Consider the following 57,671-nt stretch of genomic DNA (forward strand, 5'->3'; position numbering starts at 1 on the left):
AGTTGCTTAGCTAGAATCCGGCATAGCTCAGTTGGTAGTAGCGCATGACTGTTAATCATGATGTCGTAGGTTCGAGTCCTACTGCCGGAGTATTTAAACTAGCGTAAGCTAGTTTTTTTGTTTTTATGGTCAGTGGTTGATTCCTAAAGTTTTTTGTGATATTATTAATTATCAATGAAATTAACTGGTTAAGCATAAAGGAGAATTCTATGAAACACTTATCACAACGTATTGATAAAGCGATTAATAACATTTTATTATTTTCAGAGAATCAACATGAGCTATTACTTGGCACCTGTCAAAGTGATATTAAATTAACCAATACACAAGAACATATTCTTATGCTCCTGGCTGAAGAAAAATTAACTAATTCTGATTTGGCTATTAGATTGAATATTAGTCAAGCTGCTGTTACTAAAGCGATTAAAAGTCTTGAAAAACAAGGGATGTTAGCTTTTTCTAAGAATAAAGAAGATGCTAGAATTACTTATTTTGAACTGACAGAGTTAGCTAAACCTATTGCGGCTGAACATCAGCATCATCATAAAAAAACGTTAGCCTTTTATGATCATTTATTAGAATCGTTTTCAGATGATGAACAGCTTGTCATTGATAAATTTTTGAAACAATTGTCTGAAACATTAGAAAGAGAAAAATGAGATATATTACTGTTAAAAATTTAGCTTTTCAATATGATGCTGAGCCAGTTTTAGAAAATATTAATTATCATTTAGATAGTGGTGAGTTTGTGACTTTAACTGGTGAAAATGGCGCTGCAAAATCTACACTGATTAAAGCAACTCTTGGCATTTTAAAACCTAAAGTTGGGACGGTTGAGCTTTCTAAAGTTAATAAAGAAGGAAAAAAACTTAGAATTGCTTATCTTCCACAACAAATTGCTAGCTTTAATGCTGGTTTTCCAAGCACTGTTTATGAATTTGTAAAATCAGGTCGCTTTCCTAGAAAAGGTTGGTTTAGAAGGCTTAATGCTCATGATGAAGAACACATTAAAGTCAGTTTAGAGTCAGTTGGAATGTGGGAAAATCGTCATAAGGCTATAGGTAGCTTGAGTGGTGGTCAAAAGCAAAGAGCAGTGATTGCTAGAATGTTTGCTAGTGATCCAGATATTTTTATTTTAGATGAACCAACTACGGGGATGGATATAGGGACGGTTGAAACCTTTTATGAGCTGATGCACCATAGCTCTCATCAACACGGCAAAGCGGTTTTGATGATTACCCATGATCCTGAAGAAGTTAGAAAGTATTCGGATAGAAATATTCATCTGGTGAGAAATCAAAATTTACCTTGGCGTTGTTTTAACGTTCATAGTGATAATCAGGAGGTAGAACAAAATGCTTGAGATATTATCCTATGACTTTATGCAAAGAGCCTTCCTTGCTGTTATTGCAATCAGTATTTTTTCACCTATTTTGGGTATTTTTTTAATTCTTCGTCGTCAGAGTTTGATGAGTGATACCCTAAGCCACGTTTCTTTGGCAGGTGTTGCCTTAGGTGTTTTCATTGGTATTTCGCCAACTTGGACAACCATTTTGGTGGTAAGTTTAGCAGCTATTGTACTTGAATATTTAAGGACCGTTTATCGCCATTATATGGAAATTTCAACGGCCATTTTGATGTCGTTTGGTTTAGCCATTTCGCTGATTATTATCAGTAAAGCTAATAATTCTAATGGTGTTGGTCTAGAGCAATATTTATTTGGTTCCATTATAACGATTACTTCAGAACAAGTTATAGCATTGTTTACTATTGCTTTAATTGTACTTCTTTTGACAATCCTATTTATTAGGCCAATGTATATTTTGACGTTTAATGAAGAAACAGCCTTTGTCGATGGATTACCTGTAAGGCTAATGTCGATTTGTTTTAACCTAGTGACAGGTGTTGCCATTTCGCTGATGATTCCGGCTGCTGGAGCCCTCTTAGTTTCAACTATTATGGTTTTACCAGCAAGTATTGCCATGAGAATTGGTAAGAGTTTTAAATCAGTGATTACCTATGGTATTTTAATTGGATTTATTGGCATGGTCCTTGGTATTTTTATTTCATTTTGGGCTAAAACACCAGCGAGTGCAACGATTACAATTATTTTTATCACCATGTTTCTAATTGTTAGTATCATTGGTGTTATCGCTAAACTGCTAAGAAAATAAGAATGGCATAGACATCATTTATAAATAAAAAAACCAGTTAAGGGCAACTCCTTAAACTGGTTTTATTGTTTTATTTTAGTAAGTTAGAACAAAATATTTCTTTTTACCACGTCTGATAACTGTTAGTTCGCCATCAATTTTATCAGTGTCTGAAAGGATATAATTGACATCTTGCACTCTGTCACCATTGATATAAATAGCACCATTAGTGACATCTTCACGTGCTTGACGTTTTGAAGTGACAATGTTAGCTGCAACAAGCAACTCAACAATGTTAAGGTTATCTTCTTTTGTAACCTGATAGTTTGGAACGTTATTTAAGCCTTGTTTTAGTTCCTTAGCGGATAAATTCTTGATGTTACCTGCAAAGAGTTGTTCAGTGATGTTAATAGCTTCTTCTAAAGCCTTTTCACCATGCACTAAAGTGACCACTTCTTTAGCTAATATTTTTTGTGCAAGACGTTTATGTGGTTCTTTTTCAAAAGCTACTTTAATTTCTTCTATCTCATCAAGCGATAAGAAAGTGAAAATCTTGAGAAAACGAATGGCATCATCATCCATTGTGTTAACAAAGTATTGGTACATTTCGTATGGTGACGTTTTGTTGGCATCAAGCCAGATAGCATTGCCCTCTGACTTACCAAATTTTTTCCCAGCGGAATCGGTAATTAAAGGAACTGTAATAACATGCCCTTGCTTATTGGCCTTTCGTCTCAAGAGTTCAGTGCCAGCAGTCATGTTGCCCCATTGATCACTTCCTCCCACTTGTAGAGTGACATTGTGAGTTCGATTGAGTTCGTAGAAGTCATAGCCCTGCATGATTTGGTAGGCAAATTCAGTGTAAGAAATCCCTGTTTCAATACGTTTTTTAACGGATTCTTTACTCATCATGTAGTTAACGGTAAAGTATTTACCAACATCGCGAAGAAAATCAATGAAGTTGATAGATTGGAACCAATCATAGTTATTGACCATCTCAGCTTTATTGTCACCTTTTTCAAAATCTAGAAAGCGAGCTAATTGTTTTTGAATACTTTGACTCCAGCCTTCAACGGTTTCTTTAGTTTGAAGGCTTCTTTCAGCATCTTTAAAGGATGGGTCCCCAATTAGACCAGTAGCACCACCAACTAGGGCATATGGCTTATGGCCTGCTAGTTGTAGGTGGCGAATCACGATAATTGGAACCAAGTGACCTAGATGAAGGCTATCAGCTGTTGGGTCGTAACCAGAATAAAGAGCAAGAGATCCCTCAGCCAGTTGTTTTTCTAGCGCTTCTTCATCAGTTGTTTGAAATATCAAACCACGTTCTTTTAATTCTTTGAAAATAGTCATTATCTTACTCTCCATTTTTTATAATCTTATTGGTCATTATAACAAAAAGAGGGGTTTCTATGCAAGTCTTGTTAAATTTGTTATAATAGAAAATGAGGTATTTTTATGAAACAATCAGATAATAATAGTTTGAAAGATAGAATTGCTAAAAAGGCGCAATCCTTAAAAAATAAAATGAGTGGCAAAAAATCTTCTAAATCCTCTCAATTAACTCCGATGGATATTGGCTCAGTTTTCCTAAGAACCTTGAAGCTGATGTCTGATTTTTTCTATGCCATCGTAGTCTTATTTGCCTTTTTAGGTATTGGGATTGGTTTTGGTTATTTTGCAAGTCAAATTGATGATGTTGAAATTCCTGATAGAGAGACTTTGATTGCTGATGTTAGTACTTTAACCAGTATTTCTAAGATGACCTATGCTGATGACTCCCTGATTTCAACGATTAATACTGACTTGTTAAGAACACCTGTTGGTAGTGATGCTATTTCTGATAATATTAAAAATGCTATTATTGCTACTGAAGATGAGAATTTTAGAAGTCATCCAGGCGTTGTTCCAAAAGCGGTTTTTAGGGCTACATTGACCTCTGTTTTGGGAATTGGTGAAACCAGTGGTGGATCGACTTTGACACAACAATTACTAAAACAACAAGTATTGGGTGATGATCCAACATTTAAGCGTAAGGCTAAGGAAATTATTTATGCCTTGTCACTTGAACGATATATGGATAAGGATGAAATCTTAACAAAGTATCTTAATGTTTCTCCTTTTGGACGAAATAACAAGGGACAAAATATTGCAGGTATTGAAGAAGCAGCACAAGGTATTTTTGGTGTTTCTGCTAAGGATCTCACTATTCCACAATCAGCTTTTCTAGCTGGTTTACCTCAAAGTCCTATTGTTTATTCGCCTTATACTTCGACTGGTGAATTTAAAACGGAAGAAGATATGGCTATTGGTCTTAAAAGAGCTCAAAATGTTTTATATAGTATGTATCGAACAGGTCAACTATCAAAAGCAGATTATGAGAGCTACAAAGCTTATGATTTGAGACAAGATTTCAGACAACCAGAAGCTATTGTTGAAGATAATCATGATTATCTTTACTATACCGTTCTATCTGAAGCTAAAGATATTATGTATGATTATTTGGTGGAAAAAGACGGTGTTTCTGAGCAAGATTTAAAAAATGATGATACCAAACAAGCCTATGAAGAAAAAGCTTTGAAAGCTATTCAATTAGGAGGTTATACCATTACGACAACCATCAATAAAAATGTTCACAATGCCATGCAAGATGTTGCTAGAAATTTTGGTGGTTTATTAGATGATGGTACCGGTCAAGTTCAAATGGGAAATGTTCTTTTGGATAATCGAACAGGTGCTGTTATTGGCTTTATCGGTGGTCGCGATTATAATACTAATCAAAATAATCATGCTTTTGATACTTATAGATCACCAGGTTCAAGTATTAAACCAATATTAGCCTATGGTCCGGCTATTGATCAAGGCTTAATGGGAAGTGCTAGCATTTTATCCAACTATCCAACAACTTTTTCAAGTGGTCAAAAGATTATGCATGGCGCTGATGAGGGAACTAGTATGGTGACCCTTCAAGAAGCTCTTAATACATCATGGAACATTCCTGCTTTTTGGACCTACCAAATGCTTCTTAAAGAAGGTGTAGACGTTAAGGGTTATATGGAAAAGATGGGCTATTCCATTCCTTATTATGATATAGAGAGTCTTCCTTTAGGTGGGGGTATTGAAACATCTGTTGTTCAACAAACCAATGCTTATCAAGCACTTGCAAATAATGGTGTTTTCTTAAAGGAATACATTGTTTCAAAAATCACTGATATTGATGGAAATGTTATTTATGAACATCAACCAGAACCAATTCAAGTTTATTCTAAAGCAGCCGCAAATATTATGACCTCACTCTTACGTGGGCCTATTAGTTCAGGAGCAACCACAACCTTTGCTTCAAGATTGAGTGGTCTAAATGGCAACCTCCTAGGGGCTGACTGGATTGGCAAAACAGGAACAACAAATGATACCTCAGATGTTTGGTTGATGCTATCAACTCCGTCTGTTTCTTTAGGTTCTTGGGCGGGTCACGATGATAACAGTTCTTTAGCGGCTTTAACAGGCTATAATAATCATGCCAATTATGTTGCCCATCTTGTGACAGCTATTAATAATGCAGATCCTAATATTTTAGGGACATCAGAGAAATTTACAATGGATTCTAGTGTGATTAGTGCTTCTGTTTTAAACTCAACGGGATTAAAACCTGGGTCGGTTTCTCTTAATGGTAAAACAATCAACGTTGGTGGTTCAACAACAACGAGTTTATGGGCTAAAAATGGTCCAGGAGCCACAACTTATAAGTTTGCTATTGGTGGGACAGATAGTGACTATGCTAAAGCTTGGTCTAAAATTGTTGGAGGCAATCCGCAACCAGAACCAAAACCAAAAGAATAAACTAATGATTTTTACAATCTGAGGGATCACCTAAGAATCATTTAAAAGGTTGATTTTTGCAAGGAAATAAGGTATAATATTATAGAATTTTGTCGTCTGTTTTAGTTGAAATATTGTCCAACTAAGACTTACAGCAGTTAAATCACACTTATTAGTCAGATTTAGCTGCTCTTTTTGTGCTCATTTTTAGGATTTTTTATAAATTGTAATCAATTCTTAAATATTCTGAAAATTCAAGAAGGACTATTATTTTGTTGACACTTGCTTGTTTAACAAGCCTATTAGAAAAAAGGAGTTGAAAACTTGGCAGGACATGAAGTTCAATACGGGAAACACCGTACACGTCGTAGCTTTTCAAGAATCAAAGAAGTTCTTGATTTACCAAATTTGATTGAAATTCAAACCGATTCATTTCGAGATTTTCTTGATCATGGGTTAAAGGAAGTTTTTGAGGATGTTCTTCCTGTATCTAACTTTACAGATACAATGGAACTAGAATTTTTAGGGTATGACATTAAAGAACCTAAATATACTTTAGAAGAAGCTCGAGCTCATGATGCTCACTATTCGGCACCTATCTTTGTGACTTTTCGCTTAGTCAATAAAGAAACTGGTGAAATTAAGACGCAAGAAGTCTTCTTCGGTGATTTTCCATTAATGACTGAAATGGGAACATTTATCATTAATGGGGCAGAAAGAATTATCGTTAGCCAGTTGGTGAGATCACCAGGTGTATACTTTAATGACAAAGTTGATAAAAATGGTAAAGTGGGGTATGGCTCAACAGTTATTCCTAATCGCGGAGCATGGTTGGAACTTGAAACTGACTCAAAAGATATTGCCTATACTAGGATTGACCGTACTCGTAAAATTCCTTTTACAACACTTATTCGTGCGCTAGGATTCTCTGGCGATGATGAAATCATTGATATTTTCGGTGATGGTGATCTCGTTAGAAATACTATCGAAAAAGATATTCATAAAAATCCAAGTGACTCAAGAACAGATGAAGCCTTAAAAGAAATTTATGAACGCCTTCGTCCAGGTGAGCCAAAAACTGCAGAAAGTTCTCGTAGTCTTTTGATTGCTCGTTTCTTTGATTCACGTCGTTATGATTTAGCGGCTGTTGGTCGTTATAAAATCAACAAGAAATTAAATGTTAAAACACGTCTTTTAAATCAAACAATTGCTGAAAACTTAGTGGACACAGAAACAGGGGAAATCCTTGTTGAAGCTGGCACTGTGATGACGCGTGAAATCATTGATAGTATTTCAGAACATATTGATGGTGATTTAAACAAATTTGCATATACGCCAAATGATTATGCTGTACTTGTTGAACCAGTTGTTCTACAAAAATTCAAGGTTTATTCACCAATTGACCCAGAAAGAGTTATCACTATTGTTGGTAATGCAAATCCTGATGAAAAAATTAGAAATCTAACACCAGCTGATATTTTGGCTGAAATGAGTTATTTCTTGAACCTTTCAGAAGGTCTTGGAAAAGTAGATGATATTGACCATTTGGGTAATCGTCGTATCCGTGCTGTTGGTGAATTGTTAGCCAACCAATTCCGTATCGGTTTAGCACGTATGGAACGAAATGTGCGTGAACGTATGAGTGTTCAAGACAATGAAGCCTTGACACCACAACAAATTATTAATATCAGACCAGTAACAGCAGCGATTAAAGAATTCTTTGGGTCATCACAATTGTCACAGTTCATGGACCAACATAATCCACTGTCAGAATTGTCACACAAACGTCGTCTATCAGCCCTTGGACCTGGTGGTTTGACGCGTGACCGTGCCGGATATGAAGTTCGTGACGTTCACTACACCCACTATGGTCGTATGTGTCCGATTGAAACACCTGAAGGACCAAACATCGGTTTGATTAACAACTTGTCATCTTATGGTCACTTAAATAAATATGGTTTTATCCAAACACCATATCGTAAAGTTGATAAGGAAACAGGTGTGGTTACTCGTGACATTGAATGGTTGACAGCTGATGAAGAAGACGAATTCACAGTAGCGCAAGCAAACTCTATTCTTAATGAAGATGGCACTTTTGCTGAAGAAATCGTTATGGGACGTCATCAAGGTAATAACCAAGAGTTCCCAATCAGTGCTGTTGATTATGTGGATGTTTCTCCTAAACAAGTAGTTGCTGTTGCGACAGCATGTATTCCTTTCTTAGAAAACAATGACTCAAACCGTGCCTTGATGGGTGCCAACATGCAACGTCAGGCTGTGCCACTCATTGATCCAAAAGCACCGCTCGTTGGTACAGGGATGGAATATCAAGCAGCTCACGATTCAGGAGCTGCCGTTATTGCACAAAATGACGGTAAAGTTATTTATTCTGATGCCGAAAAAGTTGAAGTTCGCAGAGAAGACGGTGGTCTTGATGTTTACCAAATCACTAAATTCCGTCGCTCTAATTCAGGAACTGCTTATAACCAAAGAACTCTTGTCAAAGTTGGTGATATTGTTGAAAAAGGAGACTTTATCGCTGACGGTCCATCAATGGAAAATGGTGAAATGGCTCTAGGACAAAATCCAATTGTTGCCTACATGACATGGGAAGGTTACAACTTTGAGGATGCGGTTATCATGAGTGAGCGTTTGGTAAAAGATGATGTTTATACCTCTGTTCACTTAGAAGAATTTGAAAGTGAAACACGCGATACCAAACTAGGCGCTGAAGAAATCACTAGAGAAATTCCAAACGTCGGTGAAGAAGCCCTTAAAGATCTTGACGAAATGGGTGTTATTCGCATTGGTGCAGAAGTTAAAGAAGGTGACATTCTTGTTGGTAAAGTAACACCAAAAGGTGAAAAAGATTTATCAGCTGAAGAACGTCTCTTGCATGCCATCTTTGGTGACAAGTCTCGTGAAGTTCGTGATACTTCTCTTCGTGTGCCACATGGTGGTGATGGTGTTGTTCGTGATGTTCGCATCTTCACTCGTGCCAATGGTGATGAGCTTCAATCTGGTGTCAATATGTTAGTTCGTGTCTACATTGCTCAGAAACGTAAAGTTAAAGTTGGAGATAAAATGGCTGGACGCCATGGTAACAAAGGGGTTGTTTCTCGTATTGTACCAGTTGAGGATATGCCTTACTTACCAGATGGTACACCAGTTGATATCATGTTGAACCCATTAGGGGTGCCATCACGTATGAATATTGGTCAGGTTATGGAACTCCACTTAGGTATGGCTGCTCGTACTTTGGGTGTTCATATGGCAACACCAGTCTTTGATGGTGCTACTGCAGAAGATTTATGGGAAACTGTTAAAGAAGCTGGTATGGATAGCGATGCTAAGACTGTCCTTTATGATGGACGTACCGGTGAACCTTTTGACAACCGTGTTTCTGTTGGTGTCATGTACATGATCAAACTTCACCACATGGTTGATGATAAGCTTCACGCACGTTCAGTTGGACCATACTCACTTGTTACCCAACAACCACTTGGTGGTAAAGCACAATTTGGTGGACAACGTTTCGGTGAGATGGAGGTTTGGGCCCTTGAAGCTTATGGTGCTTCACACGTTCTACAAGAAATCTTGACCTACAAGTCTGATGATGTGATTGGACGTTTGAAAGCTTATGAAGCTATCACAAAAGGAAAACCAATTCCAAAACCAGGTGTTCCAGAATCATTCCGTGTGCTTGTCAAAGAATTACAATCTCTTGGTCTAGACATGAGAGTCCTTGATGAAGATGATAGAGAAGTTGAACTTCGTGATCTTGATGAAGGTGAAGATGATGACGTGATGCACGTTGATGATCTTGAAAAAGCACGTGAAAAACAAGCACAAGAAGCTGCAGAATTTGCTAGCGAAGAGAAAAAAGTTAATGATGACACATCTTTAACATAAACAATTATTAACAACTGAATTTTAAAGATTTCATGTTAATATGATGAGAAGTAAAAAAGAAAGGTAATAACTAGTGGTTGACGTAAATCGTTTTAAAAGTATGCAAATCACATTAGCCTCACCAAGCAAAGTCCGTTCATGGTCTTATGGTGAAGTTAAAAAACCTGAAACAATCAATTACCGTACCTTAAAACCAGAACGTGAGGGACTCTTTGATGAGGTTATCTTTGGTCCAACAAAAGATTGGGAGTGTGCCTGTGGTAAATACAAACGCATTCGTTACAAAGGAATTGTTTGTGACCGCTGTGGTGTTGAAGTCACTCGTGCAAAAGTTCGTCGTGAACGTATGGGGCACATCGAGTTAAAAGCACCTGTCTCTCATATTTGGTATTTTAAAGGTATTCCAAGTCGTATGGGCTTGACACTTGATATGAGCCCACGTTCTTTGGAAGAAATCATTTATTTTGCGGCCTATGTTGTCATTGATCCAAAAGACACACCATTAGAGCCAAAATCACTCTTAACAGAACGTGAATACCGTGAAAAATTACAAGAATATGGTCACGGATCATTTATCGCTAAGATGGGTGCTGAAGCCATCCAAGATTTATTAAAACGCGTTGATCTTGATGCAGAAATTGCTGTATTAAAAGAAGAATTAAAAACAGCTTCTGGTCAAAAACGTATTAAGGCTGTTCGTCGTTTAGATGTTCTTGATGCCTTTAGTAAATCAGGCAATAAACCAGAATGGATGATTTTAAATATCTTGCCAGTCATCCCACCTGATCTTCGTCCAATGGTTCAATTGGATGGTGGTCGTTTTGCAGCCAGTGACTTAAATGATCTTTATCGTCGTGTGATCAACCGTAACAACCGTTTGGCACGTCTTTTGGAACTCAATGCACCTGGTATTATTGTTCAAAACGAAAAAAGAATGCTCCAAGAAGCTGTTGATGCTTTGATTGATAATGGTCGTCGTGGTCGTCCAATTACTGGACCAGGAAGTCGTCCGTTGAAATCATTGAGCCATATGCTTAAAGGGAAACAAGGGCGTTTCCGTCAAAACCTTCTTGGAAAACGTGTTGACTTTTCAGGCCGTTCAGTTATCGCAGTTGGACCAACCCTTAAAATGTATCAATGTGGTGTGCCACGTGAAATGGCGATTGAATTATTCAAACCATTTGTGATGAGAGAAATCGTTGCTCGTGATTTAGTCCAAAACGTTAAAGCAGCTAAACGCTTAATTGAGCGTGGTGATGAACGTATCTGGGATATTCTTGAAGAAGTGATTAAAGAACACCCTGTTCTTCTTAACCGCGCACCTACCCTTCATAGACTTGGTATTCAAGCCTTTGAACCTGTTCTTATCGATGGTCGTGCCCTTAGACTTCACCCACTTGTTTGTGAGGCCTACAATGCTGACTTTGACGGAGACCAAATGGCGATTCACGTGCCTTTATCAGAAGAGGCACAAGCAGAAGCACGTCTATTAATGCTTGCTGCTGAGCATATTCTTAACCCTAAAGATGGTAAACCTGTTGTTACCCCATCTCAAGATATGGTTCTTGGTAATTATTACTTAACCATGGAAGATGAAGGTAGAAAAGGTGAGGGTATGGTCTTTAAAGACCGTGACGAAGCTGTTATGGCGCTTCAAAATGGGTATGTTCATCTTCATAGCCGTGTTGGGATTGCTGTTGATAGCATGACTGACAAGCCATGGAAAGATAATCAAAAACATAAAATCATGGTCACAACAGTTGGTAAAATTTTATTCAATGATATTATGCCTGCTGATTTACCATATTTGCAAGAACCTAATAATGCTAACCTAACAGATGGAACACCTGATAAGTACTTCTTAGAGCTTGGTGTTGATGTTAAAGAAGCGATTAAAGCTCTTCCTTTAAATGAACCATTCAAGAAGAAGAATCTTGGAAATATCATTGCTGAGACCTTTAAACGTTTTAGAACAACAGAAACTTCTGCTTTCTTAGATAGATTAAAAGATTTAGGTTATTATCACTCAACCTTGGCTGGCTTGACAGTTGGTATCTCAGATATTCCTGTTATCGATAATAAACAAGAAATCATTGATGCTGCCCATGCCAAAGTAGAATCTATTAACAAAGCCTTCCGTCGTGGTTTGATGACTGATGAAGATCGTTATGAAGCTGTGACAACAACATGGCGTGAAGCTAAAGAAGCCTTGGAACGTCGTTTAATTGAAACACAAGATCCTAAGAACCCGATCGTTATGATGATGGACTCAGGAGCGCGTGGTAACATTTCAAACTTCTCTCAACTTGCGGGGATGCGTGGTTTGATGGCGGCACCAAATGGTCGTATCATGGAACTTCCAATTCTTTCTAACTTCCGTGAGGGTCTCTCAGTACTTGAGATGTTCTTCTCAACACACGGTGCTAGAAAAGGGATGACCGATACAGCCCTTAAAACTGCTGACTCAGGTTACTTGACTCGTCGTCTTGTTGATGTTGCCCAAGATGTGATTATTCGTGAGGATGACTGTGGTACCGATCGTGGTCTGATTATCACTGCTATTACAGATGATAGAGAAGTGACTGAAACGCTTGAAGAACGTTTACAAGGACGTTATTCTAAGAAATCAGTGAAACATCCTGAAACCGGTGAAGTTATCATTGGTGCAAATCAATTGATTACAGAAGACATTGCCGCTAAGATTGTTAATGCTGGTGTTGAAGAAGTCACTATCCGCTCAGTCTTTACATGTAACACTAGACACGGTGTCTGTCGTCATTGTTACGGTATTAACCTTGCCACTGGTGATGCTGTTGAAGTTGGTGAGGCAGTTGGTACAATTGCTGCTCAATCAATCGGTGAACCTGGTACTCAGTTAACCATGCGTACCTTCCATACCGGTGGTGTGGCTTCAAATACCGATATCACTCAAGGGTTACCACGTATTCAAGAAATCTTTGAAGCACGTAATCCTAAAGGGGAAGCGGTTATCACTGAAGTTAAAGGTGAAATTGTTGACATCGAAGAAGATGCATCAACTCGTACTAAGAAAGTCTTTGTTAAAGGTGAAACTGGTGATGGAGAATACGTTGTCCCATTCACAGCTCGTCTAAAAGTTGAAATTGGTGATACTGTTCTTCGCGGTCAAGCCTTAACAGAAGGTTCTATTCAACCTAAACACTTACTTGAAGTGCGTGATACTTTATCAGTTGAAACTTATCTCTTAGCAGAAGTGCAAAAAGTATACCGTAGCCAAGGGGTTGAAATCGGAGATAAACATATCGAGGTGATGGTTCGTCAAATGCTTCGTAAGGTTCGTATTATGGATCCAGGAGACACAGACCTATTACCAGGTACTTTGATGGATATTTCAGACTTTACAGATGCTAATAAAGAAATTGTGATTTCTGGTGGTATTCCTGCAACAAGCCGTCCAGTCTTGATGGGAATTACCAAAGCTTCATTAGAAACCAATTCCTTCTTATCTGCGGCTTCCTTCCAAGAAACAACTCGTGTCCTAACAGATGCGGCCATCCGTGGTAAGAAAGACCATCTTCTTGGACTTAAAGAGAATGTTATTATTGGTAAGATTATTCCAGCAGGTACTGGTATGGCAAGATATCGCCAATTAGAACCTCAAGCGATTAACGAAGTTGAAACATCAGAAAATATTTCTGATGAAGAAACTGTCGAAGTCACTGAATAGTAAAAAAGATTCGCATTTTGCGAATCTTTTTATTTTGCCTGTGAGCAAATTCTTTCGCTAATAAGGAATATTACTATATAATGTCTTTATAAGGATGTGGAATTATGTATCAAGTAATTGAGATTTATGGTGATTTTGAACCATGGTGGTTTTTAGAAGATTGGAAAGATGATATTGTCTCTGAAAAGACATTTGCAAGTTTTAAAGAGGCTCTTTCTTTTTATACTAAAAAGTGGGAAGAGTTTAAAAAGACCTATCCAAGTTTTCAAAGTAGAAGTGATTTTCTAGCAGCTTTTTGGGATGATAATGAAAAAAAATGGTGTGTTGACTGTGATGAAGATCTTCAACAATACCACTCGCTTTTATTGTTAAAAGATGACCAAATAGTAGCTGAAACACTTCATGAAGAAAAATTTAATGCAGGGAATCAAGTCTCAACACCACCATCTTGTTCACTTAATTTTTAAGCAAATGATGTTCATATCATTTCCCTTATAACAGTTTATCTTATAAAAGATGCCTATCGTTATTTTAATAACGGTATTTTTTTGTCGCAAAAAAGATCTTTAATTTTAAGATGATAATCCGAATAGTCTAGTGAAGGGGAAAATAATGATACAAGAATTAGGCAGAAAAATAATTAAACAAGCTGTTGAAAAACAAGCGCAGGATATCTATCTTATCCCCAAAACTCGTCAGTATGACTTATATATGAGGATAAAGGATGAAAGGCATTGGATAGCTTCTTATTCTAATGATGAGATGATTGGCTTGATTAGTCATTTCAAGTTTGTTTCGGGGATGAATGTTGGTGAAAAAAGGCGTAGTCAATTAGGAGCTTGTGATTACCTTTATGATAACGAAAAAGCCATTTCACTAAGGTTATCAAGCGTGAGTGATTACAAGGGATTTGAGAGTTTAGTCATACGGCTCCTTTTTGACAATCAAGAAAGCTTAGCATTTTGGTTTGATGGTGATAAAAAAATGCTTCAAGAGCAATATGTGAGAGGACTCTATCTTTTTGCTGGTCCAGTAGGAAGTGGTAAAACAACGCTTATGTATCACCTGATTAGAGAAAAATTTCCCGATAAACAACTCATGACGATTGAAGATCCAGTTGAGATGAGACAAGACAATATGTTGCAACTTCAGATTAACAATAGTATTGAGATGACTTACGACCGTCTGATTAAATTATCATTGAGGCATCGTCCTGATGTCTTAATCATTGGTGAGATAAGAGATAAAGAGACAGCCAGGGCCGTCATAAGAGCTAGTCTTACAGGTGTTATTATTTTTTCAACACTACATGCTAAAAGCATCTCAGGTGTTTATCATCGTTTATTAGAATTAGGAGTTACAAAAGAAGAATTAGCCAACACGCTTAATGGGGTTGCCTATCAAAGGCTAATAGCAGGAGGAGCGCTTATTGATTTTGCCAAAGAAAATTATCAAAACTATTCCCAAAGTCAATGGAATAAACAGCTTAAAACACTTTTTACAGATGGACATATCACTAAGGAGCAAAAAGAAGCCGAAGAGATTATCACTTAGACAGCAAAAAAAGATTAGTCAGTTGTTTCATAATCTTTATGCTAGTGGCTTCACCCTTTCTGAAACAGTTACTTTTTTGGAGCGAAGCCGTATGTTGAAAGCGTCAGTTACCACGCAAATGAAAGAAGGATTGCTTAGTGGACTTAGCCTATCAAATATTTTTGCTTCGATTGGCTTTTCAGATAATGTCGTCACGCAAGTTGCTCTAGCAGATAGTCATGGCAATGTTCAAAAAAGTCTAAGTAAGATTAATACTTATCTTGAAAACCTTATTCTGGTGAAGAAAAAACTAATTGAAGTGGCTACTTATCCACTAGTATTACTGGGATTTATGATGTTAATCATGATGGGACTCAAAAATTATATGTTGCTTGATGTTGAAAATGGTAATCTAGCAACAAGGATAATTTCGCAGTTTCCAAACGTTTTCTTTGCTGTTTTTCTTATCTTTATAGGATTAATCATTGTAGGTTATGGTCTGTCTCATCGTCTTGGGAAAATGAAACTTTATCGCTTTCTTAGTCGAATTCCTTTTTTAGGTGGTTTTATCCAGTGCTACTTAAGTGCCCTTTTTGCTCGTGAATGGGGAAATCTAATTGGTCAAGGCATTGAGCTTTCTGTTGTCGTTAAATTGATGCAAGAACAAAAATCGAGGTTATTTCAAGAAGTTGGCAAGGAGCTAGAACAAGCCTTGTTGTCTGGTATGACTTTTCATGAAAAAATTGCGAGCTATCCTTTTTTTGTCAAGGAACTCAGTTTGATCATTGAATATGGCCAAATCAAATCAAAACTTGGACTAGAATTAGAAATTTATGCTCAGGAGCTTTGGCGCTTATTTTTTAACAAGGTGACCAAAGCAACACAACTGATTCAGCCAATTGTCTTTCTCTTTGTAGCCATCGTCATTGTGATGATTTATGCTGCCATGCTCTTACCTATTTATCAAACCTTGGAGGTTTAATTTTATGAAAAAAACACTATTAACGACTTTAAAAAAGAAAACTGTCAGAGCTTTTACATTAATAGAAATGTTGATGGTCTTGTTCGTCATTTCGGTCTTGCTCCTACTTTTTGTTCCTAATTTGAATAAGCAAAAAGATAAAATTCAAGCGACAGGGAATGCGGCGATTGTTAAAATTGTTGAGAGTCAAGCTGATCTTTATGAGCTAGGGTCAAATGATGCTGCTAGTATTTCCAAATTATTAGCTGACGGCAGCATCACTGAAAAACAAGTCGCTGGATATAAGGAGTATTATGCTAATCACACCGAGGAAACCCAAAAAGTACCAAATTAAGGCGTTTACACTACTTGAAAGTCTGCTGACACTTGCGACAACTAGTTTTTTGGTGCTTAGTTTGTCAGCTTCTGTGACTAACATTTTGAGTCAAATGGAAGAACGATTGTTCTTTTTGAATCTCGAATATCTCTATCAAGACACGCAAAAACTTAGTTTAGCCACTCAAAAAAAGAGGACGATGATTTTTAGCGATCAGACCATTTCGACTGATAGGGATGTCTTAAAACTCCCTCAAAGTGTTCACTTGAAAGAAAATCTAACCATTACCTTTAATCAAGCTGGTGGGAATTCGTCGTTAAAGAAAATTATTTTTGAAACAGACCATCAGACAATAAAATACCAACTATACATAGGGAGTGGGAAATATAAAAAAGACATTGAAAGCTTACATTCTCCTTGAAAGTTTAATTGCCCTAGCTTTATTGGTTATGGTGACAACTGTTATTTTAGAAGAACTTAGTAAAGACAGTCAAAGAATCAAAGACAATATCAAACAAGAACAAGTGTTAAATGTGGCAAGTATGGCTATTCAAACCAATCAAAGTGAGCTGACTGTTGATGAGATAACGATTAATGTCAAAGAAACCTCAGATAGCCTCAGAGTATTTTATCAGGGAGAGGAAGTGATGTCGGTTGTTGAAGAATAAGGTTAGAGCTTTTACCCTCCTTGAATGTTTAGTGTCTCTACTTGTCATTGCAGGGAGTTTGACTATTTATCAAGGACTCACAAAAAGTCTTAATAGTCATATCACTCACCTATCTACTCATGATGATGAGGAGTGGTTGCTATTTTGCCAGCAATTGCGTCAAGAATGGGATGGTGCTAGCTTTGATAAGATTGAAAATCAAAAAATATGCCTGACCAAAAATCAAAAAGCGCTTGCCTTTGGGAAATATAAAAAAGATGATTTTAGAAAGACAAGTGCCAGTGGCCGTGGTTACCAGCCGATGATTTATCATGTCAAGGCGGTGACTATTGAAAAAACAAAACAAATCGTCACCCTAAAATTGAGCTTTGATGGTGGTCAAGAAAGGAGTTTTGTCTATGCTTTTAAAGAAAAGAGTTAAAGCGGGCATCCTCATCTATGCCCTACTCATTTCTGCTATTTTTGCCATGCTCCTGCAATTTTATCTAGGGCGTGTTCTTGCTAGTCAAAGGCAGCATCAAGCCCAAATCAGTCAAAGCCAGTCCTATCTCATGGCACAAATGACAGCTAGAATAGCCAGTAAAGATAAAGGTCAACTCATCTTTAAAGAAGGACAAACAAGCTATGAAAAAACAGAAGAAAACATCTCCATCCAGGTGCAACTAACGAATCAGCAGACTTTTTCCTACACTTTCTTGACGCCCTCTTTAGAGAGTCATTAAAAAACGAAGTAAGCCACAAAAGGCTTTCTTTTCTTTTATCCTTATTTTTGATATGATTAGACAAGGAGGAAAATATGAATTTCGAGACTATTGAACAAGCCTTTCATCTTATCTGGGAGAACACTCAGGTGCTTGCAAATCAATTGAAGACAAGTCTTTATGATGCTTTAATTGAACAAAATGGTTATTACCTAGAAGGTAGTGAAAAAATAGCAAGCGTCAAAGAAAATAATGCTAAACTTCATCACTTATCTCTAACCAAAGAGGAATGGCGCAAAACTTTTGAATACCTCTTTATCAAAATGAATCAGTATGAAAAATTACAGACAAACCACCAATTCACACCGGATGCTATTGGTTTTTTAATCTTGTTTTTAATGGAGACAGTGACGGCTGATAAACCACTAACGGTGATTGAAATGGGAAGTGGTACAGGCAATCTTGCTCAAACAATTGCCACTAATAGTGAGAAAAAACTCACCTATCTTGGGATAGAATTAGATGATTTATTAATTGATTTGGCAGCCAGTATTTCAGAAATTATCGACTCATCAGTGAGCTTTTTCCAAGCAGATGCTGTTCGTCCTCATATCTTAAAAGAAAGTGATGTGATTATTAGTGATTTACCTGTCGGTTACTACCCTAATGATGCTATTGCTTCAAGGTATCTCGTAGCGGCTAAAGAAGGCCACACTTATGCCCACCACTTGATGATGGAACAAGCCATTAAGTATCTTAAGGATGATGGAATTGCTATCTTTTTAGCGCCTTTTGATCTTTTAACGAGTGAGCAAAGCACGTTTTTAAAGCATTGGTTGGTCGATGCGGTGGATTTACTCGCCGTTTTGACTCTGCCTGAGAATCTCTTTGGTAGTAAAGCCAATGCCAAGTCACTTTTTCTCATGAAAAAGAAATCCCAAAAGACTATCGAAACATTTGCTTACCCTATTTCTGATTTGCAGGACAAGGAAAATCTGATTGAATTTATGGAAAATTTCAAAAAATGGGTTAAAGACCATTACAATTAAGCTAAATTTTGCTATAATGGAACAATAGAAAGAAAGGCTAAATTGAGGTGAATTATGTCAAAAACTATTGCAATTAACGCTGGAAGTTCAAGTCTTAAGTGGCAACTTTATAGAATGCCTGAAGAAGAGGTATTGGCAAAAGGGGCTATTGAAAGAATTGGTAAATCAGATGCTATCTCTACTGTGAAATATGGAGATAACAAAGAAGAAGAGATTCTTGAAATCCTTGACCATACAGCAGCGGTTGAATTACTACTTGCTGACCTTAAAAAACATGGGATTATCGAAGAATTTGAAGAAATTACCGGCGTTGGTCACCGTGTCGTGGCTGGTGGAGAAGACTTTAGCGATTCTGTTATTTTAGATGATGCGGCGATTGAAAAAGTGTCTGAACTAGCTAAGTTGGCGCCTCTTCACAATGGTGCGGCTGCAGATGGAATGAGAGCATTTAAGAAATTATTACCAAACATCACAAGTGTAGCCGTTTTTGATACCGCTTATCACTCAAGCATGCCTGAGTTAGCTTACCGCTACCCAATTGCTGAAAAATACTACACTGACTATAAAGTTCGTAAGTATGGAGCACACGGAACAAGTCATTTCTACGTTTCAAGAGAAGCAGCAAGACTTTTAGGTAAACCTGTTGAAGAGTTGAAAATCATTACGGCTCACATCGGAAATGGTGTCTCAATCACCGCTAACTTATACGGTAAGAGTATTGATACCTCAATGGGCTTCACTCCACTTGCTGGTCCAATGATGGGAACACGTTCTGGTGATATCGACCCAGCCATCATTCCTTACTTGGTCAATGAAGTGCCAGAATTAAAAGATGCCGCAGCAGTTGTCAATATGCTTAACAAAGAGTCTGGGCTTGCTGGTGTTTCTGGCCTTTCAAATGACATGCGTGATATTGAGAGTGCCAAAGAAAAAGGCGATAAAAACGCAACACTTGCCTATGAGATGTTTGTTGATCGCATTAAGAAATTCATCGGTCAATACCTAGCTGTTTTAAACGGAGCTGACGCCATTGTCTTCACCGCTGGTATGGGAGAAAACGGCACACATATGCGTCAAGATATCGTTGATGGTCTCTCATGGTTTGGTTTAGAACTTGACCCAGAAAAGAATGTCTTTGGTTACCAAGGCATCATCTCAAGTGAAAACTCTCGTGTGGCTATTTTATCAGTTCCAACTGATGAAGAATTGATGATTACACGCGATGTAGAACGCTTGAAAAATCAAAACAAGTAACAATACAATGAAGTCGTTAGCCAACTAACGGCTTTTTTCTTTGAAAAAGTATAAATACCCGTATAAAACGCGCTAAAAAAGCTTTTTTATGGATAATCATACTGATTAAAGCGGGAATTGGCTGATAGCGTAGTGCTATCAAAGCTAGATTGCATAACAAAGTTTTTCAAATGATAAGTCAATTATTCTTCAAATATCATCAGTGAAAACGCTCTAAATATGGTATAATATAAAAAAGTATAAAGATACGGGAAGATGTCATGGCAAAAACAACGAAAGAACTTGAAATTGAAAAGCGTTTGATTGAACAACTTATCACTGGCGATAGTCAATGGTCTTATCGTCCAGAATTAAAGACAGAAGATTCTCTTTGGGAGAATTTTTTTCAAAAACTGGAGCAAAATAATCTGTCTATTCTTGGTGAGAACCTACTGACCAAACAAGAAAAAGAGCAAATCAAGGTGCAGTTGACCTTTACCAATTACTATGAGGCTGCTAAATGGCTGGCTGGGGAAAATGGTATCGCTAAGGTACAGGTGCAAAGAGAAGATGCGACACTTGGCACCATTCGTTTGGCGGTTATTTGGCGTGATAATGTTGCTGGTGGGAAATCTTCCTATGAAGTGGTCAACCAAGTCAAAAGACCAAAGGTCAATCCAGCGGATAAGGATAGACGTCTTGATGTCACACTACTCATCAATGGTCTTCCCATGATTCATATCGAGTTGAAAAATCATCAACATCCTTTCATGGATGCCTTTCATCAAATCAGAAAATATGAACGAGAAAACAAACTCAAAGGGATTTATTCCAGTCTTCAAATGTTTGTCGTCTCAAACGTGACTGATACACGCTATATTGCTGCTGCCAAAGAAAACAAGCTTAACGACCAGTTTTTAACCAAGTGGGTTGATACTAACAATCAACCTATCATCAATCTATTTGCTTTTGCCGATGAGGTGTTACGGATTCCCCGTGCCCATCAAATGGTCATGCAGTATTCGGTCATTGATGATGCCAAAAAGGCCTTAATTCTTTTAAGACCTTATCAAGTGCATGCGGTTGAAGCGGTACAAGAAGCTAGTTATCAAGGCAAGTCAGGTTATGTCTGGCATACCACTGGTTCTGGTAAGACCTTGACGTCTTATAAGGTGGCAAGAAATCTATTGCAAATCAACTCGATTAATAAAACGATTTTTGTCGTGGATAGACGTGACCTAGATCAGCAAACGACGTCTAGTTTTTTGTCCTATGCTCAAAATGACACGATTGCCATTGATGAAACGGACAATACCAAGGAATTGGTGCAACGGCTCTATAGCGATGAAAAAACAGTTCTTGTCACCACCATCCAAAAATTAGAGGCCATGCAACGTAAGGTTGATGATGGGAAATATCAGCGTGAAGCTGAAAAGATTAGAGGTCTGCGCGTGGCTTTTGTTGTGGATGAGTGTCACAGGGCAGTTAGTCCTCTTGCGCAAAGAAAACTAGCCACCTTCTTTAAACGTTCCTTGTGGTATGGTTTTACAGGAACACCAATTTTTGGTGAGAACAAACGTCAGGCGCTGGGGGATTTGCCACAAACAACAGAACAACTCTATGGGGAAAGACTGCATGAGTACACGGTTAGAAATGCCATTCATGATAAAGCTGTTTTAGGCTTTAAAGTCGAGTATGTCAACACGATTCATAGTGATCAAATTAAGAGTGAAGATGATATTCAAGATGAATACTATGAAGATGAAGAACATATGTTAGAGGTGATTGATTATATCATCAATAAATCAAGAAGCAAGCTAGGTTTTCAAAAAGGGGTTGGAAAGACCTACAATGCGATTTTAACGGTTAAATCGATTCCGATTGCTCAACAGTATTATGATTTGATTCAAGCGGTTAAACGCGGGGAAAAGCGAGTTCAGATTTCAAATCAGGTCAAGAAAGTCTTGCCTGACTTTCCTAAGGTTGCCATCACCTACTCGGTCACAGAAAATGAAGAAAGTTCTATCGACTATCAAGAGAAGATGCAAGCATCAATTAATGATTATAACCAAGAATTTGACACGCATTTTAGTTTGACTGATTTACGTGGCTTTAATACCGATGTCAATAATCGCTTGGCGAGAAAACGTGATATCTATCAGCATCGTCGTGAACAGTTGGATTTGGTGATTGTGGTTAATCGTCTCTTGACAGGCTTTGATGCGCCTTGTCTGTCCACCCTCTTTATTGATAGACCACCCATGTCGCCTCAAGACATCATTCAATCCTTTAGCCGTACTAATCGTATCTTTGATAGTAGAAAGCGCTATGGGCAAATCGTTACCTTCCAAAGACCTGAGCACTATAAGGAGAGTGTGGATAATGCCATTAGACTTTACTCTAACAGTAAAGAAGGGTCGGGATACATCCTAGCACCTGATTGGGAAGAAGCAAAAGCTATTTTTGAGGAAGCACTGACGATTTTTCAAGCACATTTGAGCGATAATCCTGATATTGAAACAGGTATTGAAGCTGTTAGTACGGTTATCTTGAAAACATTTGCTAAAAACTACCAAGCCTTTGATAGAGCCTTTGCTGCCATTCAAGTTTATTTTGAGTATGATGAAGAGACCATCTATCAAGAAAATCATTTAACACAAGAATTATTAGAAAACTACCAAGGACTTTATCAAAATGTCCTAGCCGAACTCAAGCGTCGCTCAGAAGGTGGTGATGGTGGCGATGATGGTGTCCTTGTAGATATCATGTATACGTTAGAGTCCGTTCATATCGATGAGATTAACTATGAGTATATTATTAGTCTTATCCAATCCTTCATCCCAGAAAGCGATGATGATCAAAAAGAGATGACACCAAAAGACATTGAAGCGATTGATGGCTATATCGACAATCTTGGTAAGACTAATCAAGGATTGGCAGCACTAATCTCAACACTATGGCTACAAATCCAACTCGATCCTGAAAGTTATCGCGGACAGTCGGTCAATTACATCCTGCAACAAATGATTGACGAAGTGATAAAAAAAGAAGTGAAAGAGCTAGCAAGAAAATGGTATATCGGAGTAGATGAGTTGCTGTACTTGGTGGAACACTATCAAAAAGGTAAAAAGCGCCAACTCGGAGAACAAGACCTCAACCAGAGTCAGCGCTATAAAGACTACCAAAATGAAGTTGCTGAACCGCTCAACATCTTTAGCTATAAAAATGAAATCAGAAATGACTATATCAGACTGATAGAAGAGGTTATCGAGCCATTGAAAGTGGGGAGATAGGATATGAAAATTCAATTAATAAATTATTCTGGAGAAAATGTCAATAACTTTGATATTAAAGACTGTCATCGATTTGATAATTTTGTTTCGTTAGATTCTTATGATTTGAATATCATTGATTTAACTGATAACAATGTGTGGACTTATGATAGTTTTGGTTATTCAGAAAGTAATAACTTTAAATATTTAAATATAGACAACGACCTTGAAAACTTAAGAAAAGCAATAGAACAATCAAACTCATCAAAATTTCTTTATTTATTACCACAAAATCAAAAATATTCTATATCTGAATATTGGGAAGGATATAACTCCCCAGAACAAGTTATAGAAATCGATTTAAAAAATATTATTGCAAAGTTTATTGAAAATCTTAAAAAGATAATCATTCATACTAATTTTGACCTTTATTATGAAAAAACATATACAACTATAAACAATTTAAAGATTGAATCTGACTTTTATTTTGACGATAAATCTGAACAAGGAAGTGACAATCTATCAGTTGATAAAGGTAAAAGAATACTATCAGATGGTAGTAAAAAACTTGTTTTTTTTGAAAATGATCGTTTTGCTTTAACAACTTTAAAAATAGATGACTCGGAAAAATTTTATAGTTTAATGGGTGAAGTATATGCTAATGATAATCTAGAAAAAGCACCTGAATGGTTTAATAATCTAAAAATGTTTGATGATGAAATTTATTTTGATGCTATTGCAAAAGAAAAACAAAATATAGAAGATTCTAAAAAGTTAATCTATAGTGCTCAAAAGAAGATAAATACAAATAAAAAATATGAATCTATTTTATATAAAACTGGCAAAGAATTAGAAGAAATTTTAATCTCCATGTTATCAGAGATGTTTAATCTCAATGATGATTTTATTGATACTAAAGATGAAGATTTTTTGTTTAAAAAAAATAATTTTCATTATATGTTTGAGTTTAAAGGGTTAACAAAAGACATCAAAAAATCTAATATATCTCAACTGATGACACATGTTTATAAATTTTCAGAGAGCAATAATATTGATTTGGAAAATATAAAAAGAATTATTATTGTAACAAGATTTAAGGATAGTAATCCTGAGACAAGAACAAAAATCAGCAAAGAGACTGTAAGTATTGCTAAAAATTCATTATATAATGTCTTAATTATTGATTCTTATCAATTTTTGAAATTATTTGAACAATTTAAAATCGGTAAAATATCCTCAGAAGATTGTTTAGAAAAATTTAATGGTACGGGTGAATTAATTGTTGATTCACTATAAATATAAAACACTATCTTGACAATAAAGGTAATTAAATATGGCGGATAATATATTAATACTTGGTAATGGTTTTGATTTAGCGATGAAGCGAAAGACTAGCTATACAGATTTTTTAAACTTTTTTGATTCATTAGTGAATGAAAATAAACCAGATGGATTTGATGAATGGTATCATTTTCAAAAAGATACAAATTTCGACATTAGTGAGTACAAAGACAATAATATACTTAGATATATTCATGAAAATAAAAAACAACTAGGTGATAACTGGTCAAGTATTGAATTAGCTATTACAGAACTTGCAGAAGCTTTTTATTTTGTTAAAGAAAATATTACTAAGTTGTCTGGCTATATATTTTCAAAACAAGAAGGAAGTATCGCAAGAAATCATTTCTTTTTTGAGAGATTGTATGGTAAAGATAATTATCAAGAAATAGAATTTATAATGAAAATCATTAGTGATAGATATTTTGATAGTCCATTAAAGAAATCATTGATTCTAGAAAAAGTTAATACTTTATTAATTAAGGATTTAGAACAAGTAACAGAATTATTGGAAATTTATCTTTCTTTCCAAGAATATCTTGATTTTGAAGTTAATCACTTAACTACCTCTGACACAGCCTTAGCTGCCATAAAGAATATTGAAATTTCTAAAGTGATTACTTTTAATTATACTGATACACCAGTTAAGCTTTTTAATATCCCAAAGGAACAACTACATTATATTCATGGGAAAATCGATATGAAACGACAGTTTTCTAAGATTAATACAATGGTTTTTGGGATAGAAGATAAGGAAATTGGAAAGATTAACAGTGATTTAATTCCTTATCAAAAGTACTATCAACGAATTGTTAAAGAAACTGGGAGCGCTTTTAAAAATTTTTTTAAGGTAAGAAATCACATAGGGAATCATGGTTTTTCTGTTAAAAATAGAAAAAATATTATAATATTTGGACACTCAGTTGATCCTCTTGATAAAGAAATATTTCAAGAATGTTTTAATTTAACAGATAAAAATGTTTATGGTTATAAATATATTTTTACTTATTATGATGAAAAAATAAAACGTTCAATTATAAAGAATTTAACTATTATTCTAGGTAAGGATAAAATGATAGAATTAACTGGAGAAAGAAAAATAGCGTTTATTCATAGTTTGGATTCAAATGGTTTAGCAAAAGAAATGCTTGATTAATCAGTTGTAAAATAAATACTAATCAAAAAAATTAAAAGAAAGAGAAATATGACAAAACAAACGATTCCTAAAATTAGATTTGAAGAATTTGATGACGAGTGGGGAAATAATACAATAAACAATATTTCTGAGAGATTTGATAATCTACGTATTCCAATCACAGCTTCTGATAGAGTTGAAGGGAAGACACCTTACTACGGTGCAAATGGAATTCAAGGATTTGTTGAAGGATATACACATGATGGCGAGTTTATTTTAATAGCAGAGGATGGAGCAAATGATTTAAAAAACTATCCTATACAATATGTAAATGGCAAAATTTGGGCAAATAATCATGTACACGTGCTTTCGGGTAATAAGAATAAAATTAACAATTTATTTTTTAAAAATTGTTTACGTACTGTAAATTTTAAAAAATATTTAGTTGGAGGAAGTAGGTATAAGTTAAATTCAGACATTTTAATGAAAATGTCAATTACTTTCCCTTCTCTCCCTGAACAACAAGCCATTGGTTCTCTTTTTAACACGTTAGATAACCTATTAACCTCCTATAAGGACAATCTGTCTCACTATCAATCGTTTAAGGCAACCATGTTGTCGAAAATGTTTCCAAGAGATGGACAAACAACACCTGAAATCCGTTTAGAAGGATTTGAAGGGGAGTGGGGAATGAAAGTTTTTTCAGAAATAATTGATAGAGTTTCAGAATCATCAGACTCTGAAACTCTTCCTAAGATTGAATTTGAAGATATTATTTCTGGTCAGGGAAGATTAAATAAGGATGTGAGTAAGAAATTTGATAAAAGAAAAGGAACTCTTTTTAAGTCTGGGTATATTTTATATGGTAAATTACGTCCATATTTGAATAATTGGTTACTTCCAAAATTTGAGGGGGTTGCATTAGGCGATTTTTGGGTGTTTAATCCCAAGAATAATGATTCGAACTATATTTTTTATTTAATACAATCACAAAAGTATCAGAAAGTAGCAAACGATACAACAGGTACTAAAATGCCTCGTTCAGACTGGAAGATTGTTTCTTCAACTAAGTTTCAGATTCCTAGCATTCTTGAACAACAAGCTATCGGTGCCTTCTTTGCCAATTTAGATGACATCATTACGTCTTACCAAGATAAGATAGACAGCTTAGAATCGCTTAAGAAAAAATTATTGAAAGACATGTTTATTTAAGATAATTTTACTTTATACAAGTTAGAAAGATAGAAGAATGTCAGAAAGTATAACAAAAGAAAAAGAAATAAACCAAGAACACGTGTTGGAAAAATTGTATTATTATAAAAAACAGATTGAAATTTCTAAAGAAAATGAATACTCAGAAAGTGATGCAGAAATTTTTGATGCTTCCCTTGAAATAATTGTTCAACTGATTAACGAGATAAAAAAATCAAAAGAATCTACATTAATTTTTAATAGTGCTACCAACTCTTTTAAAAAACTATTACAATCATGGTATAAACAGATAGTTAATATTGATTTGAATCGTTTACCAATGGCTTTTAGAAGATTAAAGCAAATAAACCACGATTACCATATAATGAAAATATTTTCTTTTATGGCAAATATAGAAAATACAACAGTATTGATTGGGGCAAATGGTAGTGGGAAATCAACTTTGATAGATACCCTTAGAGGGGTGAATAATAATCAAGTTTTTGTTCTTCCTGCTCAAAAGTATTTATATTTTTCAACTGAAACATTTGGTAGACAATCAATAAGTGTTAAAACTTACCAAGATATGATGAAAGAATCAACAATAAAAATTAACAGAACGGATTTTGATGATTATTTTATTAGAAACAAATTTACAAATCCATTTACTTATTTAATAACATTTTTGGTGAAAGAATATACTAATATTGCAACTAACAGAAGAAGAGGTGATGTTGATTTACCTGAACCAATTTTTGACAGATTAGAAAGAGTTTGGGATCATCTACTTCCAGAAATTAAATTTAAAATTGATCCGGATGATAGATTGTTGGAAGTTAAGAAAAATGACACAATTTATAATTTAAATGGTTTAAGTGATGGAGAAAAGTGTATTTTATTTTATATTGGAAATGTTTTAATTGCTCCAAAAAATAGCTATATTGTTGTGGATGAACCAGAAACATTCTTAAATTCTGCCATCTATAATGAATTGTGGAATTTGTTAATCACTGAGCGAAGTGACTGCCAATTTATTTTTGCATCCCATAATTTAGATTTTGTTCAGGCAAGAAATAATGTTACCTATGTTTGGTGTCATGAATATACAAAGATGGGTAAATTTAATTATGATATTTTAAATGAAGAAGATATTCCAATATCCCTTTTAACAGAAATTAGTGGCTCTAGGAAACCAATATTATTTTGCGAAGGAACTAAAGATAGTATTGATTATCAAATATATTCTAAGCTACTGGAAAATTATTTTTACATTAAACCTGTCAAAGGGCATAAAAATGTTATAGAATATACGAAAGCATATAATAAATTATCTAATGTAACTCATAACAAAGCATTCGGAATAATCGATAATGACTGGATGGAAGAGTCGTATATCATTCATTTAATGAATGACAATATTTTTTCTTTAGAATTTAATGAGATTGAAATGCTTTTACTTGATGAAGATGTTATTTTTTCTGTACTATCCTATTTTAATGAAGAAAATGAAATTGCTACTAAATTTAATAATTTTTCAGATAAATTAATAAACACGTGTCGTCAAGAAACTAAAAAAATGTCAAAAATAGCTTTAAAAAAGCAAGTTGATGATTATATACAGAATACTTTTATTCAAAATAAAGAACCAAGTAAGAGTGATATCTTAGAATTTTTTGATAGTCTAAAAACTAATTTCAATACTGATAGCAAATATCAAAAAATTATTGATAAAATTGAAAAGGCACTAGAAACGTCTAATTATCATAGTATTTTAAAAATTTGTAATCTAAAAGGTCAAGTATTAAATGGTTTAGGGGATAAATTGCTTGAAAATAATTATCAACTAAAAGCATTAAAAAGAATAGAACTAGATAATTCTCTTCGAGAAAAAATGAGAGAAAAATATTTTGCAACATTGATAGGTAAAGTAAATAATATAGAAAGAAATTAAAATGACTGAAAACATCAACTCTTCAAAAGATCTCTATCAAGCCTTGTGGAATTCGGCGGATATTTTGCGTTCCAAGATGGATGCCAATGACTACAAATCTTACTTGTTGGGGCTTATCTTTTACAAGTACCTCTCTGACAAGCTCCTTTTTCACGTGGCTGAGATGATGGGAGAACCCTCTGATAATCTCAGTGAGGCTTTGGAGCTTTACCGCTCTCTTTACAACGATGACAGCAACAAAGAAGCTATGATTGAAGTGCTCATGCGTGAGGTGTCTTATGTGATTGAGCCTGACCTCACCTTTATCGCCCTTGTTGCGCATATTCATGAAGAAACCTTCCAGTTGGAGAGTTTGGCACAAGGCTTTCGTAATATCGAGCAGGCTGACGAACTCTTTGAAAATCTCTTTGAGGATATCGACCTCTACTCAAAAAAATTGGGGGCAACGCCTCAAAAGCAAAACCAAACCATCGCTAGTGTCATGAAAGCTTTGGCTAATATTGATATAGATAGTTATATTGGAGATATGCTGGGAGATGCTTATGAGTACCTTATCGGTCAGTTTGCGACGGATTCGGGGAAAAAAGCCGGTGAGTTTTATACGCCTCAACCGGTTGCCAAGCTGATGACGCAAATTGCCCTGCTTGGCCGTGAGGATAAAAAAGACTTTACCCTCTATGACCCAACAATGGGTTCTGGCTCCCTCCTCTTAAACGCTAAAAAGTACAGCCACCACCCAACAACCATTTCCTATTTTGGTCAGGAGTTAAACACAACAACCTATAACTTTGCTCGGATGAATATGATTTTGCACGGTGTTCCTGTCGGTCATCACCTCTTGAGTAATGCCGATACCCTTGATGAGGACTGGCCAACCCAAGAGCCTACCAACTTTGATGCCGTTTTGATGAATCCTCCTTACTCTGTCAAGTGGAGCGCCAGTGAGGGCTTCAAACAAGACCCACGTTTCTCACCTTTTGGTGCCCTAGCACCCAAGTCCAAAGCCGACTTTGCCTTTTTGCTACACGGCTACTACCATCTCAAACAAGATGGCGGTGTCATGGCTATTGTCTTGCCACATGGTGTTTTGTTTAGAGGTAATGCCGAAGGTAAGATCAGAAAGCACCTGCTTGAAGAAGGAGCGATTGATACCGTGATTGGTCTGCCTGCTAACATCTTCTTTAATACTAGCATCCCAACCACTGTCATTATTTTGAAAAAGAATCGCACCACGCGCGATGTTTACTTTATCGATGCCTCTAAAGAGTTTGATAAGGGGAAAAATCAAAATATCATGACCGATGAGCATATTGCCAAGATACTGGAAGCTTACAAAAGCCGTGAGGATATAGAGAAGTTTGCCCATCTAGCCACTTTTGAGGAGATTAAAGAGAACGACTTCAATCTCAATATTCCTCGTTATGTGGATACCTTTGAAGAAGAGGAAGTCACACCACTTGCTGAGATTGTTGCTAACATCAATCAAACCAATGCCAATATAGAAAAGCAAAGCAAAGACTTGATGGCCATGCTCGGACAACTAAAAGGCACAACGCCAGAAGCACAGACAGAGTTGGAAAACTTTTTAAAAGACTTTAAGCTATAACAACTAACGGTTAGACTTTTTGTCTAATCGTTTTTTTCAGTCTTTAAATCTTGACAAAACAGTGTCTAGCGATTATACTATAAATGTAAAGCGAACTATACATTTGAGTAGAGAGAAAGACAAGAGATGAAAACGAGAATTCAGGAGCTGAGAAAGGCGCAAAAGCTCAGTCAAGCAGAACTAGCGGAGTCTTTAGATGTCACGCGCCAGACGATTATCTCTCTTGAGAGGGGGAGGTATACGGCATCGTTAGAGTTGGCTTTTAAGATTGCCAAATTTTTTAATCGTTCCATTGAGGATATTTTTTTATTTGAGGAAGACGAGGTTTAACAATGTTTTTAATCAGTTATTTTCTTTTTCAAAAGAAAACACGGAAAAAAGTGAAGCAGGTAATGTTTTGGCAGGCTTTGATAGGAATTTTACTGGGGATTGTCTTACTTTTACTTCCAATCAATCAGCAGCTATCAAATTTTTATCATAATTTTTGGTTTGGTTTTTCACTAGCTATTATCGTTGTCAGTCTCTATCAATGGTATGTGATTACCAATAAGAAAAGATTTGACGCTTTTTATGTCAAATTTGCTGATGAGCGTCAGTCCTATCTTCAAAATTTGGCAGCTCAAATCACTTATGTCATTGAAACGCTCTTGCTTATCGTTTTAGTTTTTTTACAGTCTTTTGCTCATTTCACAATTTCACTTCAATCACTACTCTTGGTTATCATTGCTATACATGTTTACGGATTTCTACTCATCAAACTACTATTAGAAAAATTACTTTAAGAGGTTACTAACAAAATGAATAAAATAAAATCTATTGCACTTGGCATACTCATTCTCATCTTGTGGACAGCTATTCTAATCGCTGGTCAGATACCACTTGGTTTCTTTATTGGTCTTAATGCTGTCGTTAAAAGCGATTTTGATCTCTTTCAAATCATCGTGACTGTTCTGATACAGCTGGCTAGTATTTTTGCCTTTGTTTATTTTGCGATTAAAAAGCAGTTTATTTCTCTTAATGAAAAATTATCTGTCTTAAAGGCCTTGCTCACTTTTGCCATTGGCTATCCTACTATTTTGCTTGGTGGTATATTAGGGAATTTGTTTCTATCTTCTGATGGTCAGGTGACAACAGAAAACCAACAAGCGCTTCTTCAATTGATTAGTCAAGTACCTATGGTGATCATGTTTGTCATGATTGTTATTGGGGCACCTATCATGGAAGAACTTTTATTTAGAAAAATGATTCCTCACTATCTCTTTAAAAATCATCAGACGGTAGGTTTGATTGTTGGAGGTCTCTTATTTGCTCTGTTTCATATGCCGACAAATCTTGGTAGCTTTATCACCTATGGTGTGATGAGTGCCGTCTTAACCTTTGTCGTCTACAAGACCAAGAGAATAGAGTATAGTATTTTGCTTCATTTTTTAAATAATGTAATTGCCTTTCTATTAATACTTTTTAATGTTGGGTAAGTTAACTAAACAAAAAACATTTGAGATCATCTCAAATGTTTTTTGCTTTCTTGATGGTGGCATCAATTGCCGTTTTAATGGTTTCAGAAAAATGATTTTCCTTAAGGCTGTCTAAACCAGCCTGTGTTGTCCCACCAGGACTTGCAATTTTTGTTATCAAGTCTCTTGGTGTCTCTTGGCTTTCAAGTAGCATTTGACTGCTAGCTAAAAAGGTTTGACTAACAATGGTCAAGGCTAGTTTGGCATCAAATCCTTCTTTTTCACCTGCTGCTACCATAGCCTCGATAAATTGATAGAGATAAGCAGGACTAGAACCGGCTAAAGCGGTGAAGGTATCAAATGCTTCCTCACTGATTTCAAAGGAATGGCCAAAGGCATTGGTAATCGTCATTGCTAATCCCTTTAAGTCCTCATCAACCAAGTCATTAAAGCAAATGGCGGTCGTGCTTTTTCCAATCTGAGCATTGAGATTGGGCATGATCCGAATCAGCGGTATCTTTTTTGAAGTGAGTGTGGCTAAGTCAGACAGAGTTATCCCAGCGGCCATTGACATGACAGGTTTTGTCATGGTCAAGGGTTTTAGGACGTCTGGGAACTGTTGTGGTTTGATGCCAAGAATCACTAGGTCACTTGCTTCAATCAATTCTTGGTGTGATTTAGCAGGCGCGACACCAAGTGCTTTTGCCACTTTTTTAGTTTTGTCATAGTGTGATTGCGAGATGAGTAGTTCAATCTCTAATGGTTTGAGTCCTTGGATGATGGCAGTTGCCATTTTACCAACACCGATAATCCCTATTTTCATATTTAATCCTTAATAGCCTTTAATCGTATTCACTGTTGTTCGGTCAAGGCGTTTGATGATTGCTTGGAGGTAGGCTTGTGCTTCTAGGAAGTCATCCATCGCATAGAGTGTTTGGTGTGAGTGGATATAGCGAGCACAAACGCCAATGGTTGTAGACGGAATCCCACCATTTTTAAGGTGAGCTGCTCCGGCATCTGTGCCTCCTTTTCCTGTGTAATACTGATATTTAATACCAGCAGACTCAGCCGTGTCAAGGAGGAAATCACGCATGTCTTTAAGCATGATGTGTCCTGGGTCGTAGAAGCGAATCAAAGTCCCATCTCCAACTTTTCCTTGATCACCATAGACGTCACCAGCAGGTGAGCAGTCAACCGCAAAGAATAGTTCTGGGTCAAACTTGGTTGCTGAGACATGGGCACCGCGCAAACCAACTTCTTCTTGGACGTTGGCACCTGCAATCAGTGTATTTGAAAGTTGGGTGTTTTTAAGACTTTCAAGGAGTTCAGTCACCATTAAAACACCGTAACGGTTATCCCAGGCCTTACTGATGATATTTTTTTGGTTGGCAGTAAGGATGGTTTCAGACGCTGGGACAATGATGTCACCTGGTGTGATGCCAAAGGCTTCTGCCTCTTTTTTATCGGTGAAGCCACCGTCAAAGATAATATCTGACACTTGAGGAAGGCTAGGTGTGTTTCCTGAGCCACGAAGGAGGTGTGGAGGGACTGATCCAGAAATTAAAGGAATTGCTTGTCCATTTCTAGTGTAAAGGGTGAAGCGCTGAGAGCTAATCACAAGCGGATTCCAGCCACCGATTGGCACAACACGTATGGTACCGTCTGCCTTGATGCTACTAACCATGAAGCCCACTTCATCCATGTGAGCAGCAACCATTATGCGTGGCGCATCACTTTCCTGGCTTTCTTTAATCCCAAAAATTCCACCCAAGCCATCTGTTTCTACGCTATCAACGAGTGGTGTTATTTTTTGACGCAAAAAATCGCGAACAGTGTGTTCATAGCCTGCAATACCGTCTAATTCGGTTACTTCTTTAATTTTATTAAATAACGTTGTCATATATACCTCATTTCTACAATCTCTATTATATCAAAAAATAAAAGCTTTTTAAGCTTAAAATATAAGAGAAATGTGATAGAATATAAAGTATGAAAAAAAAGAAATTTTGGTTATCCACTGGCTTATTATTGGGGACACCAGCATTTTTAGGACTTGCCGCTTTTTTAGGCCATAAAAAACAAGTGAAAGATCAAAAAACGGAATCTGAAATTTTGGATGAAGTGCGCTCTTTTTTTGCTTCTTTTGGTGTGATTAAAGTGGTGTATATCAGTTCTTTTAATCCTGCCAAAAAAGAAGCGCAAGGGGGCGTTGTCTTTGATGATGAGATTACGTTTTTCTTTCATTATCTAGATGGCGATATTAATTACAAGGAGAGTGAACAATGATTATTCCAAAATCGTTAGAAGAAATAGCAGAATTAGTAGAAGGTCCAGATAAAATCGTTTTATTTTTCACAGCCGGTTGGTGTGGAGATTGCCGTTTTATCCATCCTCAAATGCCAGAGATTGAAGCAGAAAATGATTCTTTCGTTTTTGTAGAGGTTGACCGTGACAAGTATATGCCACTAGCTCAAAAATGGAATATTTTTGGTATTCCAAGTTTTGTGGTTCTTCAAAATGGTAAAGAATTAGGACGATTAGTCAATAAAGACCGCAAAACTAAAAATGAAATCAATCAATTTTTAGCAAGTATAGGCTAAGGGGGTTCTATGATTTTTACTTATAATAAAGAGCATGTTGGCGATGTTTTGATGGTTATTGTGGCTAACGATGAAGGAAAACGTGTTAGTGTCGAGAGAAAAGGCCTTGTGGCGCGTGTTTTTCGTGAAGATACCAATGAAACAGTGGCTTGGAATATTTTTGAAGCCTCTGAAGTGACAGCTATTTCAGGAAATGGACAAGTGACGCTTTCTGATGATGAGGTCGCAGCCTTTAATCAAGAAATGGTCGCAGCTGGCTTTGACGCTTCTTTGGAAAATCCTCAAACACCAAGTTTTGTAGTGGGTGAAATTATTGCTATGGAAGCTCATCCTGATAGTGATCATCTTAATATCTGTCAAGTGAAAGTCGCAGCAGACAAAGAACTTCAAATTGTTGCTGGTGCACCAAATGCACGAGTTGGTCTTAAAACAATTGTTGCCCTAGATGGTGCTATGATGCCAAATGGTAGCCTTATTTTCTCTGGAAAATTAAGAGGGGTAGATAGTTTTGGCATGATGTGCTCACCACGAGAATTAGCCCTTCCAAATGCGCCACAAAAAAGAGGGATTATCGAATTAGATGATAGTGCTATCGTTGGTGATGCTTTTGACGTCAAGAAACACTGGCACTAAGAAATTATTGAAGAGATTGTGAGAAGATTAGACGATCTTCTCTTTTTTTATTTTTCTCTTTCTATTTCGAATAGAAGAGATAGGAGGAAGATAAATGTACAATAAAGCAATAATGATTGGTAGACTGACGGCCACGCCTGAACTGGTCACAACACCCAATGAAAAAAGTGTCACAAGAGCGACGTTGGCTGTTGGAAGGCGCTTCAAAGGTAAAGATGGCGAAAGAGAGACTGATTTTATTTCAGTGGTTGTCTGGGGGAAATTAGCAGAAGTCTTAGTCAGCTATGGCACAAAGGGCAGTCTTATCGCTGTTGATGGCGAATGGCGAACAAGAAAGTATGACAAAGACAAGGTAACACACTACGTGAGTGAGCTCTTATGTTCTTCTTTCCAATTGTTAGAAAGTAAAACACAGCGAGCCATGCGTGAAAATAATATTTCAAGTGATATCGCAGATCTCGTTTTAGACGAAGAAGAACTCCCATTTTAGAATCATCAAAAAAGTAATCGTTGCGATTGCTTTTTTCTTGACTATTTTTGACCAAGTGATACAATAAGAGATGGAATTAGCACTCGATAGATAAGAGTGCTAATAAAATATTTGCGGAGGCGTTATATGTTAAAACCATTAGGCGATCGTGTGGTCGTAAAAGTAAGTGAAGAAAAAGAAAAGACAGTCGGTGGCTTTGTCATTGCCGGTGCTAGTCAGGAAAAAACCAAGACAGCAGAAGTTGTTGCTGTTGGGGAAGGAGCAAGAACACTAAATGGTGAGCTTGTTGCTCCAAGTGTTCAAGTCGGTCAAACCATCTTAATGGATAGTTTTTCTGGCACAGAAGTCAAATTCGACGAGCAAGACTACGTCATTATTCGTGAATCAGATATTTTAGCAATTGTAGAGTAAGGAGAAAACTATGGCAAAGGATATTAAATTTTCAGCTGATGCGCGTGCTAGTATGGTACGTGGGGTTGATGTGTTAGCAGATACCGTTAAAGTAACACTTGGTCCTAAAGGACGTAATGTTGTTCTTGAAAAAGCTTTTGGCTCACCACTTATCACTAATGATGGGGTGACTATCGCAAAAGAAATTGAACTAGAAGATCATTTTGAAAATATGGGAGCAAAACTCGTTTCAGAAGTTGCTTCTAAGACTAATGATATTGCTGGTGATGGGACAACAACAGCGACTGTTTTAACACAAGCGATTGTCCGTGAAGGCCTAAAAAATGTGACCGCAGGTGCTAACCCAATCGGTATTCGTCGTGGGATTGAATCAGCTGTTGCGGTGGCTGTCGAAGAACTACAAGCCATCTCACAAGAAGTTAAAAATAAAGAAGCTATCGCTCAAGTCGCTGCTGTATCATCTCGTAGTGAAAAAGTTGGTGAATACATCAGTGAAGCAATGGAACGCGTTGGTAAAGACGGTGTGATTACTATTGAAGAATCAAAAGGAATGGCAACCGAACTTGAAGTGGTTGAAGGAATGCAATTTGACCGTGGTTATCTCTCACAATACATGGTGACTGATAACGAAAAAATGGTTGCAGACCTTGATAACCCATTTATTTTAATTACTGACAAGAAAATTTCTAACATTCAAGATATTTTACCGCTTCTTGAAGAAATCCTAAAAACCAGTCGTCCTCTTCTTATCATTGCTGATGACGTTGATGGCGAAGCTCTTCCAACCCTTGTCTTAAACAAGATTCGTGGAACATTTAACGTGGTAGCGGTTAAGGCACCTGGTTTTGGTGACAGAAGAAAAGCCATGCTTGAAGATATTGCCATTTTAACTGGTGGAACTGTCATTACTGAAGATCTTGGTCTTGAATTAAAAGACGCGACTATGGAAGCTCTTGGTCAAGCAAGCAAAGTCTCTATTGATAAAGACAGTACAGTCATTGTTGAAGGGGCAGGCGATTCAAGCGCTATTAGTAATCGTGTTAACATGATTAAATCTCAATTAGAAACAACGACTTCTGATTTTGATCGTGAAAAATTACAAGAACGCCTAGCGAAATTAGCAGGTGGTGTCGCTGTTGTTAAAGTTGGTGCTGCTACAGAAACTGAACTTAAAGAGATGAAGTTACGCATCGAAGACGCTCTCAATGCGACACGCGCTGCTGTTGAAGAAGGTATTGTTGCTGGTGGTGGAACTGCTCTTGTCAACATCATTGAAAAAGTGGCTGCTATTGAGCTCACTGGTGATGAAAACACTGGACGCAACATTGTTCTTCGTGCGCTTGAAGAACCAGTTCGACAAATTGCCTACAATGCTGGTTATGAAGGCTCAGTTGTCATTGATAAATTGAAAAATAGCCCAGTTGGGGTTGGCTTTAATGCTGCTAATGGCGAATGGGTTAATATGATTGAAGCAGGAATTATTGACCCTGTGAAAGTGACTCGTTCAGCGCTTCAAAATGCTGCTAGTGTGGCTAGTCTTATCCTAACAACAGAAGCTGTTGTTGCTAACCAACCAGAACCTGCTAGTCCAGCAGCGCCAGCAATGGATCCCTCAATGATGGGTGGCATGATGTAAAAATAAAAAGAAACCCTTGTCTATCAAGGGTTTTTGCTTGTTTTGAAATGTTTTCAGAGAAAAGTGGGCAAAAAAGGGGCAATGTTACGAATAAAGAGATGAAAGCAAAGCATATTAGCTGATTTAAGATGGTGTGTTTTTTCAGATCTTTCTCACTAATATTGCTACTGGGATTTTGCTTAAGGCTGAAATTTGTTATAATGGGGATAAGTATGATAACATTAATCATGTTATGCTAAACAAAGGAGACGAAGATGGAAACTATTAAAATGTTTCTCAAAAAGAAAAAAGTTAAGATTGGCTTGATTGTTGCTGCTAGCCTTATCTTTTTACTGGGAGTAACAGGTTTCAGTTATTATTCAAAAGATGCCAGTATTGACAGATACATCAAAGCAAGAAGTAAAAAGGGTGATGTGTTTGAAAACATCAAACCCTATATCGTCTGGGCTGATGATAATGCCATCATCTCAATGAATGATGCCAAATACACAACTTTTACTAAGTTGGACAGTCAAAAAGAAAAAGATGCCTTAAAAAAAGAACTTCAAAACGCTGATTCAGATGCTGATCTTTATATTAAAAGTGTTGGTACAAAATTTGGGGTTTTCCCTGATTATAAGGTAGCTGTCAAGCCCATGTCTTTGACCATTAAAACTAACGTCAACAAGATGGATATTCTATTAAACGATAAAAAAGTTGTTCAAAGTAATAGTGATGACTATAGTGTGACGCTTGATAAATTGCCTGTTTCAGACTATAAAGCGTCTATTAGTGGTTTTTACAAAGGGAAAAAGGTTGATATCAGTAAGACCTATGATGGCGTTGAAAACACGATTGATTTGAGTGTGCGCTTTAAAACCTTCAAGGTAAAAAGCAACATTACAGCAGGTGAACTCTACTTTAGTGATAGACGCATTGGTAGCCTGAAAGAAGGGGAGTTTGACGTTTCAGAATATCCTACCTCTGACTCTGTAGACGTTTATGTCAAAAAACAATTTCCTGATGGCGATTTGATATCAAATAAAGTTGCCATGAGCGATATTGCTGATAATGCTGTTGTCGAATTAAATAGCGACAAGGCTCTTGATGTTGAAAAAGCAGGACAGGTTTTGGTGGAGTCCTTTAATAAATTGCTGGTCTACTACAGCAGTGGCCAAGATGCAGCTGACATCAAAACCGTTTTTGAAAATGGTGCTAATAACGATTACTATAAATTGTTAAAAGAAAGCATCAAAGCTAAAACGCAAACCGACCCTAGAAGGGCCTCTAGTTTGTCAATCCCAGAGATTGTGATTAATCATGTCACTCAGGTGGGTGTTGATAGTTATGCGTTAAACTATTCAACCACCTATGATTATTATTATGACGCATCAACAGACCCACAAAATGGAACAACAGGACATCTCTACCAGAGTTTAACGGGTGAGGCTATCATTAAGGTGACTAAAGATGGCATGCTTTTTGCTAAGAGTGGCCATATCCCATTAGCTTTAGTCAGTGAGAACAATCAAGTCAAAAGACCTGGTGTTTTCCCTAAACAACTCATCGGAACATGGCAAGTCAAAGATAAAGATTATACAGCAACCTTAACCTTTGCAGAAGATGGAACCGTTTCAAAGAAAACCGTCTTTACTGATAAAGATAAAAAAGATGAAGTGGGGACAGCCAAGGTAGAAGAACTGATTGAGACAGGTGAAAACACCTATCGCTTTAAGTATGCTTCTGGGGCGGATGTTTCTACCTTCACGATTTTACCTGGTTTAGGAGGCGTTAATATTACTTATGACTTTGGTATCATCATCAAGGAAAATGAGATTAATCTTGTTATTTGGTCAGGCTCAAAAGATCAAGAAATTGATTACTCGCAAGGCTATATCAGTCCTAAGATGACCAAAATCAACTAAAAAATCATAGATAAAAGGACTTGTTTAGGCAAGTCCTTTTTCAAACGTTTTTGAGTCTCCCTTGACACTAATGGTCTCTAGTGTTAGAGGGTGGGTAAAATGTAATCGATAAGCATGGAGCATTAAGCGCTTAGCTGAGTTTTTAGGGTGGTATAAGGGGTCACCAATAATTGGGAAATGATGGTGGGCAAGATGAACTCTAATTTGATGGGTTCGCCCTGTCTCTAACTGGCAACTAAGGAGCGTTGTCTTTGGAAGGTATTTGAGTGGCTTAACAATTGTTATGGCTTTCTTTCCATTTTTTTCATCCACCACTCGTTTTCTTCGATCATGCCGGTGGCGTCCTATTTTATCTTTAAACGTTATTTTTTTTTCAGGAAAGTGATTAGTTACAAGTGCGAGATAGTCACGTTTTATCTTTTTTTGTTCTAATAAACGGTTTAAAATAGGTAGGATAAAAGGATTTTTAGCAAACATGACAAGCCCACTCGTTTCCATATCAAGACGATGAATAACGTAGCAGGTTTGTCCTACAAAGGCAGAGACATGATTGAGTAGGGCAATTTCAGTTGGTTCATTGCCGTGTGTTTTCATTCCTTCAGGCTTATTGACAATAATGAGATGCTCGTCTTCATAAAGACAATCAACGAGCTCTTTTTGTCCAAAAGGAATTGTTTTTTCAGGATAATCCTCCTCATCAAACAATAAAAGCACTTGATCTTTTTCTTCCACCAATTCTTGCCAGTGAACTGGCTTACCATTGATGAGGACGTGTTTTTTCATCCGTAAAAAATGGCGAATTTTTCGAGGGATTAAACATTTTTCCTCAAGCAGTTTTTTAACCGTCACTTGTCCATAATGATTTGTAAATGATATTTTTAAAGTCATAGTCTTATTATACCATCTTCTCAATTTTTTCTTAAGCATAGCTCGTTGAAAAATGATTTTTATCAAATAGGCGTAGAAACAATTTTATTATGACGATTTTACTAGAAATTGCTATAATGTGGGTATGACTATTTTAGATGTATTAAAGAAAAAATTTTTCCCAGAAGATGACAATGAATTAACCAATAATGAAACGATAGAAGCCTCAATGACTGAAGAGGATGAGACAATAAAAAGAACAGAGTCTTTTGAAAGGAGAAGCTCTTATCAACGTAGTAAACCAGTCTCGCAAAAAGAAGCAAAGCCAAAAGGTTTTTTCCATCGCTTTCAATTATCACCCAATAATCCGATTAGAAAGTTTTGGCGTCGCTATAACCTTACAAAGATATTAGTAATTGTTATTTCAACATTTGTATTGCTAATTAGCGGTTATCTGTTTTATCTAGCAAAAACAGCTAATGTGTCTGACCTTGAGAGTGCTCTTAGAGCGACTACGGTGATTTATGACCGTGACGGTGAGTATGCCGGTGCTCTGTCTGGACAAAAAGGGAGTTATGTTGAACTTGATGCCATTAGTGATGATTTAGAAAATGCCGTTATTGCAACTGAAGATAGAAGTTTTTATGAAAATAACGGTATTAATTTTCAAAGAACACTGCTGGCTGTTTTAACGCTAGGACGTTCTGGGGGTGGCTCTACCATTACTCAGCAACTGGCTAAAAATGCTTATTTGACACAAGACCAAACCATCAAACGTAAGGCACGAGAATTTTTCCTCGCTCTTGAACTAACGAAAAAATACAGTAAAGATAACATCTTAACCATGTATCTTAATAATTCTTATTTTGGAAACGGAGTTTGGGGTGTCGAAGACGCCAGTCAAAAATACTTTGGCGTGCCTGCCAGTCAGTTGAGCCTTGATGAAGCAGCAACGCTTGCTGGTATGCTAAAAGGGCCAGAAATTTATAACCCCTATTATTCGATAGAAAATGCAACCAATCGCCGTAACACAGTTCTTCAAGCGATGGTTGATGCAGGAAAAATAGAACAAGGGGTTGCTGATGAGTATAAAGCGGTTAGTATGGAAAGCCGTCTCAGTGATACCTATACTGGTAAGGTTGATGATTACAAATACCCTTCTTATTTTGATGCTGTTATCAATGAAGCCATTGAAGAATATGGCTTAACTGAGAAGGATATCGTTAATAATGGTTACAAAATATACACTGCCTTAGATCAAAACTATCAAATTGGAATGCAAGAAACCTTTAATAATGATGCTCTTTTTCCTGTTTCCTATGAAGATGGCACAAGTGTCCAAGGGGCTAGTGTTGCTCTAGATCCAAAAGATGGTGGTGTTCGTGGCTTAGTAGGACGTGTCAATAGTTCTGAAGACACTGTTTTTAGAAGCTTTAATTATGCCACACAAGGTCAAAGAAGTCCTGCTTCGACCATTAAACCTCTAGTGGTTTATTCACCAGCGATTGCATCTGGTTGGCAACCTGAAAGGGAATTACCCAATATGGTTCAAGATTTTGATGGTTATACTCCTCATAATTATGGTGGGTTTGAGTCGGAATCTGTGCCAATGTATCAAGCTTTAGCTAACTCCTATAACATTCCTGCCGTCTTTACAGTAAAAGAATTGGGCATTAATAAGGCCTTCTCTTATGGTGAAAAATTTGGCTTGAATTTGTCGAAAACCAAGAAAGAATTAGGTGTTGCACTGGGTTCAGGTGTATCAACAAATCCATTAGAAATGGCTCAAGCCTATGCTACCTTTGCAAACAACGGTGTTATGCCAAAAGCTCATCTAATAACGAGAATTGAAACCGCGAGTGGCAAAGTGATAAAAGAATTCAAAGGAAGTTCTACCAAGGTATTAAGCCAATCTGAAACTAAAAAAATGACCAGTATGATGCTTGGAACCTTCTCAAATGGTACAGGTGTTAACGCTAATGTTTATGGCTATACTCTAGCAGGAAAAACAGGGACTACAGAAGCCGACTTTAATCCTGATTTAGCAACTGATCAATGGGTGATCGGCTATACGCCAGATGTTGTTATCAGTCAGTGGATTGGTTTTGATAAACCCGATGAAAGTCATTATCTGACAGATTCGAGTGCAGGAACGGCCTCAACGATTTTTAGTGTCCAAGCAAGTTATATCTTACCTTATACAGAAGGAACAAGCTTTAGTGAAAACAGTACCTATGAGGAAAATGGTATTTCTGCGGAGACTAATACGGCTATAGAGGAACAATCTCAAGGGATTATTGATGGTCTTCAAGAATCTGTTCAAGAAGCTGCTAAAAACATCAAAGAAGCTGTTGATGATTCAGGTATTGTTGAAAAAATTCAAGACACCTGGCAAGATATCGTAGATTATTTTAGATAACTTGCACGAATGATAAAATAATGATAAAATGAATTTTACGGAGGCGTTATGGCTCAGAAAAAAGCAAGTTTAGCTTGTGTTGATTGTGGCTCTAGAAATTATTCAATATCGATAAGTAGTACACCAAAAACAACAAGACTAGAAGTTAATAAATATTGTAAACATTGTGGTCGTTATACACTACATAAAGAAACCAGATAAGGAGACTCTCGTGACGTTTATTAAGGGTATTTTCACATTATTAAAAGAGACAACGTGGCCTAGTAGAAAACAACGTTGGCATGATTTTATTTCTATTTTAGAATACACAGCCTTTTTTGCACTAATCATATTTATTTTTGACCAAGTACTTTCTTTAGGGATTTTAGAGTTATTAAGTCGTTTTTAAATTTGCAACCCTCTAGGCTTTTGTGATATAATAAGTAAAACAACAAAAAAGCCGATTTCGGCTTTTTTATTATGAAAGGAAGCGCTATGTTAGATAGTTTTGACAAAGGATGGTTTGTGTTACAAACTTATTCAGGATACGAAAATAAGGTAAAAGAGAATTTACTACAACGAGCACAGACCTACAACATGCTTGAAAACATTTTACGTGTTGAAATTCCAACACAGACTGTTAATGTTGAAAAAAATGGTCAAACCAAAGAAGTTGAAGAAAATCGTTTCCCAGGTTATGTCTTAGTAGAGATGGTTATGACTGATGAGGCTTGGTTTGTGGTTCGTAACACGCCAAATGTCACAGGATTTGTGGGTTCTCACGGGAATCGTTCAAAACCAACCCCACTACTTGAAGAAGAAATTAGGGCAATTTTGATTTCAATGGGACAATCAGTAGATGTTATTGATACCAATATCAAAGAAGGCGATATGGTTCAAATTATTGATGGTGCCTTTGTGGGTCAAGAAGGTCGAGTGATTGAAATTGAAAATAATAAAGTGAAAATTATGCTCAATATGTTTGGTACAGAGACTGCTGCAGAATTAGAGTTGTATCAAATTGCAGAACTCTAAGAGGACAATAGTCACTAATCAGTGACAAGAGAGTTAATCAAAAAAGAAAAGGATGACCAGGTCATCCTTTTTAGTATTCTCTTAATAAGTGATTAAAATTTTACGGGCGTTGTGGTGCCATAGCGTTTAAAACATTATATTTCTTTTGCAGGTAATAACGGGCACCAAAAGAAATAGCAGCAATAATCAAAAGTCCTGCAAAAGACAGAGGAATATTAACACTTGCTGGTAAAAAGCTTGAAGAAGCTGAAACTACTAACCACAGCGCCATCGCTAGTGATAAAATACCAACTGTTTTTAAAAAGCTTGGTCTTTTAGATTTTGGTTTGCCGGTATGACGATAGATGCTATGATAAACAGCATACATGGCACCTCCACCACCAAAACCAATGAGAAGGAGAGATACAATACCAGTTGTCGCAGCAGCTGGGTTGACAAGGTTCATAACAGCATTAACAAAGGCAACAATGGCAATAAACAAGAAAGAAGTATCTAACCACATCAGCCATGGATTAGTATTTTTTTCAGCCATTTCTTTTTGTTTTTGCAAGGCTTGATCACTAAATTGACTTGCCCAAGTGGTTGGCGCACCAAGAAATGTTCTAGCAGGAACACCTTTTTTTTGTTGTTCTAATATCTGAGGAAGGGCGTCTTCAAGAATTGTTTTGATTTCCTCATCATTTTTACCATCTTTAATTAATTGATTGGTAGCAATGTGGATAAATTCTTGATTTTTCTTGGTAAGGTCATTGAGCATTTGCATGTGTTTTTCTCCTGTCTTTGTTTGTTAGAACCATTTTTTTCTGAAAAAATAAATGACAACGGATGCACTACCAATAGCAGCTAAGAAAACAATTATCCAAAAAGCTTGTGGCATGTCGTTTAAAGGGAGATCGTTGTCTTTGAAGTTCATCCCATAGGCAGAAAAGACTACCGTTGGAATATCAAGTGCCATTGTCATCAAGGCAAGGGTCTTCATGATTGTATTTTGGTTGTTTGAGATAATAGAAGCTGTGGTTTCTGTCATGGCGTTTAGGACGTTTTCATAGATGCCCGCCATCTCAATCGCCTGCTGGGTTTCAATCAAGGTATCTTCAAGAAGGTCTTCGTCTTCAACATATTTTTTTAAGCTACTATTGTGACTAGCTAGTTTTTTAACAATTCGTTCGTTAAATTTTAAAGATGCCTTAAGGTAGACAATGGATTTTTCAAGTTCCATCATGTCAATTAATTGTTCGTTTCTTGTCGCTCTCTCTAGTCGTGCTTCGATACGATCTGATTGACGGTCAATTGTCCTTAGGGCTGATAGATAAAGCTCTGCGTTACGATATAAAATCTGAAAAACAAAGCGTGTTTTCATAAAGGTATTGAAGTTTTTAACGCGTTTATTAAAGAAGTTTTCAAAGAGCGTTAATTCTTCCAAACAAGTCGTAATCACGGCTGTTTTTGTAATAATAATTCCCAAAGGAATGGTCACATAATAGGTCTTATTATTACGTTCTTCATAGGTAGGAACGTCGACTAAGATAAGAGTGTAGTCGTCTTCTACTGACACACGAGATGTTTCTTCCGCATCAAGAGGTGCACGTAAATCAGCAACATCAATATTGAAGGTTTCAGCTATACTAACCGATTCTTCCTGGGAGGGGTTGACCAAATTAATCCAAGCGCCTGGCTCAAATGTTTGAATTTCTTCAAATTGTGTTGCTCGTGAAAGAAACATTTGTTTCATCAGTAGCCCTCCTTAATCTTTTCATGTATTGTACTATTATACTACAAAATATCAATTTTGTGGGTAACTGATTAATAGAAATTTTGTTATAATAAAGACAATGCGATTGTAAACGCATTGCGAGATGAAAGAGAGTCAAATCATGCAAAATAAATTAATTATTCGTGGGGCAAGAGCTCACAACTTAAAAAATATCGACGTTGAAATTCCCAGAGACAAATTTGTCGTGGTGACTGGTCTTTCAGGTTCTGGTAAATCTAGTTTAGCCTTTGATACTATCTATGCAGAAGGTCAAAGACGTTATGTTGAAAGTCTCTCCGCTTACGCTAGACAATTTTTAGGCAACATGGATAAACCAGATGTTGACGCCATTGATGGTCTTAGTCCTGCTATTTCGATTGATCAAAAAACAACCAGTAAAAATCCAAGATCGACAGTAGGAACCGTCACAGAAATCAATGATTATTTAAGACTTCTCTATGCTAGGGTAGGGACACCTTATTGTAAAAACGGGCATGGACCCATTAAGGCTTCTTCTGTTGAAGAGATTGTTGATAAGGTTTTAGCCTTGCCTGAAAGAACACGCATGCAGATATTAGCACCCATTGTTCGAGGGAAAAAAGGACAACACAAGTCAGTATTTACCCGCATTCAAAGAGATGGTTATGTGAGAGTTCGCGTTAATGGCGAGATTCATGATATTGATGATGTCCCCGAGTTATCAAAAAATAAAAAGCATTCTATTGAAGTCGTTGTCGATCGTTTGATTAATAAAGACGGGATTAGAAGTCGTTTATTCGATTCGGTGGAGTCAGCTCTTCATTTTTCTGATGGGTATGTGATTATTGATACTATGGATGGAGAAGAGTTGCTCTTTTCAGAACATTATTCCTGTCCGATTTGTGGGTTTACAGTCCCAGAACTAGAGCCACGTCTCTTTTCGTTTAATGCCCCCTTTGGTTCTTGTTCAACATGTGATGGCTTAGGACATAAGTTAGTGGTTGATATGGATTTGGTGGTTCCAGATTCGCAAAAAACGTTAAGAGAAGGAGCAATCGCACCGTGGAATCCGATCTCATCAAATTATTATCCACAAATGCTTGAACAGGCTATGACAAAGTTTGGTATTGACATGGATACCCCCTTTGAAGACTTATCAGACGAGGAGAAAGATATCGTTTTAAATGGTTCAAAGGGACGTGAGTTTCACTTTCATTATGAAAACGATTTTGGTGGTGTGCGCGACATTGATATTGCTTTTGAAGGCATTTTAACCAATATTAACCGACGCTACCATGAAACAAATAGTGACTACACGAGAAATCAAATGCGTTCTTATATGAATGAATTGCCTTGTTCAGTCTGTCATGGGTATCGTTTAAATGACCAAGCCTTATCTGTCAGAGTTGGTGGCGAAAATGGTTATCATATTGGTGAACTGTCTGATTTATCGATTGAAAATCATCTGGCTATCCTTCCAACCCTACACTTAGAAAATAATGAGGCCATGATTGCTAAGCCAATTCTCAAAGAAATTACTGATAGACTGACCTTTTTAAATAATGTGGGGCTTAACTATTTGACCTTATCACGTTCTGCTGGGACCTTATCTGGTGGCGAAAGTCAAAGAATTCGACTGGCAACGCAAATCGGTTCTAACCTCAGTGGTGTCTTATATGTTCTTGATGAGCCTTCCATTGGTCTTCATCAAAGAGATAACGATCGCTTGATTGACAGTCTGAAAAAAATGCGAGACTTAGGCAATACCTTAATCGTGGTTGAACACGATGAAGATACGATGAGACAAGCTGATTGGCTAATTGATGTCGGACCAGGGGCCGGTGCATTTGGTGGCGAAATTGTTGCTTCTGGGACACCAAAACAAGTGGCCAAGAAGAAGAACTCAATTACAGGGCAATATTTGTCCGGTAAAAAGAAGATTCCAGTTCCTGAAAAACGCCGTTCAGGTAACGGTCAATTTATCGAGGTCACTGGTGCCAGTGAAAATAATTTAAAAAATATCTCTGTCAGATTTCCTTTAGGTAAATTTATTGCAGTGACGGGTGTTTCAGGTTCTGGCAAGTCTACCTTGGTAAATAGCATTCTAAAAAAGGCTATCGCTCAAAAATTAAATCGAAATTCTGATAAACCCGGTAAATACAAAACCATTTCTGGTATTTCTCATATTGAGCGTTTAATTGATATCAACCAAAGCCCAATCGGTAGGACACCAAGATCAAATCCAGCAACTTATACGGGTGTTTTTGATGATATTAGAGAATTATTCGCAAAAACCAATGAGGCAAAAATAAGAGGCTATAAAAAGGGACGTTTCAGTTTCAATGTCAAAGGAGGAAGGTGTGAAGCCTGCTCTGGTGATGGGATTATTAAAATTGAGATGCACTTTCTTCCCGATATTTATGTTCCCTGTGAAGTTTGCCATGGCAAACGCTATAATAGTGAAACACTTGATATTCACTACAAGGATAAAAACATAGCAGATGTGTTAGACATGACTGTTGATGATGCGGTAGATTTTTTTGCTAATATTCCTAAAATAGCCAGAAAAGTAAAGACCATTCAAGACGTTGGTTTGGGTTATATTACCCTAGGACAACCAGCGACAACTCTATCAGGTGGGGAAGCACAACGCATGAAGCTGGCTAGCGAATTGCACAAGCGCTCAACCGGAAAGAGCTTTTACATTCTTGATGAGCCAACAACTGGTCTTCATACTGATGATATCGCAAGGCTTTTAAAAGTCTTAGAACATTTTGTCGAAGAAGGCAATACTGTTTTGGTCATCGAACACAACCTTGATGTGATTAAAACAGCAGACCACATTATTGATTTAGGTCCAGAAGGTGGTGAAGGCGGAGGAACTGTGATTGCAACAGGAACGCCAGAGGAAATTGCTGCAGTCTCTGACTCTTATACAGGTCATTATTTGAAGGAGAAATTATATGGAAGAGAGAATTAAAAAACTTGAAGCAAAATTAGCACAAGCTAACATCGATGCTATTCTTGTGACTGGTCAAAAAAACATCTACTATCTAACAGGATTTTGGGGATCAGCAGGAACCGTTTTTATCAGTCAAAACCATCGCCTCTTTTTGACGGATGCTAGGTATTCTTTGATTGCCAAGCAAACGATCAAAGGCTTTGAAATTATTGAAACGCGATCAGCACTAACAGAAATCGTAAAAGTGATTGAAGGAAGTAAAATTAAGCAAATTGGCTTTGACAACCAAGTTTCTTTTGCTTTTTACCAAACTCTTAAAGAGCTTTTTTCAGCCTATGACTTACAACCATTAGGCAATTTCATCGAAGAATTACGCATTATCAAGGACGCCAGTGAGATTGCTTTGATTAGACAAGCCTGTCAGATTTCTGACCAAGCCTTTATCGATGCACTGGATTTTATTAAACCAGGGAAAACAGAACTTGAAGTTGCTAATTTTCTTGATTTTCGCATGCGTGAATTAGGTGCTTCTGGGGTATCTTTTGAAACCATTGCCGCTTCAGGCTATCGTTCCTCTATGCCACATGGCGTTGCGAGTCAAAAAGTCATTGAAACAGGAGAAACCTTAACCCTTGACTTTGGCTGTATCTACAACCATTATGTTAGCGATATGACAAGAACTATCCATATTGGTCAAGTGAGTGATGAAGAGCGTGCCATTTATGATGTGGTGCTTCAAAGCAATCAACAATTGATTGAAAAAGTCAAGGCTGGTCTTAGCTATCAGGATTATGATGGTCTTGCTAGAGAGGTGATTACCAAAGCAGGTTATGGCCCTCATTTCACCCATGGTATCGGTCATGGTATGGGCTTAGATGTACATGAATTGCCATTTTTTGGTAAAAGTGATAAGACACTAGAAGCTGGGCTGGTCATTACTGATGAGCCAGGTATATACCTTGAAGGCAAATACGGGGTTCGTATTGAAGATGATTTGTTGATTACAGAAAAAGGATGTGAAGTGCTAACCAAGGCTCCCAAAGAATTAATTGTTTTGTAGGAGGAAACATGATGGCAGAAAAACGTTTAACCTGGCAGGATTATTTTATGGCTAATGCCGAACTCATCTCAAAACGCTCTACCTGTGATAGAGCCTATGTTGGTGCAGTTTTGGTGAAAAACAATCGGATTATCGCAACAGGTTATAATGGTGGTGTCTCTGAGACGTCAAATTGTAGTGAAGTCGGTCATCAAATGGAAGATGGCCACTGTATTAGAACTGTTCACGCTGAAATGAATGCCTTGATTCAGTGTGCAAAAGAAGGAATTTCAACTAACAATACTGAAATTTATGTCACTCATTTTCCTTGTATCAATTGCACAAAGGCTCTTCTCCAAGCTGGTGTTAAAAAAATCACCTATAAAACGCCCTACAATCCTCATGCCTTTGCTAAAGAGTTGATGGCTCAAAAAGGTGTGCAGTATGTTGAACATGGTGTTCCTAAATTAACTTTGGGGGATGAAACCAACGAAAAATAAGTAAAATCATCATGATAAAATCTTGTATCACAGAAATATTGCCATAAAAATTTGAGACAATGGCTATTTTATGATAAAATGAGATGATAAATATAATTAATAAGAGGTAAAAAAATGATTGAAGCAAGTAAGCTTAAAGCAGGAATGACATTTGAAACAGCTGATGGCAAATTGATTAAAGTATTAGAAGCTAGTCATCACAAACCAGGTAAGGGAAATACTATCATGCGTATGAAGTTGCGTGATGTAAGATCTGGCTCTACTTTTGACACTAGCTATCGCCCAGAAGAAAAATTTGAGCAAGCTATTATCGAAACACATCCAGCTCAATACCTATATCAAATGGATGGGACAGCTTACTTTATGGATACAGATAGTTATGACCAATATGAAATCCCAGTAGCTAACATTGAAGAAGAATTGAAATATATTCTTGAAAATGCTGAGGTGAAAATTCAATTTTACGGGACAGAAGTGATTGGTGTGACAGTTCCAACAACTGTTATTTTAACCGTTACTGAAACACAACCATCAATTAAAGGTGCAACTGTTACTGGTTCAGGAAAACCTGCAACATTAGAGACAGGTTTAGTGGTTAACGTTCCTGACTTTATTGAAGTTGGTCAAAAATTAATTATTAATACTGCCGAAGGGTCATATGTATCTCGCGCTTAATCATTTAAGCAAAGAGACGTGATAGATATTTGAAAGGACAAAACTATGACAAATGAATCATTTGGAGAAATCGTTATTTCTCCGCGCGTGCTGGAAGTAATTACAGGTATTGCTGCCACAAAAGTTGACGGTGTTCATTCCCTTCACAATAAAAAAGTAGCTGACACTTTTAATAAAGCACATAGAGGGCGTGGCGTCTACCTTAAAACAGAAGAAAATGGTGATGTGATTGCTGATCTTTTTGTCTATCTACAATATGGTGTTAATGCACCATCAGTATCCATGGCTATTCAAAAAGCTGTGAAAGATGCAATCTATGATATGGCAGAAATTACAATTTCTCAAGTCAATGTCCACATTGTTGGTATTGTTCCAGAAAAAGCACCAAAACCAGATATGAAGTCCTTGTTTGATGAGGATTTTCTAGATGACTAATAGTATTAAAGATTCTAGAAGAGACTTGAGAGAACGTGCCTTCCAAGCGCTCTTTAGCTTGGAGTACGGTGACAATATAGAAGACGCTATTTCTTTTATTTATACCTATGATGAAAATGATAGTGAAATTGTTCAACAAAATGTCATTCCAGAATATCTTACAACTCTAGTCAAAGGAGTAGTTGATACCCAATCACAACTTGATCAGCTGATTGCAGAAAAATTAAAAGCAGGTTGGAGTCTTTCAAGATTGACTAAAACCGATAAGATTATCTTGCGTTTGGGCTTGTATGAAATTCGTTTTTTTGAGGACACTCCTGACAGAGTTGCCATTAACGAAGCTATTGAACTGGCTAAAAAATATTCTGATGTCACATCAAGTAAATTTATCAATGGGCTTTTAAGCCAATTTATTACAGAAAAGAAATAAAAAGTTAATACTTAAAAGTATTAGCTTTTTTCTTCTGAAAACTTGAAAAAATACTACAGTCTCTTCTTTAGCTTTTTGTGAATTTGTGTTAAAATCATAAAAAAAGAGAAAGAAGGAAACGCTATGGCAGAACCATTATTTTTAGAATCCGTCATGCAAGAAAAAATATGGGGTGGTTCAAAATTAAGAGATATTTTTGGCTATGATATCCCTAGTGAGCAAACAGGAGAATATTGGGCTATTTCCGCCCATCCCAACGGGGTTTCAGTGGTGAAAAATGGGCATTATGCAGGTCAAAAACTCGACCAACTATATCAAAATGAACCCAACTTATTTGGGAACCCTAAAAGTCCTGTTTTTCCTTTACTAACTAAAATTCTTGATGCCAATGATTGGTTAAGTGTTCAGGTGCATCCGGATAATGATTATGGTATGGCTCATGAAGGTGAGTTGGGGAAAACCGAGTGTTGGTATATTATTTCAGCTGATGAGGGCTCTGAAATTATTTATGGTCACAATGCCAAGAGTAAAGAAGAACTGGCACAAATGATTGCAGAGAAAAAATGGGATGATTTGTTGACTAAAAGACCCGTTAAAGCAGGTGATTTTTTCCATGTTCCAAGTGGTACCATGCATGCGATTGGTAAAGGGATCATGATCTTGGAAACGCAACAATCAAGTGATACAACTTATCGCGTTTATGATTTTGATCGTAAAGATGCAAACGGACAAAAACGTGACCTCCATCTACAAAAATCCATTGACGTGTTAACGATTGGAGAACCTAAAAACAGCCATCCGATCACTTTAAAGGCTGACCAATTAATAGCAACACTCTTAGTCAATGATGACTTTTTTGCTGTCTATAAGTGGGAAATTGATGGGACAACGACCTTTAAGCAGGTAGCGCCTTATTATTTGATTAGTGTATTGTCTGGAACTGGATCTTTAACGATTGATGGTGTGGTTTATCCTATCAAAAAAGGCGACCACTTTATTCTACCTAATCCAGTTAAAGAATGGGAAATCAGTGGGCAAGACTTAGAAATCATTGCTAGTTATAGCAATGAAGAGGAATAAATCAATGAACAAACTTGATGCCTTATTAAACTATTGTGATGGAGAACGCCACTACAATGATGGCAAATATTATCGTTTAAAATCTCACGATGATAATACTTATAGTTTGACCATTTCTGTTCCAGGATTTTGTGGTGAGAGTACCCCTCACCCCATGCTTAAATTCAACTATGACGGATCAACAGTAGATTTCATTTCTTATGTAGACTATGAAACTAACCCAATTAAATCTTTCTTTTTTAATAAGGAAAATGAAACATTTTTTAAAAAAGAATTCGAACGTTTAGTTGATGATTTTTATACTTTTTACTCTAATAAAATTAATTAAAAAACGAAGTTCTAATGACTTCGTTTTTTTAATGTCATCTTTAGTATTTCCCTGAATTAAAATAAGTCTGTTCATCACCTTGAATTCTTGAAATAGAGCGATTAATATGATAAAATAAACCGATAAGTGTATCGAAAGGAAAGATAATGGCAAATATTATACGTAAAATCATTGAAAATGATAACGGTGAATTAAAAAAATTAGATAAGCTAGCAAAAAAAGTTGAAAACTATGAAAACGAAATGGCTGCTTTGCCAGATGAAGCATTAAAAGCTAAAACAGAAGAATTTAAAGAACGCTACCAAAAAGGAGAAACACTGGATGATTTACTTCCAGAAGCCTTTGCGGTTGTTCGTGAAGCAGCAAAACGCGTTTTAGGTCTATTTCCATATCATGTGCAAATCATGGGTGGTATTGTGCTACATCATGGTGATGTGGCTGAGATGAGAACCGGAGAAGGTAAAACTTTGACAGCTACAATGCCTGTTTACTTGAATGCTCTTTCAGGAGAAGGTGTTCACGTTGTAACAGTTAATGAGTACCTTTCTACTCGTGATGCGACTGAGATGGGTGAACTTTATAGCTGGTTAGGGCTATCAGTTGGTATTAACTTAGCGGCTAAATCACCCGCTGAGAAACGTGAAGCTTATCTTTGTGATATTACCTACTCAACCAACTCAGAGTTTGGTTTTGATTATCTAAGAGATAATATGGTTGTTCGTAAAGAAGCTATGGTTCAACGTCCGCTAAATTATGCGTTGGTTGATGAGGTTGACTCAGTTTTAATTGATGAAGCGAGAACACCACTTATTATTTCAGGTGCTGAGAGTTCTGAAACTAATAAATTATACGATTGGACTGATCGTTTTGTTAAAACTTTAACTGAGGATGACTACATTATTGATGTACCGACAAAAACCATTGGTTTGTCTGACTCAGGAATTGACAAGGCTGAAGAATACTTTAAGTTAGAGAATCTTTATAATATTGAAAACGTTGCATTGACTCACTTTTTAGACAATGCACTTCGAGCTAACTTCATCATGACACTTGATATTGATTATGTGGTTAGTGAGAAAGAAGAAATTCTTATTGTTGACCAATTTACTGGTCGTACCATGGAAGGTCGTCGTTTCTCAGATGGTTTACACCAAGCTATTGAAGCTAAAGAAGGTGTGCCAATCCAAGATGAATCAAAAACTAGTGCCTCAATTACTTACCAAAACTTCTTCCGTATGTATAGAAAATTGGCTGGTATGACTGGTACTGGTAAGACTGAAGAAGATGAATTCCGTGAAATCTACAACATGCGCGTTATTCCTATTCCAACCAATCGTCCAATTGCTCGTATTGACCATTCTGACCTACTTTATCCAACACTAAATTCTAAATTTAGAGCGGTTGTTGCTGATGTTAAACAACGTTATGAAAATGAGCAACCTGTTCTTGTTGGTACAGTTGCTGTTGAAACAAGTGATTTGCTTTCGAAAATGCTTGTTGAAGCTGGCGTTCCTCATGAAGTGTTAAATGCCAAAAACCATGCTAAAGAAGCACAAATTATCATGAATGCTGGACAAAGAGGAGCAGTAACAATTGCTACCAACATGGCTGGTCGTGGTACCGACATTAAGCTTGGCGATGGTGTTAGAGAACGTGGTGGTCTTTGTGTTATTGGTACCGAGCGTCATGAAAGTCGTCGTATTGATAATCAGTTACGTGGACGTTCCGGACGTCAAGGAGATCCAGGGGAATCACAATTTTATCTGTCTCTAGAAGATGATTTAATGCGTCGTTTCGGTTCTGAAAGAATCAAGGCCTTCTTTGAGCGAATGAATCTTGATGAAGAGGATACAGTGATTAAATCACGAATGTTGACTAATCAAGTTGAATCAGCTCAAAAACGTGTGGAAGGAAACAACTACGATACTCGTAAACAAGTCTTACAATACGATGATGTTATGCGTGAACAAAGAGAAATTATTTATGCGCAACGCTATGATGTCATAACAGCTAATCGTGATCTTGGTCCAGAAATCAAGGCAATGATTAAGCGTACGATTGATCGAACTGTCGATGGACATAGTCGCAGTGATAGAAAACAAGCTTTAGAAGCTATCTTAACCTTTGCACAAACAAATCTTCTGCCTGAGGATTCTATTACCATGGCAGATATTGAAAACCTAAGTGACTCTGATATTAAGAAAGAGTTATACGAGAGAGCTGAAAAAGTATACGAACAACAAATTTCAAAATTGCATGATGAAGAGGCAGTGATTGAATTCCAAAAAGTATTGTTATTGATGGTTGTTGATAACAAATGGACAGATCATATTGATGCTTTAGATCAACTTCGTAGTGCTGTTGGCTTGAGAGGCTATGCTCAAAACAATCCAATTGTTGAGTACCAATCAGAAGGATTTAAAATGTTTAAAGAAATGATTGGTGCGATTGAATTTGATGTGACTAGAACAATGATGAAAGCACAAATTCACGAACAAGAGCGTGAAAAAGCACCAATTCAAGCACGTACAACTGCTGTGGCTAATATTGCAGCCAAAACTTCAGAATCAGAAGTGAAAGAAGACCTTTCTCAATATGATTTTTCTAATGTTGGTCGAAATGATAAATGTCCTTGCGGTTCAGGCAAAAAATTTAAAAATTGTCATGGACGTCAAAAAGTATAATACTTACTTTGGTAATAATACATAAAAAAGATGAGAAAGATTCGCAACCCATCATTACTGATAGGTGCGACTCTTTTTCATTAAATTTGTTATCTGACATTAAAAGAGGCTTTAACTAAGTTAGTAAAAATCTATTAATGTTTGGGAGAAAAAAGATGGGAATCCGCCAAAAAAGTGGCAAAATAGATATTAAAGAGATAAAAGCAACAACAACATTAACAGGTGAGTTTTTAAGAAAAAAACAAGCAAGAGACAAAGAATTAGCTAATATTATTCAAGGCAAAGATAAGCGTCTTTTGCTACTTATTGGTCCTTGTTCTTCAGATAATGAAGAGGCTGTTTTAGAGTATGCTAATCGTCTGGCAAAACTACAAGAAGCAGTTAAAGACAAGCTTTTTGTAGTGATGCGCGTCTACACGGCAAAACCAAGAACAAATGGCACTGGTTATAAAGGTTTGGTTCACCAACCAAATACCCAAGACCTACCCGATTTGATTAATGGGATTAAAATGGTTAGAAAATTACATTACCGGGTTATCACTGAAACAGGACTAACCACAGCAGATGAAATGGTTTATACGTCAAATTATCAATTGATTGATGATTTGGTCTCATACCATGCTGTTGGTGCTAGATCAGTTGAAGATCAAGAGCACCGATTCCTAGCTTCAGGCATTGATGCACCTGTGGGAATGAAAAATCCAACTTCTGGCAATCTTAATGTGATGTTTAATGGCGTTTATGCTGCCCAAATTAAGCAAAATTTTATCTATCATAATGCAGAAGTGGAGACAGATGGAAATCCTTTTGCCCATGTCATTTTAAGGGGTGCCATGAATGAGAACGGGCAACACACACCAAATTATTACTACGACTGTTTATTAAAGGTGATTGCACATTATGAGGACATGCATTTAGCTAATCCCTTTGTCATCGTTGATACCAACCATGATAATTCTGGAAAAGATTACCTTGAGCAAATTAGAATTGTTCGTCAAACCCTGATAAATCGTGATTGGAATGCTAAGATTAAGCAATATGTCAGAGGATTTATGATTGAGTCTTATTTAGAAGACGGTAGGCAAGATAAGCCTGAAATATTTGGAAAATCTATCACAGATCCTTGCTTAGGTTGGGAAAAAACTGAGTCACTCATCAAAGAAATATACCAAACTTTAGATGATTAATCTCTCTAGTTATGGTTAGAATGTAGAAGGTTACTATGATTATAGGACACGGCATTGATTTACAAGATGTCACGGCCATTCAAAAAGTGTACGAAAAAAATAATTCTTTTTTAAAGCGTGTACTAACTAGCCAAGAAGAAGCCGTTTTTCACCAATTGAAAGGAAAACGACAAATGGAATATTTAGCAGGACGTTGGGCTGCAAAAGAAGCTTTTGCTAAAGCTTTAGGAACTGGTATTGGTAAGGTGACTTTTCAAGATATTGAAGTACTAAATAATGCTAAAGGAGCGCCTTACCTCTCAAAATCTCCTTTTGCAGGTAGAAGTTTTGTTAGTATTTCCCATAGCGGTCAGTTTGTTCAAGCAAGTGTGATTTTGGAGGATTAAAGTGGTTTCTAGTTTACATCGGCCAACAAAGGCCAAGGTTGATTTACAAGCAATTAATGATAATATTGAAATTATCAAAGCGCATCTTCCTAAAAAGACACAATTCTTTGCAGTGGTCAAGGCTAATGCTTATGGCCATGGTGCTGTTGCTGTCTCAAAAGTTATAGAAAAACAAGTGGACACCTTTTGTGTTTCAACTATTGATGAAGGTATTGAACTGCGTCAATCTGGCATTAA

The 57,671-nt window shown here is 36.7% G+C and carries 54 protein-coding genes and 1 tRNA gene (1 of these 55 running past the window's edge); 49 read left to right on the forward strand and 6 right to left on the reverse strand.

All coding sequences use genetic code 11. The annotated features are described in order from the left end of the window. The first annotated feature begins 16 nt into the window (after positions 1-16). The 4 genes from JHK62_RS06715 (at position 17) to JHK62_RS06730 (ending at position 2,174) form a co-directional block, all read left to right on the forward strand. Positions 17-90: transfer RNA gene (locus tag JHK62_RS06715), tRNA-Asn, on the forward strand. Positions 91-209: 119 nt separating this feature from the next. Next, positions 210-659, forward strand: coding sequence for a zinc-dependent MarR family transcriptional regulator (locus tag JHK62_RS06720; protein WP_199576001.1), 450 nt, complete (start codon positions 210-212; stop codon positions 657-659). Beyond that, positions 656-1,363: a metal ABC transporter ATP-binding protein gene (locus JHK62_RS06725; RefSeq protein ID WP_199576002.1), complete on the forward strand. Its 708-nt coding sequence runs from the start codon at positions 656-658 to the stop codon at positions 1,361-1,363. Before JHK62_RS06720 ends, JHK62_RS06725 begins: the two co-directional genes overlap by 4 nt. Then, a complete protein-coding gene (locus JHK62_RS06730) occupies positions 1,356-2,174 on the forward strand; it encodes a metal ABC transporter permease (RefSeq protein ID WP_199576003.1) in 819 nt (272 codons plus the stop codon). Before JHK62_RS06725 ends, JHK62_RS06730 begins: the two co-directional genes overlap by 8 nt. A 75-nt stretch (positions 2,175-2,249) precedes the next feature. On the opposite strand, the gene tyrS is transcribed toward JHK62_RS06730, so the two are convergent. After that, complete coding sequence (tyrS, locus tag JHK62_RS06735) at positions 2,250-3,506, reverse strand: tyrosine--tRNA ligase (RefSeq protein ID WP_199576004.1); 1,257 nt, start codon at positions 3,504-3,506, stop codon at positions 2,250-2,252. Positions 3,507-3,680: 174 nt separating this feature from the next. Between tyrS and pbp1b the strand changes: the two genes are divergently transcribed. From pbp1b to JHK62_RS06845, 22 genes are all read left to right on the forward strand, one after another. Continuing rightward, complete coding sequence (gene pbp1b / locus JHK62_RS06740) at positions 3,681-5,993, forward strand: penicillin-binding protein PBP1B (protein WP_246447930.1); 2,313 nt, start codon at positions 3,681-3,683, stop codon at positions 5,991-5,993. A gap of 303 nt (positions 5,994-6,296) precedes the next feature. Next, complete coding sequence (gene rpoB, locus JHK62_RS06745) at positions 6,297-9,884, forward strand: DNA-directed RNA polymerase subunit beta (protein ID WP_199576006.1); 3,588 nt, start codon at positions 6,297-6,299, stop codon at positions 9,882-9,884. 73 nt (positions 9,885-9,957) lie between these two features. Continuing rightward, positions 9,958-13,590 (forward strand): DNA-directed RNA polymerase subunit beta', encoded by a 3,633-nt coding sequence (rpoC, locus tag JHK62_RS06750; RefSeq protein WP_199576007.1) that lies wholly within the window; start codon positions 9,958-9,960, stop codon positions 13,588-13,590. 104 nt (positions 13,591-13,694) lie between these two features. Continuing rightward, entirely contained in the window at positions 13,695-14,057 is a 363-nt protein-coding gene (locus JHK62_RS06755; RefSeq protein ID WP_199576008.1) for a DUF1033 family protein, read from the forward strand. Between the two features lie 145 nt (positions 14,058-14,202). Beyond that, positions 14,203-15,144: a competence type IV pilus ATPase ComGA gene (gene comGA / locus JHK62_RS06760; protein ID WP_199576009.1), complete on the forward strand. Its 942-nt coding sequence runs from the start codon at positions 14,203-14,205 to the stop codon at positions 15,142-15,144. Next, a complete protein-coding gene (gene comGB, locus JHK62_RS06765; RefSeq protein WP_199576078.1) occupies positions 15,095-16,105 on the forward strand; it encodes a competence type IV pilus assembly protein ComGB in 1,011 nt (336 codons plus the stop codon). Before comGA ends, comGB begins: the two co-directional genes overlap by 50 nt. A 4-nt stretch (positions 16,106-16,109) precedes the next feature. Then, positions 16,110-16,439, forward strand: coding sequence for a competence type IV pilus major pilin ComGC (gene comGC, locus JHK62_RS06770; RefSeq protein WP_199576010.1), 330 nt, complete (start codon positions 16,110-16,112; stop codon positions 16,437-16,439). Further along, positions 16,399-16,842 carry a competence type IV pilus minor pilin ComGD gene (gene comGD / locus JHK62_RS06775; protein WP_199576011.1) on the forward strand — a complete coding sequence of 148 codons (444 nt, stop codon included), beginning with the start codon at positions 16,399-16,401 and terminating at the stop codon, positions 16,840-16,842. Before comGC ends, comGD begins: the two co-directional genes overlap by 41 nt. Further along, positions 16,820-17,089 (forward strand): competence type IV pilus minor pilin ComGE, encoded by a 270-nt coding sequence (gene comGE / locus JHK62_RS06780; RefSeq protein WP_199576012.1) that lies wholly within the window; start codon positions 16,820-16,822, stop codon positions 17,087-17,089. The genes comGD and comGE overlap by 23 nt, the downstream gene beginning before the upstream one ends. Further along, on the forward strand, positions 17,076-17,510 hold the full coding sequence (gene comGF, locus JHK62_RS06785) for a competence type IV pilus minor pilin ComGF (RefSeq protein ID WP_199576013.1): 435 nt from the start codon (positions 17,076-17,078) through the stop codon (positions 17,508-17,510). Before comGE ends, comGF begins: the two co-directional genes overlap by 14 nt. Further along, positions 17,488-17,811 (forward strand): competence type IV pilus minor pilin ComGG, encoded by a 324-nt coding sequence (comGG, locus tag JHK62_RS06790; protein ID WP_199576014.1) that lies wholly within the window; start codon positions 17,488-17,490, stop codon positions 17,809-17,811. Before comGF ends, comGG begins: the two co-directional genes overlap by 23 nt. Positions 17,812-17,885: 74 nt before the next feature. Continuing rightward, on the forward strand, positions 17,886-18,839 hold the full coding sequence (locus JHK62_RS06795) for a class I SAM-dependent methyltransferase (RefSeq protein ID WP_199576015.1): 954 nt from the start codon (positions 17,886-17,888) through the stop codon (positions 18,837-18,839). 54 nt (positions 18,840-18,893) lie between these two features. Next, positions 18,894-20,093: an acetate kinase gene (locus JHK62_RS06800; RefSeq protein WP_199576016.1), complete on the forward strand. Its 1,200-nt coding sequence runs from the start codon at positions 18,894-18,896 to the stop codon at positions 20,091-20,093. Between the two features lie 260 nt (positions 20,094-20,353). Then, a complete protein-coding gene (locus JHK62_RS06805) occupies positions 20,354-23,365 on the forward strand; it encodes a type I restriction endonuclease subunit R, EcoR124 family (RefSeq protein WP_199576017.1) in 3,012 nt (1,003 codons plus the stop codon). Positions 23,366-23,368: 3 nt separating this feature from the next. Next, entirely contained in the window at positions 23,369-24,640 is a 1,272-nt protein-coding gene (locus JHK62_RS07920; protein WP_246447928.1) for a hypothetical protein, read from the forward strand. A gap of 37 nt (positions 24,641-24,677) precedes the next feature. Next, complete coding sequence (locus tag JHK62_RS06815; RefSeq protein ID WP_199576018.1) at positions 24,678-25,841, forward strand: AbiH family protein; 1,164 nt, start codon at positions 24,678-24,680, stop codon at positions 25,839-25,841. 48 nt (positions 25,842-25,889) lie between these two features. Further along, entirely contained in the window at positions 25,890-27,032 is a 1,143-nt protein-coding gene (locus JHK62_RS06820) for a restriction endonuclease subunit S (protein ID WP_199576019.1), read from the forward strand. 37 nt (positions 27,033-27,069) lie between these two features. Continuing rightward, positions 27,070-28,962 (forward strand): DUF4435 domain-containing protein, encoded by a 1,893-nt coding sequence (locus tag JHK62_RS06825; RefSeq protein WP_199576020.1) that lies wholly within the window; start codon positions 27,070-27,072, stop codon positions 28,960-28,962. 1 nt (position 28,963) lies between these two features. Next, entirely contained in the window at positions 28,964-30,568 is a 1,605-nt protein-coding gene (locus JHK62_RS06830; RefSeq protein WP_199576021.1) for a type I restriction-modification system subunit M, read from the forward strand. Positions 30,569-30,694: 126 nt separating this feature from the next. Beyond that, positions 30,695-30,898 carry a helix-turn-helix transcriptional regulator gene (locus tag JHK62_RS06835; protein ID WP_199576022.1) on the forward strand — a complete coding sequence of 68 codons (204 nt, stop codon included), beginning with the start codon at positions 30,695-30,697 and terminating at the stop codon, positions 30,896-30,898. A gap of 2 nt (positions 30,899-30,900) precedes the next feature. Then, entirely contained in the window at positions 30,901-31,350 is a 450-nt protein-coding gene (locus tag JHK62_RS06840) for a hypothetical protein (protein ID WP_199576023.1), read from the forward strand. 15 nt (positions 31,351-31,365) lie between these two features. Next, positions 31,366-32,043 (forward strand): CPBP family intramembrane glutamic endopeptidase, encoded by a 678-nt coding sequence (locus tag JHK62_RS06845; protein ID WP_199576024.1) that lies wholly within the window; start codon positions 31,366-31,368, stop codon positions 32,041-32,043. Between the two features lie 31 nt (positions 32,044-32,074). On the opposite strand, the gene proC is transcribed toward JHK62_RS06845, so the two are convergent. Next, the gene (proC, locus tag JHK62_RS06850) at positions 32,075-32,845 is read right to left on the reverse strand and encodes a pyrroline-5-carboxylate reductase (RefSeq protein WP_199576025.1); all 771 of its coding nucleotides are present in this window, start codon (positions 32,843-32,845) and stop codon (positions 32,075-32,077) included. A 9-nt stretch (positions 32,846-32,854) separates the two neighbouring features. Continuing rightward, a complete protein-coding gene (gene pepA / locus JHK62_RS06855; protein ID WP_199576026.1) occupies positions 32,855-33,922 on the reverse strand; it encodes a glutamyl aminopeptidase in 1,068 nt (355 codons plus the stop codon). Positions 33,923-34,011: 89 nt separating this feature from the next. On the opposite strand from pepA, the gene JHK62_RS06860 reads away from it, so the two are divergent. The 7 genes from JHK62_RS06860 (at position 34,012) to JHK62_RS06890 (ending at position 39,696) form a co-directional block, all read left to right on the forward strand. Further along, on the forward strand, positions 34,012-34,308 hold the full coding sequence (locus tag JHK62_RS06860) for a DUF4651 domain-containing protein (RefSeq protein ID WP_199576027.1): 297 nt from the start codon (positions 34,012-34,014) through the stop codon (positions 34,306-34,308). Then, positions 34,305-34,622, forward strand: a complete 318-nt coding sequence (locus JHK62_RS06865; RefSeq protein ID WP_199576028.1) for a thioredoxin family protein — start codon at positions 34,305-34,307, stop codon at positions 34,620-34,622. Before JHK62_RS06860 ends, JHK62_RS06865 begins: the two co-directional genes overlap by 4 nt. A 9-nt stretch (positions 34,623-34,631) precedes the next feature. Continuing rightward, entirely contained in the window at positions 34,632-35,255 is a 624-nt protein-coding gene (gene ytpR / locus JHK62_RS06870) for a YtpR family tRNA-binding protein (protein WP_199576029.1), read from the forward strand. Positions 35,256-35,349: 94 nt separating this feature from the next. Then, a complete protein-coding gene (locus JHK62_RS06875; RefSeq protein WP_199576030.1) occupies positions 35,350-35,745 on the forward strand; it encodes a single-stranded DNA-binding protein in 396 nt (131 codons plus the stop codon). Positions 35,746-35,871: 126 nt separating this feature from the next. Beyond that, complete coding sequence (groES, locus tag JHK62_RS06880; RefSeq protein WP_199576031.1) at positions 35,872-36,156, forward strand: co-chaperone GroES; 285 nt, start codon at positions 35,872-35,874, stop codon at positions 36,154-36,156. 10 nt (positions 36,157-36,166) lie between these two features. Then, a complete protein-coding gene (gene groL, locus JHK62_RS06885) occupies positions 36,167-37,792 on the forward strand; it encodes a chaperonin GroEL (RefSeq protein WP_199576032.1) in 1,626 nt (541 codons plus the stop codon). 254 nt (positions 37,793-38,046) lie between these two features. Next, the gene (locus JHK62_RS06890; protein ID WP_199576033.1) at positions 38,047-39,696 is read left to right on the forward strand and encodes a zinc ribbon domain-containing protein; all 1,650 of its coding nucleotides are present in this window, start codon (positions 38,047-38,049) and stop codon (positions 39,694-39,696) included. Between the two features lie 24 nt (positions 39,697-39,720). Here the strand turns inward: JHK62_RS06890 and JHK62_RS06895 are convergent, their stop codons facing one another. Beyond that, positions 39,721-40,584: an RluA family pseudouridine synthase gene (locus JHK62_RS06895; RefSeq protein ID WP_199576034.1), complete on the reverse strand. Its 864-nt coding sequence runs from the start codon at positions 40,582-40,584 to the stop codon at positions 39,721-39,723. A 124-nt stretch (positions 40,585-40,708) separates the two neighbouring features. Between JHK62_RS06895 and pbp2a the strand changes: the two genes are divergently transcribed. The 4 genes from pbp2a (at position 40,709) to nusG (ending at position 43,996) form a co-directional block, all read left to right on the forward strand. Further along, entirely contained in the window at positions 40,709-42,982 is a 2,274-nt protein-coding gene (gene pbp2a / locus JHK62_RS06900) for a penicillin-binding protein PBP2A (protein ID WP_199576035.1), read from the forward strand. A 48-nt stretch (positions 42,983-43,030) separates the two neighbouring features. Beyond that, positions 43,031-43,183, forward strand: a complete 153-nt coding sequence (gene rpmG, locus JHK62_RS06905) for a 50S ribosomal protein L33 (protein WP_199576036.1) — start codon at positions 43,031-43,033, stop codon at positions 43,181-43,183. 10 nt (positions 43,184-43,193) lie between these two features. Next, complete coding sequence (gene secE / locus JHK62_RS06910) at positions 43,194-43,370, forward strand: preprotein translocase subunit SecE (RefSeq protein WP_199576037.1); 177 nt, start codon at positions 43,194-43,196, stop codon at positions 43,368-43,370. An 86-nt stretch (positions 43,371-43,456) separates the two neighbouring features. Next, complete coding sequence (gene nusG / locus JHK62_RS06915; RefSeq protein ID WP_199576038.1) at positions 43,457-43,996, forward strand: transcription termination/antitermination protein NusG; 540 nt, start codon at positions 43,457-43,459, stop codon at positions 43,994-43,996. A 100-nt stretch (positions 43,997-44,096) separates the two neighbouring features. Here nusG and JHK62_RS06920 read toward each other — a convergent pair whose 3' ends face one another. Next, a complete protein-coding gene (locus JHK62_RS06920) occupies positions 44,097-44,759 on the reverse strand; it encodes a DUF1129 domain-containing protein (protein ID WP_199576039.1) in 663 nt (220 codons plus the stop codon). A 24-nt stretch (positions 44,760-44,783) separates the two neighbouring features. Next, positions 44,784-45,728, reverse strand: a complete 945-nt coding sequence (locus tag JHK62_RS06925; RefSeq protein ID WP_199576040.1) for a magnesium transporter CorA family protein — start codon at positions 45,726-45,728, stop codon at positions 44,784-44,786. 142 nt (positions 45,729-45,870) lie between these two features. On the opposite strand from JHK62_RS06925, the gene uvrA reads away from it, so the two are divergent. From uvrA to alr, 12 genes are all read left to right on the forward strand, one after another. After that, positions 45,871-48,708, forward strand: coding sequence for an excinuclease ABC subunit UvrA (uvrA, locus tag JHK62_RS06930; RefSeq protein WP_199576041.1), 2,838 nt, complete (start codon positions 45,871-45,873; stop codon positions 48,706-48,708). Beyond that, on the forward strand, positions 48,692-49,750 hold the full coding sequence (locus JHK62_RS06935; protein WP_199576042.1) for a M24 family metallopeptidase: 1,059 nt from the start codon (positions 48,692-48,694) through the stop codon (positions 49,748-49,750). Before uvrA ends, JHK62_RS06935 begins: the two co-directional genes overlap by 17 nt. 11 nt (positions 49,751-49,761) lie before the next feature. After that, positions 49,762-50,229 carry a deoxycytidylate deaminase gene (locus JHK62_RS06940; protein WP_199576080.1) on the forward strand — a complete coding sequence of 156 codons (468 nt, stop codon included), beginning with the start codon at positions 49,762-49,764 and terminating at the stop codon, positions 50,227-50,229. 114 nt (positions 50,230-50,343) lie between these two features. Further along, positions 50,344-50,904 carry an elongation factor P gene (gene efp, locus JHK62_RS06945; protein WP_199576043.1) on the forward strand — a complete coding sequence of 187 codons (561 nt, stop codon included), beginning with the start codon at positions 50,344-50,346 and terminating at the stop codon, positions 50,902-50,904. A 45-nt stretch (positions 50,905-50,949) separates the two neighbouring features. Continuing rightward, a complete protein-coding gene (locus JHK62_RS06950) occupies positions 50,950-51,339 on the forward strand; it encodes an Asp23/Gls24 family envelope stress response protein (RefSeq protein ID WP_199576044.1) in 390 nt (129 codons plus the stop codon). Next, on the forward strand, positions 51,332-51,769 hold the full coding sequence (gene nusB / locus JHK62_RS06955) for a transcription antitermination factor NusB (protein WP_199576045.1): 438 nt from the start codon (positions 51,332-51,334) through the stop codon (positions 51,767-51,769). The genes JHK62_RS06950 and nusB overlap by 8 nt, the downstream gene beginning before the upstream one ends. Positions 51,770-51,892: 123 nt before the next feature. Continuing rightward, entirely contained in the window at positions 51,893-52,849 is a 957-nt protein-coding gene (manA, locus tag JHK62_RS06960) for a mannose-6-phosphate isomerase, class I (protein ID WP_199576046.1), read from the forward strand. A gap of 4 nt (positions 52,850-52,853) precedes the next feature. After that, complete coding sequence (locus JHK62_RS06965; protein ID WP_199576047.1) at positions 52,854-53,177, forward strand: hypothetical protein; 324 nt, start codon at positions 52,854-52,856, stop codon at positions 53,175-53,177. Between the two features lie 146 nt (positions 53,178-53,323). Further along, a complete protein-coding gene (gene secA, locus JHK62_RS06970; RefSeq protein WP_199576048.1) occupies positions 53,324-55,861 on the forward strand; it encodes a preprotein translocase subunit SecA in 2,538 nt (845 codons plus the stop codon). Between the two features lie 155 nt (positions 55,862-56,016). After that, positions 56,017-57,048, forward strand: a complete 1,032-nt coding sequence (locus JHK62_RS06975; RefSeq protein WP_199576049.1) for a 3-deoxy-7-phosphoheptulonate synthase — start codon at positions 56,017-56,019, stop codon at positions 57,046-57,048. A gap of 35 nt (positions 57,049-57,083) precedes the next feature. Continuing rightward, complete coding sequence (acpS, locus tag JHK62_RS06980; RefSeq protein WP_199576050.1) at positions 57,084-57,434, forward strand: holo-ACP synthase; 351 nt, start codon at positions 57,084-57,086, stop codon at positions 57,432-57,434. A gap of 1 nt (position 57,435) precedes the next feature. Further along, on the forward strand, positions 57,436-57,671 hold the start of the coding sequence (gene alr, locus JHK62_RS06985) for an alanine racemase (protein ID WP_199576051.1). Its footprint extends 868 nt past the window's final position; the window shows 236 of its 1,104 coding nt (coding positions 1-236); it begins with the start codon at positions 57,436-57,438; its stop codon lies off the right edge, out of view.

The organism is Streptococcus pacificus, assembly GCF_016481305.1.
In the GTDB taxonomy this organism is placed as follows: domain Bacteria; phylum Bacillota; class Bacilli; order Lactobacillales; family Streptococcaceae; genus Streptococcus; species Streptococcus pacificus.

Coding starts and splice junctions, on each gene's coding strand:
- secA (WP_199576048.1), top strand. CDS start 53,324: ATGGCAAATATTATACGTAAAATCATTGAAAATGATAACGGTGAATTA.
- JHK62_RS06840 (WP_199576023.1), top strand. CDS start 30,901: ATGTTTTTAATCAGTTATTTTCTTTTTCAAAAGAAAACACGGAAAAAA.
- JHK62_RS06860 (WP_199576027.1), top strand. CDS start 34,012: ATGAAAAAAAAGAAATTTTGGTTATCCACTGGCTTATTATTGGGGACA.
- JHK62_RS06920 (WP_199576039.1), bottom strand. CDS start 44,759: ATGCAAATGCTCAATGACCTTACCAAGAAAAATCAAGAATTTATCCAC.
- JHK62_RS06845 (WP_199576024.1), top strand. CDS start 31,366: ATGAATAAAATAAAATCTATTGCACTTGGCATACTCATTCTCATCTTG.
- JHK62_RS06935 (WP_199576042.1), top strand. CDS start 48,692: ATGGAAGAGAGAATTAAAAAACTTGAAGCAAAATTAGCACAAGCTAAC.
- manA (WP_199576046.1), top strand. CDS start 51,893: ATGGCAGAACCATTATTTTTAGAATCCGTCATGCAAGAAAAAATATGG.
- pepA (WP_199576026.1), bottom strand. CDS start 33,922: ATGACAACGTTATTTAATAAAATTAAAGAAGTAACCGAATTAGACGGT.
- comGB (WP_199576078.1), top strand. CDS start 15,095: ATGGACATATCACTAAGGAGCAAAAAGAAGCCGAAGAGATTATCACTT.
- JHK62_RS06865 (WP_199576028.1), top strand. CDS start 34,305: ATGATTATTCCAAAATCGTTAGAAGAAATAGCAGAATTAGTAGAAGGT.
- JHK62_RS06725 (WP_199576002.1), top strand. CDS start 656: ATGAGATATATTACTGTTAAAAATTTAGCTTTTCAATATGATGCTGAG.
- comGC (WP_199576010.1), top strand. CDS start 16,110: ATGAAAAAAACACTATTAACGACTTTAAAAAAGAAAACTGTCAGAGCT.
- ytpR (WP_199576029.1), top strand. CDS start 34,632: ATGATTTTTACTTATAATAAAGAGCATGTTGGCGATGTTTTGATGGTT.
- JHK62_RS06720 (WP_199576001.1), top strand. CDS start 210: ATGAAACACTTATCACAACGTATTGATAAAGCGATTAATAACATTTTA.
- JHK62_RS06805 (WP_199576017.1), top strand. CDS start 20,354: ATGGCAAAAACAACGAAAGAACTTGAAATTGAAAAGCGTTTGATTGAA.
- efp (WP_199576043.1), top strand. CDS start 50,344: ATGATTGAAGCAAGTAAGCTTAAAGCAGGAATGACATTTGAAACAGCT.
- JHK62_RS06835 (WP_199576022.1), top strand. CDS start 30,695: ATGAAAACGAGAATTCAGGAGCTGAGAAAGGCGCAAAAGCTCAGTCAA.
- JHK62_RS06825 (WP_199576020.1), top strand. CDS start 27,070: ATGTCAGAAAGTATAACAAAAGAAAAAGAAATAAACCAAGAACACGTG.
- groL (WP_199576032.1), top strand. CDS start 36,167: ATGGCAAAGGATATTAAATTTTCAGCTGATGCGCGTGCTAGTATGGTA.
- JHK62_RS06975 (WP_199576049.1), top strand. CDS start 56,017: ATGGGAATCCGCCAAAAAAGTGGCAAAATAGATATTAAAGAGATAAAA.
- JHK62_RS06940 (WP_199576080.1), top strand. CDS start 49,762: ATGGCAGAAAAACGTTTAACCTGGCAGGATTATTTTATGGCTAATGCC.
- nusG (WP_199576038.1), top strand. CDS start 43,457: ATGTTAGATAGTTTTGACAAAGGATGGTTTGTGTTACAAACTTATTCA.
- proC (WP_199576025.1), bottom strand. CDS start 32,845: ATGAAAATAGGGATTATCGGTGTTGGTAAAATGGCAACTGCCATCATC.
- acpS (WP_199576050.1), top strand. CDS start 57,084: ATGATTATAGGACACGGCATTGATTTACAAGATGTCACGGCCATTCAA.
- comGD (WP_199576011.1), top strand. CDS start 16,399: ATGCTAATCACACCGAGGAAACCCAAAAAGTACCAAATTAAGGCGTTT.
- JHK62_RS06895 (WP_199576034.1), bottom strand. CDS start 40,584: ATGACTTTAAAAATATCATTTACAAATCATTATGGACAAGTGACGGTT.
- JHK62_RS06965 (WP_199576047.1), top strand. CDS start 52,854: ATGAACAAACTTGATGCCTTATTAAACTATTGTGATGGAGAACGCCAC.
- JHK62_RS06925 (WP_199576040.1), bottom strand. CDS start 45,728: ATGAAACAAATGTTTCTTTCACGAGCAACACAATTTGAAGAAATTCAA.
- comGA (WP_199576009.1), top strand. CDS start 14,203: ATGATACAAGAATTAGGCAGAAAAATAATTAAACAAGCTGTTGAAAAA.
- pbp2a (WP_199576035.1), top strand. CDS start 40,709: ATGACTATTTTAGATGTATTAAAGAAAAAATTTTTCCCAGAAGATGAC.
- JHK62_RS06875 (WP_199576030.1), top strand. CDS start 35,350: ATGTACAATAAAGCAATAATGATTGGTAGACTGACGGCCACGCCTGAA.
- JHK62_RS06755 (WP_199576008.1), top strand. CDS start 13,695: ATGTATCAAGTAATTGAGATTTATGGTGATTTTGAACCATGGTGGTTT.
- JHK62_RS06830 (WP_199576021.1), top strand. CDS start 28,964: ATGACTGAAAACATCAACTCTTCAAAAGATCTCTATCAAGCCTTGTGG.
- JHK62_RS06820 (WP_199576019.1), top strand. CDS start 25,890: ATGACAAAACAAACGATTCCTAAAATTAGATTTGAAGAATTTGATGAC.
- uvrA (WP_199576041.1), top strand. CDS start 45,871: ATGCAAAATAAATTAATTATTCGTGGGGCAAGAGCTCACAACTTAAAA.
- JHK62_RS06950 (WP_199576044.1), top strand. CDS start 50,950: ATGACAAATGAATCATTTGGAGAAATCGTTATTTCTCCGCGCGTGCTG.
- pbp1b (WP_246447930.1), top strand. CDS start 3,681: ATGAGTGGCAAAAAATCTTCTAAATCCTCTCAATTAACTCCGATGGAT.
- JHK62_RS06730 (WP_199576003.1), top strand. CDS start 1,356: ATGCTTGAGATATTATCCTATGACTTTATGCAAAGAGCCTTCCTTGCT.
- JHK62_RS07920 (WP_246447928.1), top strand. CDS start 23,369: ATGAAAATTCAATTAATAAATTATTCTGGAGAAAATGTCAATAACTTT.
- JHK62_RS06800 (WP_199576016.1), top strand. CDS start 18,894: ATGTCAAAAACTATTGCAATTAACGCTGGAAGTTCAAGTCTTAAGTGG.
- JHK62_RS06890 (WP_199576033.1), top strand. CDS start 38,047: ATGGAAACTATTAAAATGTTTCTCAAAAAGAAAAAAGTTAAGATTGGC.
- comGG (WP_199576014.1), top strand. CDS start 17,488: ATGCTTTTAAAGAAAAGAGTTAAAGCGGGCATCCTCATCTATGCCCTA.
- rpmG (WP_199576036.1), top strand. CDS start 43,031: ATGGCTCAGAAAAAAGCAAGTTTAGCTTGTGTTGATTGTGGCTCTAGA.
- nusB (WP_199576045.1), top strand. CDS start 51,332: ATGACTAATAGTATTAAAGATTCTAGAAGAGACTTGAGAGAACGTGCC.
- tyrS (WP_199576004.1), bottom strand. CDS start 3,506: ATGACTATTTTCAAAGAATTAAAAGAACGTGGTTTGATATTTCAAACA.
- JHK62_RS06815 (WP_199576018.1), top strand. CDS start 24,678: ATGGCGGATAATATATTAATACTTGGTAATGGTTTTGATTTAGCGATG.
- JHK62_RS06795 (WP_199576015.1), top strand. CDS start 17,886: ATGAATTTCGAGACTATTGAACAAGCCTTTCATCTTATCTGGGAGAAC.
- groES (WP_199576031.1), top strand. CDS start 35,872: ATGTTAAAACCATTAGGCGATCGTGTGGTCGTAAAAGTAAGTGAAGAA.